Source organism: Halorubrum rubrum, from assembly GCF_024494685.1.
GTDB lineage: Archaea > Halobacteriota > Halobacteria > Halobacteriales > Haloferacaceae > Halorubrum > Halorubrum rubrum.
Map to the genome: position 1 here is coordinate 278773 of NZ_JANHDM010000001.1, position 55089 is coordinate 333861.

Consider the following 55089-nt stretch of genomic DNA (forward strand, 5'->3'; position numbering starts at 1 on the left):
CACGGTGATGCGGCTGCTCACCGAGATCGCGGCCGAGCGCGGGGTCCCCGTGCTGATCAACATCCACGAGGTGGACCTCGCGGTCGAACACGCGGACCGGATCGTGGGGCTCCACGACGGCGAGGTCGTCTTCGACGGGCCCACCGCGGAGCTCGGCGACGACGCGCTCGACCGCGTGTACCGCGGCGGCGACCCGCCCGAGTCGGGCGAGTCGCGCGCGGTGACCGCCGCGGACGACGGCGACGGCTCGGTCGGCGATCGGTTCGCCGGCGACGGGGTCGTGACGACCGACGGTCGGACCCCGGACCGTCCCGCGTCGGGAGGCTCCTGAGATGGCGACGGAACGGCGCACCTGGCGGCGGCCGACGGCCTTCCGACGCCGGGAGTTCAAGTGGGCCGCCTACCTCGGGCTCGTCGCCTTCTTCCTCTGGTCCGCGTGGGGCGTCGGCGCCGACCCCGCCCGGATCCTCCAGGGCTTCGGCAGCGGCCTCTCGCTGCTCGGCGACTTCTTCCCGCCGGAGGCGACGCCGCGGCAGTCCCAGCGGATCGTCGACAAGATGATAGAGAGCGTCGCCATGGCGATGGTGTCGACGGTGACCGGCATCGCCCTCAGCATCCCCGTCGCGTTCATGGCCGCGGAGAACCTGTCGCCGAAGCCGCTGTACTACCTCAACCGCGGGTTCATCTCGCTGTCGCGCGCGCTCAACGTCATCATCGTCGCCATCCTCGTCGTGAAGGCGGTTGGGCTCGGCCCCCTCGCCGGCATCATCACGATCACGTTCAAGACGGTGGGCTTCTTCTCGAAGCTGCTCGCCGAGGACTTGGAGGACATCGACATGCGGAGCGTCGACGCGGTGCGATCGACCGGCGCGTCGCCGGTACAGACGCTGATCTACGGGGTCGTCCCCCAGATCGTTCCGCGGTTCGCGGGGCTCAGCGTCTACCGCTGGGACATCAACATCCGGGCCTCCACCGTCGTCGGGATCGTCGGCGCGGGCGGGATCGGTTCGGTGCTGCTCACCGCGTTCAACCGCTACTCCTACCAGTACGTCACCGCCATCCTCGTCGCGATCATCGCGGTCGTGCTCGTCGCGGAGGGGGTCAGCGCGGTCGTCAGACGGAGGTACCAGTGACGTCCGAGGTCGACGCCGCGCGGACGTGGGAGCGGTTCGACCGGCGACGGCGGCTCGGTCGGTTCGTCGGGGTGCTCGTCGCGTTCGTGGTCTTCGCCGGGTCGTGGGCCTTCCTCGACATGGGGGTCACCAACGTCGAGACCGTCCCTCGCGAGATCAACGACCTGCTCTCGCGGATGTTCCCGCCGGACGTGGCGTACGTCCCGGAGATCGTGGGACCGCTGATCGAGACGGTCCACATCGCCGCGCTCGGCACCGCCGGCGCGCTCGTGATCACGATCCCCGTCGCGCTGCTCGCGGCCGAGAACACCACGCCGAACGCCGCGACCTACTGGCTCGGGAAGCTGATCGTGACGGTGAGCCGGTCGGTGAACACGATCATCTGGGCGCTGGTCTTCGTCGTCGTGTTCGGGAGCGGCCCCCTCGCCGGCGCGGTCGCCATCGCCTTCCGGTCGGTCGGGTTCCTCGGCAAGCTGCTCAGCGAGGAGATAGAGGAGATCGACTTCGGACAGGTCGAGGCCGTCCGCGCCGCGGGCGCCTCCCCTATCCAGGTGCTGACCTACGGAGTCTTACCGCAGGTCAAGCCGGCGCTCGTCGGGCTCAGCGTCTACCGCTGGGACATCAACGTCCGCGACTCGACCATCCTCGGGTTCGTGGGGGCGGGCGGCATCGGCGTCCAACTGTTCCGCGCGGTGAACGCCTTCGCCTGGCAGTCGGTGGCGATGATCCTGATCGTGATCCTCGGGGTCGTCCTCGTGAGCGAGGGGGTCTCGGCGTACACCCGACGGCTCGTCAGATGAGCCCGCCCCGTCCGAACGCGTTCGAGGCGGTGCTTTTCGACATGGACGGCGTGATCCTCGAGGGGTGGGGGACCGACGACGTCGTTCACAGCCGCGCGCTCGACGACGTGCTCGAGGACCGGGACCTGCGAGCGACCGGCGATCTCCGGCGCTCGCTCGAAAGGTACGAGTACGACGACGACTTCCGCGCCGCCTGCGAGGCGCTCGGCGTCGATCCGGCGGCGCTGTTCCGGGCGCGAGAGGAGCGCAGCGCGAAGCGCGCCGTCACGCGGCTCGCGGCCGGCACCAGGCGGCTCTGTTCGGACGTCGACGCGGTCGCCGAGCTCGCCGAACGGGTCCCCGTGGGACTCGTGAGCAACAACTACCACCCGACCGTGGAGTTCGTCGTCGACCACTTCCGGCTGACCGAGTTCGGGTACGTCCGCGGCCGCGACCTCGGACCCGAGGGGTTCCGCCGGCGGAAGCCGGACCCCCACTACCTGAACGAGGCGCTCGGCGCGCTCGACGTCTCCGGCGGGATCTACGTCGGCGACCGCGCGACCGACGTCGTCGCCGCCGAGCGGGCGGGTCTGGAGAGCGTCCTCCTCAGGCGCGAACACAACGCCTCGCTGGATCTCGACGTGGAGCCGACCGCCGAGATCGAAAGCCTCCACGAGCTCGGCGACGTACTCGCTCCCGCCGAGACGCCGGACGACCGTCGAGTTCGAGCGGAGGCCGACCGGGACGGCGACGCGAACTGATACCGCGTCGCCCCCGGCCCTCGACTCGCCGCGATCCGGGGCGCAGCTATATATCGCTATCGAGAGGTCCGATCGAGTATGAGGTCACGGGAGCGCTCGGTCGGGGACCCGAGCGGCACGTACCCCACATAGCAGGGTACATGATCGTCGGTTCGGTACCCCGCAGTATGGTACCCGTACCCGATCGGAGTCGAGGCGAGGACGGACCGACGGACGCAGCGCGGATCGTCTCGAAATGAACGACGGAACGGACCCGTACGAGCGGAAGATCCAGCTCACTGGGGGGACGACGTACACGATCTCGCTCCCGAAGGGCTGGGCGAACGACCGGTCGCTCGACACCGGCGACACCCTCCATCTGTACCCGAGGGGCGGCCGGCTGCTCCTCGCCCCGCCCGAGACGGACGGGGGCGAGCGGACGGTGTCGCTGTCGGCGGCGCGACACGACCCGGCCGGGATCGAGCGGCTGGTCGCCGCCGCGTACGTCGCCGGTGCCGACGCCGTCCGCGTCGACGGCGCTCCGGACCGCGCCGGGCGGGCGGCCGTTCGCGACGCGGTCGCCGGCCTCGTCGGGATCGAGATCGCGGAGGAGACGGAGGAGGCGGTGGTCGCGCGGACGATGCTCGACGTCGCGGACCTCCCGCCGACGCGAACGCTGGAGCGGATGGCGGACCGGACGCTGACGATGCACGCGGAGGCCGTCGCGGCCGCACTCGCGGGTGACGGCGACGCCGGACGCCGGGTTCGCGGCCAGGACGACGACGTCGACCGGCTGTTCGGCCTCCTCTCTCGCGAGTTCCAGCGATCCCTCGTCGAGGTCCCGGCCGACGCCGAGGGCGGGCTCACCCCGTTCGACCACTACGCCGTCGCCAGACAGCTGGAGCGGGTCGCGGACCACGCGGCGAAGATCGCCGAGGCCGCCGCCGCGATCGAGGACCCGCCGTCGGACCCGGTCGCCGAGGACCTCGACCGGCTCGCGACCGACGCGCGGGCGGTCGTCGAGCGGGCGTTCTCGGAGGCGATCGGGGAGTGTGACCCGCGGACGCTCGGGGTGGTGATCACCGACGCCGAGGACCTCCTCGAGGAGACGCGACGGCTCGACCGGGCGCTCTACGAGCGCGGTCTCGCGGACGGATACGTGCTCGCGACGGTGCTCGACAGCATCACGCGCACGGTCGAGTACGGGGTCAACGTCGCCGAGGTCGGGCTCCGCGCGGCCCTCCGGGTCGGTCCGGACGGCCCTACCGCTCGAACGGCGTGACTCGACCGCTCGTCGAACGGGGAACCGGCGCGCGTCGCCGAGCCGGTGTGCGTCGTCGGATGTGTGCCACCTCTTCACACCGTCAGGGTTTTCATCCTGCGACGGGTACTCCGCGGTATGAGTACCGAATCGGTTCAGGGAGGCGGCGACGACGACCCGGCGATCGAGGTGACGCCGGACGCCGCTGCGGAGGCGCTCTCGCTACTGGAGAGCGAAGAGCTCGACACCGACGAGGCGGGGCTCCGGCTGTTCGTCCAGCAGGGCGGCTGTGCGGGGCTCTCCTACGGGATGCGCTTCGACACCGAGCCGGAGCCGGACGACCTCGTCGTCGAGCACCACGGGCTGCGGGTGTTCGTCGACCCCGCCAGCCGGAACTACATCGGCGGGAGCAAACTCGACTACGAGAGCGGCCTCCAGGCCGCCGGCTTCCACGTGGAGAACCCGAACGTCGTCTCCGAGTGCGGCTGCGGAGAGTCGTTCCGGACCTGAGGGGCCCGAGCGGTCCCGAGCCGTGTCTCGCTTCTTAAGTCGCTCGACCGAGTACCGTGCGGTATGGAACTCGACGCGTCGACGACCGCGGACGGCGAGCGGGTGTACATCGACCGAGCGCGCGCCGAACGCGGGGCGGAGGGACCCTTCTATCTCGTCTACGCGGACGCGGACGCCGCCGACCGGTGGGGGTTCGCGTGCGGGAACTGCGGCTCGCTCGACACCGCGATGGACACGATGGGACGGATCCAGTGTACCGACTGCGGCAACCTCCGGAAGCCGGACGAGTGGGACGCCGCCCACGAGTGAGTCGCACGGGGCCGGCGCGTTCGGGGTGAACGCGAGGATGTGCGATCCCGAGAACCGTGAGAAAGTTTATCACGGATCCCGACCAACGGTCGGATCGATGGCCACTGCGAGCATCCCACCGACGACGGAGGCCAGAGACGTCTTTCGTGAGCTCGGATACAGCGTCTCCGAGGGCGGACGCGAGTTCGTCGCGGAGCGAAAGTGGCGACGCGTCCTCGTCACGGCGCTGTGTATGGAGGACGACGATCTGGGTCCGTATCTCACGGACGGTGGGGAGACGCCGCGACTCCGTTGTTTCGTCACGTGGCGGAGGAACGCCGACGACCTCCAGGAGCGGCTCACGTCGCTGAAGCCGCCCTACGACTGGGCGGTGATCGGCGTCGACCCCGGCGGCGACGACTTCTCCGTGATGGAGGGCGCGCCGGGGAGCCCCTGAACGGAGCCGGCGGTCGAGCGGTCGACCCGCGATCCGCGGGCGGTTTTATAACGGCGTGCGATCAATCGGTACACATGGTGTTCAAGAAGATCACGCTGATCGGAACGAGCGAGGAGAGCTTCGACGCCGCCGCGGACGAGGCGATCGATCGAGCCGAGGACACCCTCGAGAACGTCTACTGGGCGGAGGTGAAGGAGTTCGGCGTGGAGATCAAGAACGCGCCGGAACGGGAGTACCAGGCCGAAGTCGAGGTCGCGTTCGAGCTGGAGGATTAAGCCGAGAACTCGTAGAGCTCGTCGCCGACGTGGTGGATCGAGGAGACGACCTTCCCGCCGTCGCCGACCATCTCGTCGCCGTCGACGAGCGCGCGGCCGACCGCGAGCACCTTGCCGTGGGTCTCCTCCGCGATCACGACGAGGTCGCCCTCGCGGATCGCCACGTCCGCCTCGACGATCCCCGGCCGCATCACGTCCGCGCCGTCGGAGACGAACGAGATCGCGCCCGCGTCGACGGTGACGACGCCCGTCTCGGGGTCGTAGTCGTTCGCTCCCCGGACGGTGAGGAACGGCTCGTCGTCGTCGACGTAGAAGACCGCCGGGTCGCCGTCGACGAGCACCAACTGGTAGTTCGCGTCGACGAACTCGACGAGTTCGAACGTGTCTCCGTCGACGTCGACGCCGAGGTGGTCGGCGACCGCCTCGCGGATCGCGGTGATCTCGTCGCTCCGGAGGTGGTGTCGGGATTTCACCTGCATGGCCGCCCGATCGGTCGGCGCGCCGATAAAGGGCCCGTTCCGCGGTCACGCGCCGGCGGCGTGGACGTCTCGCGGAAACCGGTTCGTGCGGCGGCACACGACGCCGGTTCGCGGGGTGTCACACGACACCGGTTCGTGTGGTGAATTCCCGGAGCGTTGGCCCGATCAAAACGGTATTAAACCACCTCTCCATAGTCGTCGGTATGCTTGACCCACTGCCGATCGCGCTCGCAGCGATCGCGACGCTGACGGTCGTTCTCGTCAGTACGCTGAAGGGAACGGGGTGGGAGCCCACCGAGGACATCTCCGATGAGATCGTCGAACGGCGCGCCGAGTCCCTCCCGGATCCCGGCTTCCCCGAGCCCGGCAACCGCGCGATCGGCGCGGGCGGCGGTGGCGGCGGCGCGATCCCGGCGGGCGGCGAGGGCGGCGAGGGCGAACTCGAGGAGGGCGGGTCGGCGAGCGCCGGTCCCGGCGACATCCCCGAAGACGAGGTCGAGTACTTCGAGGTCGAGTTCGCGAAGCAGGGCGAGACGGTCGAACTCGCGAACGACGAGCCGATCCTCGACCAGGGCGAAGAGCAGGGGTGGGACCTCCCGTACGCCTGCCGGCAGGGACAGTGCGTCTCGTGTGCCGGTCGGATCACCGACGGTCCCTCCGAGGACTTCGTCGAACACGACAACCAGCAGATGCTGGACGAGAACGAGCTCGGGGACGGCTACACGCTCACCTGCGTCGCGTACCCCCGCGACTCCTTCACCATCGAGACCGGCGAGGCCCCCTGAACGCTCCCGGCGACGGCCCCCGATCGCCTTCGGCGACGATCCGCTCGCGACACCCTTTTTTTCGTCTCCGCCGTACCCGCTCCATGTCACTGGTAGCCGTCGTCGTCGGGATCCTCCTCGCGCTGGCGGCCGCACTCGTCCACCGCGACGCGACGCGGGTCGGCGTCGAGACGGGATCGCCGGCGCTGTGGACCGGTCTCGTTCTGCTCGCCGGCGGCACGGGAGCGGCCACGGCGCTTCTCGTCCCCGACGCCCCGATTCCGGGCGTCCTCGTGGTGGTCGCGTTGGGGCCGCTCTTGTACCTCCTCGAGCGCGACGACTCGCTTCGCGGCGACGACGACCCGGACCCGACGCAGCTCCCGAGCGCGGCGGCGGACGGACCCGCGTCGACGGGCGGAGAGCCGGCGCGGACGGACGCCGGCGAAACCGGCGAAACCGGCGAAATCGGCGAGCGCGCCGACGGGGATCCCGCTCCGTCGACGGGTCGAGACGGGTGACGCCGGACGAGAGCTTCGGGAGTCTTCGGTCATCGACGGTGACGTAGTTGGTTTCGACGATGCGAGCGACTCCCAAACCGCAACCTTCCAAAGGTTCGGGCGCGAAGGAGAGGTAATGAGCGACGAGAGCCTCGCGGAGCGGATCGAGACGTGGATGGTCGGCCAGATGCCAATCATCCAGATGCACGGCGGGACGAGCGTCGTGCGCGAGGCCGACCCGGAGACGGGCGAGGTCGTGGTCGAACTCGGCGGCGGCTGCGCGGGCTGTGGCGTCTCGAACGTCACCGCCGAGAACATCCGCCGTGACCTCATCACCGACTTCGAGGCGGTCACCGACGTCACGGTTCGGGTCCCCTCCTCCGGCGACCAGGGGGCCTCGACCGTCGAGGGCGGCCGCGGCGGGGAGCTCCGCCACGAGACGGACGCCTCGAACCACTTCTGAGCGCGGGCCGAGTCGCGTCGCGGTCGACCGCCGATCCCGGCCGCCACCGCCGTCCGCTACAGCGCGTTCTCCAGCGCCGAGGCCACGCTCCGTGCCTTCTCCGCGAGCGCCTCGGGGACGTGGCCCGCCGCGACCGACGCGTCGAGGACCTCGTCGTCGACGCGCTCGACCGTCCCGTCGGGGTGTTTGATCACGTCGACGTGGAGATCGACGTAGCGGGCGGCGTCCGGAAACGCCTCGACGGGGGTACAGACGTTGACGTAGGTTCCCTTCACCGTCCCCTCGGCGTCGCGGTAGGTGGTGGGGTACCACCACCGACCCTCCTTGAGGCTCGTCACCGCGACGTCGCCCGCCTCCCTGCGCGTGCCGAGCCCGTCGTAGCGCCCGCCGGGCGTCATCTCCCGTTCGACGGTGAGCGATCCGTCGTCGTCGACCGCGGTCACGTCGCCCTCGCCGAGAGTGATCAGTCGGCCGTCGGGCTTGCCGTGCTCGATCCGGAGCCGGTCGCCCGCCGCCGGGCCGAAGGAGTCGCGGACGGCGGCGAAGGGGAAGTCGGCGTCCGGGGCCGGATCACAGAGCGCCTCCGCGAAGTCGACGCCCGCCGACGCCGACGCGGAGCCCGCCTTGATCCGGTGGTGCCCCGGCATCGTCGCGGTCACCTCCCGGCGGACCGAATCGAGCGCGAAGCGCGACTCGCGACCGAACCAGACCCACGCGCCGGCGTTCGGGCGGGCGAGCGGCTCGGTGCGCGCCTCCGAGGGGCTGCCGAGGAGGCCGACGCCGTCGACGTCGAGGTCGTCCGTGCCGTCGACGCCGACCGCCTCCGCGAGCCGCTCGGCCTCGTCGACGGCGCGTTCCAACCCCGCCTCGAGGTCGTCCATCTCCACATCGAGCGCGGCGGGACCCCAGACCGCGCGCCACCCCTCTGGCGGTTCGATCCCGAGGAGATCGATCATCCCCGCGAGCTCGCGAGCCGCCTCGTCGTCGCGAACGTCGACGCGGGTCCCCGAGCCCGGCTCCAGCGTGACGAGGCCGCCTCCGACCCGCAACTCCGCGTCGAGCTCCGGCCGACGCGACGCCCAGGGCGGGGCCGACGCCCGCACCTGGGCTCGGACCCGGTCGCCCGTCTCGACGCGGGCGTCGACGTTCCCGTACGGGAGGTACCCCTCGACGGGGGCGTCCGCGGCGACGCCGTCGTCCGCGGCCGCACCGTCCTCGGAGGAGTCGCCGCCGGGGCCGACGGCCAGATCGAGGACCGCGCCGCCGCCGAGCGTCTCCGCCACCTCGCCGTCGAGGACGGTCCCGACCGGCGTCGGATCGCCGTACGCGAGCGCGTCGATCCCGACGTCGACGAGCAGGTCCCGGAGCGCCGCGACCGCGTCGGGAGCGCCGATGACGCCGACGCCCTGGCGGTCGTCGGTCGTCTCGATCCTGGCGTCCGGCGGGGCGGTGTGGAACGTCGCGTCGAAGCGTCGGCGGATCGGCGACGAGGCGTCGACGACGGCGTGGTCGGCCTCGAGCAGGAGCCGCGTCAGCGCGGTGGCGTAGATCCCGCGGACTCGCGCGTTCACGTCCGCACACCTCGGTCCGATCGCGTCTCGGTCGCGTTCCCGCGTCGTCCATCGGCGTTCATGTCGGAGGGTTTCGGACGCGACCGCTTGAACCTCCGGTGTTCGGCGGGTCGGACGATCACGGCGAGGCGGGTACGGTCGACGACTCGAGCCGGGGTGACGGCGCCTCGAATCGCCGTGACAACACTGACCGCGACGGCGACCGCTTAAGTCCGAACGGACCGAACCCGTTCGCATGGACTCACGGTCGGATCCCGTCGAGCGGGGCGACGACGGCGACCGCGACCTCTACGACGTCGCCACGTGGGAGGAACGCACCTCCCTCGACGGGCTCGCGGTCGCGTTGTACTGGCTTCTCACGCGCTCGGCGAAGGCGCTCCTCGTGCTGCTGGCCGGGGTGATCCTCCTGAGCATCTTCGCCTCGTTCGGCGTGGGACTGATCTTCGATCCGGCCGTCGCCGCGCTGGTCGCGCTGTCCGCGATCCCCGCGTTCGGGCTCGCGGCGTACGTGTACGTCTCCGACGTCACCACCGGCGAGCCGCTCTCGCTTCTGGTCGCGACGTTCCTTCTGTCCGTGTTGACCGCGACGTTCGCGGCGGTGCTCAACGGGTTCGCCCGCCCGCTCTTCGAACCGCTCGGCTTTCTCGGGCTCGTGCTCTTCTTCTTCGTCGTTGTCGGTCCGATAGAGGAGACGGTGAAGCTGCTCGCGGTGCGGCTGTACGCGTACACCGACGAGCGGTTCGACGCCGTGATCGACGGCGCGGTGTACGGCGCGATCGCCGGGCTCGGCTTCGCCGTCATCGAGAACCTGCTGTACATCGCGCGGAGCGTCGACATCGCGGACCTCTCCTTCGGGCTCGCGGCGCTCGGCGCGGGCGACGGGATCGCCGCGCTCCGCGCGCTCGCCGGCCCCGGCCACGTCGTCTACTCGGCCTTTGCGGGATACTACCTCGGCCTCGCGAAGTTCAACCCCGAGAACCGGGGACCGATCGTGATAAAGGGGCTCGTGATCGCGGCGACGATCCACGCGCTGTACAACACCCTCGTGGGGCCGGCCACGGTCGTCCTCTCCTCCGTCTCCGGGCTGCCGCAGGTGCCCGCGCTGTTCGTCTTCGTCGTCGTCTTTCAGGGCTTCTTCGGGTATCTCCTGGTACGGAAGCTCCGGCGCTACCGGGACGCGTACCTCGCGACGCGCGGTGAGCGGACGAGCGGCGCGACGGGCGACGGACGCGGCCCGGAGGCGACTCCCGAACGCGACGAGTTCGAGAAGTGAGCCGGACGGACGACGATCCGGCTACGGCGGCGACTCGACGCGCGATCGATCGCCGGTTCCGCCGGTGAGCGCGCTGGCGAGCGCACCCTTGACGACGACGTCGTCGCCGAGTTCGGTGAGCCGGATCTCCGGGACGTTGATGAACACCATCTCAGCGAGCTTCTCGCGGACCGGGTCGAGGACGCGCTCGGGGTTGTTGAGCGCGACCGCGCCGCCGACGCTGACGACGAGCGGGGCGTACGCGTGGATCACGTTCGCGATCCCCATCGCGTTCCAGTGGGCGAGCTGGTCTATCACGTGGTCGGCGAAGGTGTCCTCGCCGGCGGCCTCGAAGACGTCGATCGCGGAGAAGTCGGGGTCCTCGATCGGGAGGGCGGTCTCGATGGGGTCCTCCTCGTGGAGCTCGCGGGCGTACTTCGGGATGTTGTTGCCCGAGCAGTACCCCTCCCAGTGGCCGTCGAGGCCGCACCCGCAGGTCATGAATCCGTGCGGGTCGACGGTCATGTGGCCGACCTCGCCCGCGTTGCCGTCCCACCCCGAGAGGACGTTGCCGTCGACGGCGACGCCCGCGCCGATCCCCGAGGAGACGGTGAGGTACACCATGTCGTCGGGGTTGCGCTCGGAGTGGAACCGTTCGCCGATCACGCCCGCGTTGGTGTCGTTGTGGAGGTGGACCTCCTCGGTGTCGAGCAGCCGCGAGACCGGGCCGACGAGCGGGATCCGCTCGACGGTGTCCGGGAGGTTCGCCGGGTTCAACACGACCCCGGCCGCGAGGTCGAGCGGGCCGATGGAGCCGATCCCGGCGGCGACGACCGCGTCCGGGTCGACGCCGGCCTCCGCGCACGCGTTCCGGACGACGCTCAACACCGCCTCGGTGACGGCGATGCCGGTCGGGCCACGAGGGGTTCCGCGCACGTCGGAGCCGAGCACGGTCGCCGTCTCGTCGCCGACGACCGCGCGGACGTTCGTCGCGCCGAGGTCGACGCCCACGTAGTAAGCCATCGGCGGAAAGAGGGCCCCGTTACCACTTAATCGGGACGGTTCGGGTGTCGCGGTCGCTCGTGACCGGTCGAACGTGTCGGTGTCGAAGGAGAGCGGTCGAGGCGACTCAGGGCGCGACGCGGCGTTTCGATTCGACCGACTCCTCGCGTACGAACGTCACGGGACACGGCGCGGAGAGGATCACCTCCTGTGCGACGCTGCCGAAGACCGCCTTGCCGGTCGGCGAGCGGTGTCGGCCGCCGACGACGACGCGGTCGGCGTCGGTCTCCTCGGCCAGCGCGACGATCTCGTCGGCGTGATCGCCGACCGCGCCGCGGACCGTGTGGTCCACGCCCGCCTCCGAGAGGGCCTTCGATATCGTGCGGGTGGTCGTGTGGCGCTTCGCCACCGCGTCCGGGGTCGACTCCTCGCTTTCGGCGTCGACGCGGAGATTCGACCGGACCTCGGCGAACTCGTCGTCGTCGAACACGTGCGCGAGGACGACCGTGGCCCCGGTGGGCTTCGCGACGCTCGCCGCCTCCGCGGCGAGCCGCTCGGTTCGCTTCTCGTCTTCGGTTCCGACCGCTAACAGGATCGTTTCGATGCTCATACCTCCCGTTGTCGGCCGTCGTGCTTAAAGCTGCTGATTTTTAACTCGATATCGAATTAATATTCGTGACAGGAGAAACGACGCGCCGATCCGGTCGTGAGAGCGAGGGAACCGGCTCCGCGGTGGAGAACGATCACCCTCCCGCGACCGCCGCACCGCTCGAGGGAGAGAACGGTCGACCGCCGAAAATGGGGGGGAGCGCCCGCCGGGAACCTCAGTAGTCGGGGGCGTCGTCCTCGACCTCGCGTTTCAGCGAGTCGCGCCGGGACTTGGCGTCGCGGCCGGTGGCCTCGAGCAGGAAGGAGTTCTTCGCGTCGACCGCGTCGGCGGCTGCGTCGGCGTTCCCCTCGGCGATGACTTCCTCGGCCGGACGCTCCTCGAAGTGGACCGCGAGCTTGTCCTTCTTGCCGGCGTACTCGGCCGCGCCGGCGACGATCCGCTCGAAGACGGGGTTTTCGGGCTCCTCGACCACGTACAGCTCGTGGCCGTCGTACTCCTCGGTGCCGGTGACCTCGCCGAAGTACTCCTCGATGGAGCCTTTGAGGTCCGGCATGCGCTCGTCGAGATGCTCGCCGCGGCGCATCTTGTACTGCTTCATGCTGCGACCGTTCGACAGGGTCGCGTAAACCAGTTTCGTCACGGCGGATCGGCACCAAACGGTGGATTCAGGGCCCGAACCGGCGACGAAGGGTGACGGCGAAAACGGATCGTGGGCTCGAGGTCGGCTACCGCGACCGCTCCGCGACGTAGCCGCGTTTACACTCGGGACAGATGTCGCCCGCCCGCATCGAACTCCCGGCGGATCGGACGGTCATCCCGCACTCGGGACAGTAGTACTCCGTCGGGACCCCGGTCGAGCCTTCGGTCTCCAACTGGGGATTCTCCTCGCGGGTGATCCCGGAGTCGGGTGCGGATCCCTCCTCGCCGGCCGCGTCGTCGGAGTCGTAACCGCCGACCGCGACCTCCGCGGATCCGAACGCCGACGGCCGGTCCGCCGGCTCGACGTACTCCGCGTCCGCGGACTCCGCGGCCGGCTCGGCCGCCTCGGGCGTGAGACCGCCGAACTCGACGCCGCTGTCGCCGTCCTCGCCGAGTTCGGCGCTGAACCCCTCGTCGTCGCCCCGCTGTTCGGGCCAGGGGGTCGACTCGAACGTCTCGTCGTCGTCGTCGTCCGCGTCGACGTCCGGCCACTCGCCGCGGTCGCGGTCGCCCGCGTCGTCCGCGTCGACCCCGTCGAGGATCACGCCGTCGTCGTCCGCGACGTCGCCGTCGCGATCGAGGTCGGGACCGTCGGAGGCGTCGGAAGCACGATCACGATCGGGGACGGCGGCGTCGGTCGCGCCGGCGGGGTCGGCCGGACCCGACGGCGTCCCGGTGCCGTCGCTTCCCGCAGCGTCGCCCCCCGCGTCGGCCGATCCGCCGTCAGCCGCGTCGCCGTCGGGCCCCGCGTCGATCAGCTCCGCGTCCTCGTCGGCAGCCGCGATCGCGGCGTCCCCGGCGGTGGAGTCGGTCGTCGGGCCGTCGTCGGCCGACTCGTCGACTGCCGTCTCGCCACCGCCGGGGGAATCCTCGAGGATCTCCGCGTCGTCGCCGGCGGGATCCGCCGCGTCGACGCCGGCGTGCGCGCCGCCGTAATCGACGTCGGGGCTGCGGTCCGTCCCGGCGGAGCGTGACGACGGCTCCGTGGACGTCGCGCGGCCGCCGGGCTCGTCCGCCGCTTCGGTCGGCTCGGTCGGCGCTGCCGGCCCGCTCGGCTCGGTCGGCGCCGTCGGCTCGCCCGACTCGGTCGCTTCCGCCGTCGTCGCCTGGTCGGTGAGCTGTTCCATCGTCGTGACCTCGGTGTTCTCGCTCACGACCTGCGTCTCGCCGCAGCGATCGCAGGTCTTCACCTCCCTGACGGTCGTGACGACTTCCTCGCCGTCCTCCTCGCGCTCGCGCTCTATTTCGGGCTCCGAGAAGTCGTGCCCGAGCAGACACCTGATTCCCATTACACCACCCTGCGGTGCCGAGGGTAAAAAACGCCCCGTCGCCGTCCGACGCCCGGCACACGCCGATCTCCGGTTCGAAGTGGTCGGTTGGCGGTCCGTCCGATCGGGAAGTGGTCGGTTGGCGGTCCGTCCGATCGGGGACACACCAGACTCTTTGAGGCCTCGACGCGTACGGCATCACGCACCATGCCGACCGTGTACTACCAGGGCGAGGAGATCGAGTGTGAGGAAGGTGCCGTGTTGCGCGACGTGTTGAAGGAGGCCGGACTGTCGGTACACAACGGGGCCACCCGGACGCTCAACTGTCGCGGGCTGGGCCAGTGCGGCTCCTGTGCGGTCCAAGTCGACGGCGAGGTCAGCGAGCCGGGCCGCAGGGAGAAGGCCCGACTCTGGCTCCCGCCGCACCACCCGAGCCACGACGTTCGGCTGGCGTGTCAAACCCGCGTCGAGGGCGACGTCGAGGTGACGAAGGGTCGCGGACTCTGGGGCCAACACGTCTAATGAGGGTTATCGGCGGCGGGATCGCCCGTCGCCGTCGCTACGCGGTCGATAACAGCCCGCGACGGACGTGAGTCCGCACCGCGGGAAAGAAACTCGTTTTCGCGTGTCGGAGCCGTGTTCGGCGTCAGCCGGACGACCCGCCTCGGTAGCCGGTTTACTGCCGAACGACGTTGGTCGCGCGGGGACCCTTGGGCGAGGACTCGATGTCGAACTCGAGCTCCTGACCCTCCTCGAGGTCCGGACCGCCAACGTCCTCCATGTGGAAGAACACGTCGTCGTCCTCGTCCTCAGTCGAAATGAAACCGTAGCCGCCAGTGTCGTTGAAGAAATCAACCTTTCCTGTCGCCATTGCGTTTGGGTACACGCCGGTCGGGGGAATAAGACTTGCGAGTGTACAGTTAACACGACCGCCATTCGACGATCGTTTCCGATGTTCGAGTACAGCCCGGCGTTCGGTGAACGACCACCCGGTTTCGCCGGATCGAACCGACCGACCCGTCGGTTCCCGTCGCGACTCCGGTCCGGTGCGATCGATCCGCGGGAGCGGTCGGGGTCGAACGGCCGGGTCCGACGCGGACGTTTATGTTCGAGCGCGACCGATCCGCGGGCGTGTTCCGCACCCTCCGGGAGAACGGACCCTCGATTCTGGTGCCGGCCGCGTGGCTCGTGACCGCGAGCGCGGTCCTCGGGATCGTCGGCACGCACGCGCTGTTCGTCGCCCACGTCGTCATGAGCGTCCTCCTCGTCGCGTTCCTCGTCGGCTCGTGGGGCGAGATGGGGTCGGGTGCCCTCCGCGTCTGGAAACTCGTGATCCTCGCGGGCACGCCGGTGACCCTCGCGGGCGTCGCCGGGTTCCTCGCGCTTGGCGGCCGGCTCGCCCTCCCCGCGGAGCCGCTCCTCGCGGTCGCGCTGTACGGGTGGATCCTGCTCCCGGCGGCCGGGCTGGCGGACACGGGCCGGCGGGTCGAGCGGGCCGGCCGCGCCTACGACCTCGGCGCGGCCTGCTGTGTCGTCGGGGCGCTCGGCGTCGCGCTCGCCGGTTCGTCGACCGCGACCGCCGCGGCGCTCGGCGTCGTCGGCGTCGGCCAGACGGTCGGGATCGTCGCCGCGACCGTCGCGGAGTGAGCCGGTGGGGCGAGCCGGCGGGGAGTGCTCAGTCGTCGTTCGCGGTGCCGGCGGCCGGCGGCTCGGCCTCGAAGGTCGGCTCGAAGTCTGGGCGGTCGACGCCGAGCAGTTCGTAGGGGTCGGCGTCCGTCGGCATCGCCGACTCGTACCCGTCCGCGCCGCCGCGCTCCTCGAACTCGGCGACGACCTCGGCGCGGAGCCCCTCGTCGGCGAGCAGCCGGAGGAGCGTCCCGCCGATCGTCTTCGAGGCGTACAGCATTCCCTCCGTTCCGGTCGAGCCGCTGGCGGCCACCGCCTGCCAGGAGTGCGGCGGCGTCCCGACGGGCCACGTCGCCGTCGTCATCCGTCCGAGCGGGACGATCTGGCTCACGTCGCCGGAGTCCGTGGAGTACGACCCGACCTCGCCGACGTCGAGCGCGTCGATCGGCTCGGTGAAGTACGCCGAGTCGCGGGCGCGGTCGCGGTGTTCGGGATCCAGCTCCTCGAGTTGCCCCGACACGTCGCCGAGCGACTCGCGGAGGTCGGCGGCGAGCGGGTCGTCGACCGAGAACGAGCCGAGATCGCCCATCGTCTCGCGGATGGCGTCGCCGAGCGTCTCGTTCGGTCGGACGCCGTAGATCCCGCTGGTCTTGGTGACCTCGACGTCGACGTCGCCCATCAGCGCCGCGCCCTCGGCCGCCCTGCGGAGCCACGCGGAGACCTCCTCGACGAGGTCGCGACTCGGCGCGCGCACGAGGTACTCGCCCGTCGCCTCCGGCGGGACGACGTTGGCGGCGTCGCCGCCCTCGGTGATCACGTAGTGGATCCGAACCGGGTCGGGGACGTGCTCGCGCATGTACTCGACGGCGGTGTTGAGAAGCTGGAGGCCGTCGAGCGCGCTCCGGCCCGCCTCGGGCGAGGCGGCGGCGTGGGAGGACTCGCCGCGGACGGTCACCTCGAAGCCGTCGACCGCCAGACACGACCCCTTCGTGGGCGCGTTGTACCAGCCCGGATGCCAGGAGACCACCGCGTCGATACCGTCGAACGCGCCCGCACGAGCCATGTACACCTTCCCGGCGCCGGCCTCCTCCGCGGGCGTCCCGACGTAGACGACCGACCCCTCGACGCCCGCGTCGATCGCGTCGGCGACCGCGAGCGCGGCCCCGAGCGAGCCGACCCCGAAGAGGTTGTGGCCGCAGCCGTGTCCGTTTCCGCCCGCCTCGATGGGCTCCTTCGTCGCGCTCACGCGCTGTGAGAGGCCGGGGAGCGCGTCGAACTCGCCCATCGTACCGACGACCGGGTCGGCCTCGCCGTAGCGGGCGACGAAACCGGTCTCGAGGTCGCCGACGCCGACCTCGACGTCGAAGCCGCGCTCGGCGAGGACGCCGATCAGCCGGTCGGCCGCGTACGTCTCCTCGAAGGCCGTCTGCGGGTGCTCCCAGATGTCGCGGGCGAGGGCCGTGAGATCCTCGCGCCGGTCCTCGACCGCGTCGGTCACCGTATCGAGTTCCATGCCAACGGATGGCGAAGATTCCTCAAAAAGGGTTCGGACGCGGCGAGGAGGGCGGAACGCGGGGAGAACGACGGCCGACGCGGATACGGTCGGAGTCGCCGTCGGCCCCGAAAACCCGCCGAGGACGGTCCCAACAAATATACATACGGTCTGCGCGACACACTATCCAACCGGCCGGACCCCATCGAGATCGAATGCAGCCACCAGACACCACACCTCCCGGCGATTCCGCCCCGCCGCCGGACGAGTCCACGTCGCCCGACGACTCCACATCCTCCGGCGAGTCCACGTCGCCCGACGACTCCACATCCTCCGGCGAGTCCACGTCGCCCGGCGGTTCCGCGACGCCCGCCGACGACCAGGCGGCGTCGAACCGACCCGCCGACGAGAGCGCTCTCGCGCGGGCGTGGAACCGTCTCTCTCCGGTTCGAGACCGGGTGCGCAGGCGGTTCGAGGTCGACGCCCGGTCGCTCGCGGCCGTCCGGATCGCGCTCGCGCTCGTGATCCTGATCGACCTCCTCCACCGCTCGCGGGACCTCGCGCTGTTTTACACCGACGCGGGCGTGTATCCCGTGGCCGCCTACGAGGCCACCTACGGCCAGTACACCGGCGTGTCGCTCCACGCGCTCTCGGGAGAGCTCTGGTTTCAGCAGTTGCTGTTCGTCGTCGCGGGCGTCTTCGCCGTCGCGTTCCTCCTCGGGTATCGCACGCGACTGGTCGGATTCGTCTCCCTCTTGCTCCTGTTCTCGCTTCAGGCGCGGAATCCCGCCGTCCTCAACGGCGGCGACCGACTGTTCCGAGTCCTGCTTGCCGTCGCGCTCGTGACGCCGCTCGGCGAGCGCTGGTCGATCGACGCGCTCCGGCGCGGGTCGGCCCGGAAGGCCGTCACGAGCTTCGGAACCGCGGCGTTACTCGTCCAGCCGGTCGTGGTGTTCACGGCGAACGCGATCCTGAAACACGCCGGCGAGGAGTGGTACGCCGGGGACGGGCTCATGATCGCCTTACACAACGAGGTGATGACGACCGCGCTCGGGAAGGTCGTCGTGGACTTCCCGGCGCTCCTGACGCTTCTCAACTACGGCTGGGTGGTGCTTCTGTCCGGCTCCGCGCTGTTCCTTTTGGGGACCGTCGGCCGCGTTCGGATGGCGGCCGCGCTCGTGTACACCAGCGCGTTCGTCGGGATGCTGTTGACGATGGCGGTCGGAATGTTCCCGCTGTTGTTGATGACGGCCATGCTCCCGTTCCTCCCCGGCGTCTTCTGGGACGAACTCGCCCGTCGTGTGCCGGCCTCGTGGCGGGAGGGGATCCCGAGCGACGGGGCGGCGCTGGGGCCGCTCGGTCGCCCCCCGATCGAGCGACGGCTCCTCGACCCCGATCGAGGGGACTGGTACGGGGAGGCTTCCGACTACGCGGTCGCGTACGCAAAGTCGCTCATGACGGTGCTGGGCTTCTGTGTCCTGGTGTGGATCCTCGTGTTCAGCGCGAGCAGCGTCAGCGGGCACGACGTGCCGGAGGAGATCGACTACGAACACCTCGACCAGCAGAAGTGGGGACTGTACGCGCCCGATCCCTCGGAGTCGTACAGCTGGTATCCCTCGCGAGCGTATCTGGCGAACGGGTCGACGACGAGCGCGTTCGGCGACGGGGAGTTGACGTTCGATCGGCCGCCGGACCCCGCGGCGGAGTACCCGACCTTCCGCCACCGGAAGTTCATGTCGGCGGTCAACGGCGCCGGACCGGACGGGATCATCGCGGAGAGCTACGCCGACTGGGTGTGCGAGCGGGCCGCCGCGTCCCACGAGGAGCCGGTGGAGCGGGTGGTCGTCTACCGGGTGTACCAGCCGAGCCCGATCGACGGCGAGTACGAGGACACCGGCCGGCAGATCGTGATCGAACGCGACTGTTCGGCCGCCTGAGGGTCGCGCGATCGACCGCGGGATCGAACCCGACGCCACGACCGGTCGAGATGCCGGATCGAGGTCGTGCCGTCTCCACGTGGGTCGACCGGAGCGAAGCGAAGGGCGACCGACGGGGCAAGAGCGAAGCCCTCGCTTGCAACCGGTGCGTAGCGCCGGTGACGAGGCCGGAGAGGCGCGAGGTGCGGTTGCGGTGCGGGGCGTCGGCGGTGGTCACCGCGCCAGCGACGTTCTCGCCTCGGTCGTCCGGATCGCCGGTCGAAACGACCGGTGAACGGGGACGGGCCCGACGAGAGCACGACAGCTTTTAGGACGCGACGGGCCTCCGATCGGCTATGGTCTCGACCGGAGACGACGCGCCGACGTTCACGGAGACGTACAAGGGGTCCGACCACGAGACGTTCGATCTCGAGGAACACCTCGGCGACGGCCCGGTCGTCCTCGCGTTCTTCCCCGGCGCGTTCACGCCCCCGTGTAGCAACGAGATGGTCGCGCTCCAGGAGCGGTACGGCGACTTCGAGGCGGCCGGCGCGACCCTGTTCGGGGTCAGCGCCGACTCGGCGTTCTCGCTGGGTGCCTTCGCCGACGAGTACGACCTCGCGTTCGATCTCGTGAGCGACATGGACGGCGACACGATCGAGGCGTACGGGCTCTCGATGGACATCGCCGACCTCGGGCTCTACGGCGTCGCCAACCGGGCAGTGTACGTCCTCGACGACGAGGGCACCGTGACCTACGAGTGGGTCGCCGACGACCCGACGAACGAACCCGACTACGACGCGCTGCTCGAGGCCGTCGAAGCGGCCTGAGGCGGCCGCCGGCCGATGGTTCGGGGCTCTCGCCGCCGAGACGTCGCCTCGTACCCGACACGCTTTTTTCACCGCGCGGAGAGTCGGAACCCGAATGCGTTCGCGAGCCACACGGACCCCCCGAGATGGGGCGGGCGGCGTTCGGCTCCGCGTGCTCCGTCGGCCGCTCGCCGTCTGGGCGCTCATGGCGGTCCTCGCCGTCCTCAACGGCGGTTTCAGGGAGCTCGTGCTCGTGTCTCGGCTCGGCCATCGCGGCGCACACCGCCTCAGTACGGCCCTCCTCGTCGCCGCGATCCTCCTCGTCGCGTACGGCTTCTTCCGGTCGACGTCGGTCGAGTACCGTCGGAGGGAACTCGCGGCCGTCGGGGTCTGCTGGACCGCCCTGACCGTCGGCTTCGAGTTCCTCGTCGGGTACGTCGAGGGGACGCCCCCCACGGTGACGCTCGGACAGTACGACGTGTTCGCGGGAGAGGTGTGGATCGCCGTCCCGCTGGCCCTGCTCGCCGCGCCGCTGCTGTTCGGTCGCGTCCTGCGGGGGTAGCCACGGCCGGATCGGTCGCGGATCGGCCGATCGCCGGCCGCCAACGTATATACCGCCACACGCTCATGCCCCGACATGGAATCACACACGGTCGTCGGCGGCGGAGGGACGGAGTTACGCGTCGACGCCGCGGGATCGCCGGACGCGCCGACGATCCTGCTCGTTCACGGCTACTCGCAGTCGCGGCTCTGCTGGTACGAGCAGTTCGACGGGGGGTTGACCGAGGAGTTCCGCCTGCTCGCGCCCGACCTCCGCGGTCACGGCGACTCGGGGAAGCCCGCGGGCGACGATCGGTATCGCGACCCGACGCTGTGGGCCGCGGATCTGCGCGCCGTGATCGACGAGCTGGCGACCGACGATCCGGTCCTCGTCGGGTGGTCGTACGGCGGGCTCGTCGTCGCCGACTACCTCGCCGTGGAGGGGACCGGGGACGTGGCCGGGGCCGTCCTCGTCGGGGCGATCACGGAGAAGGGAACCGACGCCGCGAGCGAGGTCGCCGGCGAGGAGTTCGCCGCGATGCTCGACGACCTCGAGACCCGCGACGCCGAGGCGAGCGTGGACGCTCTCGCGGAATTCCTCGACATCTGTACCGCCGAGCCGGTCCCGCCGCGCGAGTATCACCTCATGCTCGGGTACAACGCGCGGTGTCCCCCGCGAGTTCGGGAGGCGCTCCAGGCGCGGACCGGCGCGAACGCCGAGACGCTGCGCGAACTAGACGTCCCTGCACTGTTCGTCCACGGGTCCGCCGACCGGGTCGTCCTCCCGGCGGCCGCCGAACGGCACGCCGACCTCGTGCCCGACGGCGAGGTCTCGATCTACGAGGGCGTCGGCCACTCGCCGTTCCTCGAGGCCCCGGAACGGTTCGACGGGGAGCTTCGCGAGTTCGCGGGACGCGTCACCGGGGAGTGACTCGCGGGGCGAGGGGCGGTCACTCCGAACCGGACCGGCCGCCTCGTCCCAGTTCGACGGTTTCCACGCGGTCGGTCAGCACTCGCTCGCGGATCCGATCGTCCGGGTCATCGAGGAACGAGCGGTCGTCCCGATTCCCGAGGCAGCCCACTCGGCGACGTCTGACGTAGTACCCCTCCTCGAGTCCGAGGGCGTGTCGGAGGGAGGCGTCCGTTCCCTCGGCGAGCGCCGAGCGCTCGTAGCTCTCCAAGTATTCGTTCGAGAGACGGAGGTCGTCGAGGAGCACGCCGCCGACGAACGCGACGAACCCGGTCTCCCGGTCGGTCCCGCTCTCGACGGCGAACGCCGACGGATCGTCGGGACCGACCGGCGCGGAACCGGAGATCCCGGCGATAACGTCGTCGAAGTCGATCCGTTCCGTGATCCGGTCGGCGACAGGACTCACGAGGGTCCCGACCACGGGACGTTCATCCCTCGACATCGCCGTCGTGAGCCGCCGGTCACGGAGCCCGCTGTACGTGGCGTCGCACGCGCGGTCCGCGAGCGCGTCGAGTCGTTCGCGGAGCCGTTCGTCCTCGTCCGTCGCGTCGAACCGCCGGCTCTCCTCGGGGTGCCGTGGCTCCGCGGGGTGGGAAGGAGACCCCGGCCGGATGAGCGTCGCGTACGGGGACGGATCCTCCTTCGGCGGGACGGACTCAGTTTCCTCGGGAACGGCCGGTTCCCTGCCATCTCGGGTCTCCTCGACGGCGTACCGAAGGATCTGCGGAACCCCGACCACGAAGGGGGCGTAACTCGGGGTGTCGGGGAACAGTCCTCGTGACGGGCGGGAACCGGCGTGTTCCGTTCCGGTCCGTCGCCACCGGCTGTAGTACGAAACGAAGAGGTAGGTGAACGCCTCGTCGAGCGCGTCACCGAGGAACCGGTTCTCCGGTCGTTTCGCGTCCCTCACGACGGCGTCGGTGGGGAGAAGGATCCGATCCTCGAAGAGTTGCTTCCGACAGAGGGCGAGATACTCTAGTTCCGAGAGCGCCGCATGTGCGTTGGCCTGCTCCCGACGGGACGACTCCCGATTCGGGAGAACGGCGAACAGCGTTATCGACGCCGTCGGTTCCGACCGCGTTAGCTCGCGTGCGAGATCGAAGAGGATCCCCGAGGTCGCACCACCCAAACCGCAGAGGACTGCGACCTCGGCGTCCGCTGTGGGCGCGATCACGGTCGCGAGGGTATCGTTCTCGTCCTCGGCGGACGCCTTGTAGTAGAGCGCCTTCGCGAGGGAACGTTTGCCGGAGAGTCCATAGTCGACGTCGGGGTTCGGAGAGATCTGATCCGCGTCGATCCACCAGTCGTCGGGGTCCATCCCGTGCTTCGAGGCGATACGCCGTCGGGCTATCGTCCCGGCGATGTCGATGGGGTCCTCGAATCGGGTCATGTCCGTCAGGGTTCGAGACTCGATCCGGATCCCGTCGGGAACACTCCCGTCGTCGGCGATCCGGTCTTCGGTCTCTTCGATCGCGGATCGGATCCGCCGGATCCGTTTCATGTCCTCCTCGCGCTCCGACTCGGCGGTATCGATGATCGTGACGGTCACTCCGGAGGGGTCGGAGGCGGGGTCGAGCATCGACTCCCGAACCCACTCCGTGGCGAGGAGTTCGAAAACGAGTTCCTTTCCGGATCCACCGAGGCCGAAGACGTGGTTCGGCCAGTTCACGCTGTCTTGCTACTGTCGCGCCCGAATATATAACGGTACCGGGGGCGACTGCGCGGATCGGGTTTCTATTACAGACTGACGAGCCGCACGAGCAACTACAAACGCCGCCCCGGTCAAATGAGGACGAAGCGCCAGAATGCGTCGGGGCGCGAGTGGAATCGTGGTCAAACCTAATCGGGAGTTTGGCGGAGAAAATTGCCGTGAGACGGTGCCTGCGTGCGAATGAGAACCGAGTAGAATCGGGATGCCGCCTCCCCGATTTGAACTCGAGACGAGACGTTCCGGGCGTGCGGCTCGCTTCGCTCGCCGTTCCGGGGCTGCGACTCCTCTGCTCAAATCGGCTCGCGGACGCTGATTCCCGGCCGACGGCTCACTCGCTACGCTCGTTCGCGTTGTCGGCCGGAGAAGTATGCCGCCTCCCCGATTTGAACGGGGGACAGCTCGATCTTCAGTCGAGTGCTCTCCCAGTCTGAGCTAAGGCGGCTCGCGTTTCGACCAAGGCCGAATCGAGACAAAAGGATTTCGAAAGACGGCGGACGCCCCGGCGACGCGCTACGGGCCGCGAACGCCGATCCGAGAGGCGGCGACGGCTTCCCGGCGTGGACACTCATCCTGGCAGCACCGGAAAGCAAACCGAAACACCTGGTCGAGCAAAGTCTATGTTCCTCGGTACCGAAACGCTCGGATCGATGGCACCGAACGAGACCGACGACGACTCCGAGGAGGGATCCGGACCGTGGTGGCGGCGGCCGATCGAGGCGGTCGTTGCCGCGGCTCGATGGGTCGCCGACACCTTCCACGGGTACGCGGGGGTCCGCGAACTGAAGCGGAACCGGCGGTAGAGCGGATCGGTCGGATTCCTCCCACGACTTCAGTCGTGGGTTACTGACTCGGCACGCAGCGTCCGTATCTCGTCGAGCAGGTCGTCGGTCTCCGGGCGGTCGGCGGGCGTCGGTCCCTCGTAGGCGCACGCGACGACGGGCTCGCCGGACCGGGTGTCGAGGACCGTCGCGACCGGCATCCGGCCCACCAGGTCGTGGAGCGAACCGAGGACGCCGAACCGCACGGGCTGGTCGACGCCTCGCTCACGTCGGCGTTCGGGTCGGCGAGCAGCGCGAACGGGCGGTCGTACGACTCCTGCCACTCGCTGGCTCGCTCGACGGGTTCCGGGAGGATCGAGACGACGGCGGCGTTCAGCGCCTCGAACTCGTCGTCCCTGTCGCCGATCGCTCGGACCTGCTTCCGGCAGTTCCCGCAGGGGTAGTCCCGCTGGAACGGCAGCACCACGGCGTCGACGTCGGGGTCGGCCGCGGCCGCGGAGAGCGAGAACGGGTCGGGGCCGGCGCCGGCGTACGACAGTTCGAAGTCCGGCACGCCGTCCGCCGTCGAGGACGCGGTCGTGTCGCTCATGTACGCGGTACGCGAAGCCACGGCACGACGCCGGGTTCGGTCTGGCGCGTGCGGTGCCAGACCGCGGCACCTATTCGCACGCGGCGATCGACGTGCGTTCATGACCGCCCCGGAGTCGACGTCCGCACCGGATTCCGACCGGGCGCCACCCGACGAGTCCGACTCTGCGTCCGACGACGGCCGTCTCGAGTCCCCCGACGACCCCGCTCTCGTCGCGGCCTCCCAACGGTTCCTCCGCGCGGTCCGAACTCCAGACGACCGTGGACCGGCACTTGACGCCGCTCGAAAACGGATCGAGGACGCCTCGCCCGACCACCTGGACGCGCTGGGGCCCGACGACCGGCTCGCGTTCTGGCTCAACGTCTACAACGCCGCGACGGGGGCCGCGCTACTCGCGGACCCGGACCGGTTCGCGGCCCGCCGGCGGTTCTTCGGCGAGCCGATCGTCACCGTCGCCGGAACGGACCTGAGTCTCGATCGGATCGAACACGGGATCCTCCGCGGTTCACAGTGGAAGTACGGGCTCGGCTACGTGCCGAACCCCGTCCCCTCGGCGTTCGTCCGGCGGCACCGCGTCGCCGACCCCGACCCGCGCGTTCACTTCGCGCTCAACTGCGGCGCCGCCTCCTGTCCCGCGGTCGCCGCGTACGACGTGACCGACGTGGACGACCAACTCGACCGCGCCGCCGCGTCGTACCTGCGAAGCGAGACGGTCGTGGAGGACGGGATCGCCCGCGTGCCCCGCCTCCTCCTGTGGTATCGCGGCGACTTCGGCGGACGCGCGGGCATCCGCGCGCTCCTCCGCGAGCACGACGTGATCGATCCCGACGCGATCCCGCGGATACGCTACCGCGAGTACGACTGGTCGCTCGCGCTCGACGCGTTCCGGAACGAGGAGGGGACCCGATGAGCGACGACGGCCTGCTGGAGTCGCTGTCGGTCGTCGGACTGTTGAGTCTCTGTTGTCTCGGGTTCGGCGGGATCGCCGGCGGCGCGATCGTCGCCGGCGGTGGCGCATCCGCGACCGTCGTCACCACCGGCGCGTCCAGCGTCCGCGGCGCGCTAATATCCGGGGGCGTCACGTTCGCGACCGTGTTCGTCGCGGCCGTCGCGATCCGGTGGCGGCTGAACCGGTGAGCGTGAGCGCGGCGCTGACGCCGCTCAGACGGCTCCCGCGCCGCCGAGGATCAGCCGGACGCCGATGACCGTCAACAGCCCGAGGACGACCCCGCGCCGGAGGCGTTCGCTCACGCGCTCTCGGAGACGCTTTCCGACCGCGACGCCGGCGACGGCGGGGACCGCCGCGACGACCGACGCGAGGGCGAGCCCGAGATCCGGGTAGAGTCCGAATGCGCCGGCCGCGGCGACGCGCAGGCCGTTGATGCCGACGAACACGAGCGCGACGACGCCGACGAACAGCCCGTGTGAGAGGTCGAAGCTCCGCACGAACGCGACGAGCTGGACCCCGACGTTCGTCGCGCCGAACAGGACGCCGGAGACGGCGCCGACGGCCGCCATGACGAGCGGCGTATCGGCGACCTCCCGGTCGCTCACGACAGGGAGGGGCGGTAACGGGACGGCGCGCTGATTCGTCGCGACGAAGCCGAGCGAGACGAGCCCGAGCAGGATCCGGAGCGGGGCCCCCGGAAGCCGATCGAGGAGCGCCATCCCGAGGATGGTGCCGCCGAAGGCGGCGACGAGCAACGGCGCGAACCGCCTTCCACAGGTGCGGAGCTCCTCGCGGGTCAGGTCGCCGACGAGCGCGAGGTTCACGGCGAACATGGGGAGGATCATGAACGCGACTGCGGTCGCGGGGTCGAGCGTCGCGGCGAGCACCATCGTCCCGACGACGGCGAAGCCGAACCCCGCGACCCCGTTGATCGCACCCGCGACCGCGACGACGAGAACGATCGTCGCCGCCAGCTCGGGCGAGAGCGCGAGGGCCATACGCTCGGGACGCGATCGCGGTTTATAAACGACCGCTGACTGTGCGGCGCCGAGGCACGGGCGCCCGAGACCGGCTTGCTCGGAGAACTCGTCCCTGTCGGGAGTATCGAGGCGTGTGCGATCATACCGCACGATCGGCCGGCGCTCATGTCACTCGGCCGCCATGATTCACCGTGCTTCAGACCGGACAGACGGCGCCGACGTTCGAACTCCCCGGCGCGGGCGACGGCCGGATCGACACGCACGGGTTGTCCGAACACGCCGACAACGGCTGGGCGGTGGTGGTCGTGTGCTACCCGTTCGACGTCCACCCCTCTGTACCACGCAGATGTGTACCACGCAGATGTGTACCTTACGGGACAGCGAGACGCTGTCACTGCCGGAAAACGCGGTCGTTCTCGGCATCTCGACCGACAGCGTCTACAGCCATCGCGCGGTCGCGGAGAAACACCGGATCGACTTCCCGATCCGCTCGGACGGCAACGACCGGGTCGCAGACGCGTACGGGGCGCGCGCCGACGAGATGGACGACCACCGTGGGGTCGCGCGGTCGCCGGCGACCAGTACCGAGGAGTGATCGATGGCGGGCGTGCTCGTCGGCGGGACGGTCGGCGTCCGAGTGTCTTCCGCTCCGATCCGCCGTGGTCGTGTGCGGCTCCCACCACGACGGACGGGACTTGATGACCGTGGGTCCCGTCGACCGATTCATGCAGGAGTTCGACTTCCTCGTTATCGGGTCGGGATCGGGACTGGACGTGGCGAACGCGATGGCCGGCCGGGGGAACTCGGTCGCGGTCGTCGAGGAGGGGCGGCTCGGCGGGACCTGTCTCAACCGCGGCTGTATCCCCTCGAAACGGCTCCTCTATCACGCCGAGGTGTTGGAGACGGTCGAGAGCGCGGGCGCGTTCGAGATCGACGCCGAGGTACGCGACGTCGACTTCGCGGGGATCGTTCGCAACGTGAACGACGACGTCTCCGGGAGTTCCGAGTCGATCCGTCGGGGGCTCTCCTCCTCGAACGGCCACGACCTGTTCGAGGGAACCGGCCGGTTCGTCGACGACCGCACGATCGAGATCGTCGACGGCGACGACGAGGGCGCCACGCTGCGGGCCGACACCGTCCTCGTCGCCACGGGTACCCGCCCCTCGATTCCCCCGATCGACGGGATCGACGAGGTGGAGTACCTCACGAGCACGGAGGCGCTCCGGCTGGAGTCGCCGCCCGACCGCCTCGTGATCGTCGGCGGCGGGTACATCGCGGCCGAGCTCGGCCACTTCTTCGGGACGTTCGGGACCGACGTGACGATCGTCGGCCGGCGCGAGCATCTGCTCCCGGAGGCCGACGCCGAGGTCGGGAAGGCGTTCACCGACCGCTACGCCGACCGATTCGACGTGTACACCGGCTACGAGGCCGTCGCGGCCGACGAGAGGGACGGCGACGTGACGGTCGAAGCCCGGCCGTACCCCGAGGCCGATTCGGTGCGCGCGGGCGGCGAGACGGTCGGCGCGCTCGACGAGGCCGACGCCGTGACCGTCACGGGCGACGCGCTGCTGGTCGCGACCGGCCGCCGCCCGAACACGGACGCGCTGAACCTCGACGCCACGGGTGTGGAGACGGACCAGCGCGGGTTCGTCGAGACCGACGAGTACCTTCGGACCGACGCCGAGGGGGTGTGGGCGCTCGGCGACGTGGTCGGCGAGTACCTGCTCAAACACAGCGCGAACCACGAGGCGAAGGCCGTGGTCCGGAACCTGCTGGGTGACGAGCCGGAACCCGTCGACTACTCGGCGATGCCGTTTGCGGTGTTCGCCTCGCCCGAAGTAGCTGGTGTCGGTGCGCGCGAGCAGGACCTCCGCGAGGCTGATGTCGAGTACGCCACCAACACGTACGCGTACGACGAGACGGCCCGCGGCAGCGCGATGCACGCCGACGGCTTCGTGAAGGTCCTCATTGATTTAGATGGGAAAATTGAGGGGTGTCATATTATCGGGCCTGAGGCGTCGAACCTGATCGAGGAGGTCGTCGTGGCGATGACCGCCGGCTCCGGAACAGTCGCGGACATCCGCGACGCGGTCCACATCCATCCCGCACTCTCCGAGGTCGTCGACCGGGCCTTCTCGGGGCAGTTCTCCCGCGGTGGTGGTCACGACCACGGGCATCATCACCACGGCTAGCCGTCACAGCTACTCCGCGGCCGAACACGGCGACTTCCGGGTCGGCCGAGCGGTTTTGTCGCTTCCCACCGAACTCCTCTTATGAACGACCGCGGTCACCTCTCTCGGCGTCGACTGTTAGCCGATCTCGCGAGCGGCGGCGTGCTGGTAGCGCTGGCCGGCTGCGCCGAGAGCGACACCGGTACCGAAGCCGACACCGACGCCGACGGAACGGAATCGGAACCGCCCGCTGCCGACGACCTCGACCTCCGAGAGACGAACGTCGTCGACGTCGCGTTCGAGGCGACGGACAGCGGCTACGCGTTCGACGTGACGCTCCACCACGACGACGACGGCGAGGAGGGCTACGCGAACTGGTGGCAGGTCGAGCGACTCGACGAGACGCGGCTCGGTCGCCGGGAGCTGCTCCACGCCCACTCCGAGCAGCCGTTCACGCGGTCAGAGACGGTCGCGATTCCCGACGACGTCATCCGCGTCGTCGTCCGCGGTCACGACCAGACGCACGGGTACGGCGGGGTGGCGGCCCTCGTTGCCATCGACGACGGGCCGGTTCGGTTCGTCGATCAGGGATCCGAGCCGCGGTCGTTCGACGCCGAGGACTTCTCGTAACACGCTCCGACGAACCTGACACGCTATCGCGTGCCGAGAAGGTGTTCCGAACACACACCCGCAGACCGGTTTTGTACGTGTGTGTTTTATAAATGAACACGATGGCAAAAGCAGCAATCGTGATTCTCGCCGGCAACGAATCGCACGCCGACTACGGCCGCCTCGCGAACGCGCTGGAGGCCGCGAAGGAATTCGCCGAGAACGACGACGACGAGCTGGAACTGATCTTCGACGGCGCCGGGACCCAGTGGGTCCCGGAGCTGGAAGACGAGGAGAGCGACTACCACGAGCTGTATCAGGCGGTTCGCGACGACGCCGCGGTGTGTGACTTCTGTTCGGGCGCGTTCGGCGTCGACGAGGCGGTCGCCGACTCGGGACTCGTCACGCTCGACGAGTACGACGGCCACCCCAGTATTCGCTCGCTCGTCGACGACGACTACGAGATCATCACGTTCTAAGCGGCGATACCGGGTCTCGTCGCCCTGGGGGCGACTACCGTTTTCAACACCCGATTCGAACCGCCACGCATGGAGGCGTCCGTTTTTGTCGATCCGGCTTGTCACCCTTCCGCGGGCGACACGCGCTCCGACGGCAGAGCACCCCGCCTCTGTACCCGGCTGGCGACCGAGATCCCACGCGTCCGCCGCAGGCAGTTCCTCTCGTTTCCTCCGACCGTCGGCTGGCCCTAGTCGACGTGTTCGACGACGCGGCCGAGCACTCTGGCGACCCCGACGAGACTGCTGAGGACGTACAGTGCCACCCAATCGATAGCCGGATACTGGTCCCACTGGGCATCGAAATAGTTGGGGAAACACAACGGATGAGCGGGAAGCAATCCGATCACGCACGATAACGCCGAACTCTCGAAGCGCTCGGGGTGCCTCCGAGACAGTTGCGTATCTCCGCGGCCGAGGCGAAAATACTTGCGTAACAGCGAGCGAAGCGACGAGCGAGCGGGATGTACGGCTCTCGCTTCGTGGACGTACCCCTGCTTCCATCCCGCCGCAGCGACGCGCCGTCCGAACTCGAGGTCACCGCTCGAAACGAGTCCCTCGTCGAACGGCCCGACGTCGCGAATAACGTCTCTGTCGACGAACAGAGCACACGTCGGAGCGAAATCTAGCTCCGAGATGTACCGCTCGATGGGGAACCCCGTCGCCGCGTTGTACCGCCCGGAGTACGTCGATTTCGAGCACTCGACGTCGACGCGGCACCCCGCGTACGCGATGTCACGATCCACCATCGCCGAGACTGTCGACTCGATCCAGTCGCCGTCCGGGACGACGTCCGCATCGAGGAAACCGACCACCTCGCCCTCGCTCGCCTCGATCCCCGTGTTTCGCGCGGCATAAGAGCTCTGTACGTCCGTCTCTCGCTCGACCCGGAAGAGTTCGGAGTTGGTGGCGGCGGCCGTCCGTGCGACCTCGAGCGTGGCGTCGGTCGAGTCGTTGTCGACGATAACGACCTCGTACTGCGACGACGGGTAGGTCTGGTCGACGAGCGCATCGACCGCTATCCGGACGCCGGCGGGATCGTTGTAGACAGGGATGATGATAGAAACGGACGTCCGAGGGGTGGTTGAGTTCACTTGGGAGAGATGTAGCCGGAGTAACGGGCATTGTAATGGATATATTAATCAGTAGCTCGGAGAAGCGTCGCTACAGTTGTCGCTTGGTCGCTCCGCGCGCCCGCGGTAGGTAGTCTAAAACAATAGGTGTACGTCGTCTCCCACCGAATCGAATGGACGAGACAGACATCTCCCTGCGAGAAAAATTCAACGGGTTGTATCGCGTTGCGGCGTATCGACCCGTCCTCACTGCGTTTATAATCGTGTTCAGTTTCTTCGCGGCGCTCTTGGAGGGTGTCGGCATCAGTTTCATCCTCCCGATCATCGAACTCGCCCAGTCCGGCGGTGCCCCTAGCGAATCGGCCGACGGCTACGCCGGCGTCTTCCTCCAGCTCTACGAGTTTCTCGGCGTTCCGTTCGTCATCGAATGGCTCATCGTCGGCGTCGCGCTCGTCATGGTCGCCCGGTACACGGCGAGCTTCCTCGTCTCGTGGCTGCGCGTGGCGCTGAAGACGTACTACGTTCGACACCTCCAGACCGAGGCCTTCGAAAGCGCGCTCGACGCGCGGGTCGCGTACTTCGACAGCGAGGGGTCCGACGACGTCATGAACGCGATCGTCACCCAGGCGGAGTACGCCGGCAAGGTCATCAAGGACTTCGTGAAATTCTTCGAGCAGCTACTGCTGGCGCTGATGTACCTCGGTATCGCGCTCTACCTCTCGTGGGAGCTGACGCTGTTCGGGGCGGTGGTTCTCGGCGGGCTCACGTATCTGTTCAGAAACGTGCTCGAGCCTGGATATGCCCTCGGTGACCTGGTAGCAGACGCCAACGAGCGGATCCAGGAGACCGTCCAAGCCGGGACACAGGGTATCCGGGACGTGAAGCTGTTCCAGATGGACGACGAGCTGTTCTCGTCGTTCTCGGACCACGTCGACCAGTACACCACGTCGTCGGTCCACCTCGGCCGGAACCAGGCGGCGATCCAGGACTTTTACAATTTGCTCGCGGCCGTGATGGTCTTCGTCATGATTTACGCCGCGATTAATCTCACGTCGATGGATCTCAGCTCGCTGGGCGTGTTCCTCTTCGCGATGTTCCGGCTCGCCCCGCGGGTCAGCTCGTTGAATCGGCGCTTCTACAAGTTCGAGGGTCGGCTCCCGCACCTCGTCCGGACCCAGCTGTTCGTCGAGGAGTTGAAGCGCAACGAGGAGCCGACCGAGAAGGAACAGCCGGTTCCGGACGACCCGTTCCCGATCGCCTTCGAGGACGTTACGTTCTCCTACGAAGACGAGACGGTTCTGCGAGACGTCTCCTTCGACGTCGACAGCCAAGAGTTCGTCGCGTTCGTAGGCCAGTCGGGCGCCGGGAAGTCGACCGTCGCGTCGCTGCTCGCTCGTATGTACGAACCCGATACGGGGGACGTGACCGCCGACGGGGTTCCGATAGACGAGTTCGACATCGACGAGTGGCGCGGGCGCGTCGCCATCGTCCGACAGGACCCGTTCATCTTCAACGAAACCCTCGAGTACAACCTCACTATCGGCAACCGTTCGGCGTCACGGACCGAGATCGAGCGCGTCTGTGAGATCGCTCAGGTGACGGAGTTTCTGGACGACCTTCCTCGGGGCTACGAGACCGAACTGGGCGACAACGGCGTCCGGCTCTCGGGCGGGCAGCGCCAGCGCATCGCGCTCGCCCGTGCGCTCCTGAAAGACGCGGACGTCCTCATCCTCGACGAGGCAACGAGCGACCTCGACACCGGGATCGAGTCGGACGTCCAGCGCGAGATCGAACGCATGAATCGGGAGTACGCCATCGTCGCGATCGCACACCGGCTCTCGACAGTTCGGGGCGCCGACCGCATCTACGCGCTCGAAGACGGGCGGATCACCGAGGAGGGCGAACATCAAGAGCTCGTCGACGACGACGGCCTGTACGCGGATCTGTACGCGACTCAGTGAAATGATGCGAACTGATCCCGTTCGCCTGTGGGAGACGACATCCGTCGGTCGCGAGCCGAGAGCCGTCGGCGAGTCCGCGAAGACCTCGGCGAACGGCGACCGCGGGCCGGCGAGAGACCGATCGGGGGAACGATGAGCGGGCTGGTTCGACTGGCCCGGTCTACCCTCCGTTCGCTACGGCGAAAGGGCCCGATCCCGACGGGGTTCGCCGCCGCCCGGCGGGTCGGCGTGGAACCCCAGGGACGGTACTACTACTATCGGGCACGGCTGCGAGCGGTACGCGGGGAGAGGTGTACCGATCCGTTCGGAACCATCGAGGTCAGCCCCAGGGCGATCGAGTGGCTTCCGACCGCCCGGTTCCACAAGTGGCGGAGCCTCGGCGATGTCCGCGGCGGTCGGTGGGACGACCCACTGATGCGGTTCGAGGCGATGCCGACGTTCCGGACGCTCCGCCAGCGGTTCGAGGCGGGGAGAGAGTGGGAGGAAACCGAACTGTACCGGAGCGCCCTCGCACGGCTCTGGCGCGGCAAGCGGGGCTGGCACGGGAGTTGGACGGAGGATGGACTGAAAGCGCGGTGCGACGCGGTCGACGACCTCTACGACAGGATGTCGTCGGAGGGGTACCGATCACAAGCCGACTTGACCGGCAAGTCGACCGCCGAGCGGCTCCGAAAGGGGGTGTTCAGACGGCACGAGATCGACATCGCGGTCCATATCGGTCGTGACGGCGAGTTTCGCTTCGTCGACGGCCGCCACCGCCTCGCCATCGCGAAGCTGCTCGACCTCGACACCGTCACCGTCCAGCCGGTCGTCCGCCACCGACAGTGGCACGAGACCCGGCGACGCGTGGCCGACCGCGGGATCGAGGCGGTCTCTCCAGAACTTCGGCAACACCCCGATCTCGCCGACGTCCGAGACTAATACGGACGTCTCCCGGCGACGGTATCACTCGTCGGCCGCCGGGACGTCCGGATGGTCCAGTCGCCGCGAGCGTCGAGCCAGCGCCGCACGGCGGTCCATCCACGACTCGTGGCGGACGAGGAAGACGACCGGCACGCGTTCGAGACCGAGGAGCTTCGCGACGGCCAGTCGATGCTTTCCACAGACCACCAGGAGGTCGCCGTCTCGACCGACGTCGACGGTCATCTCGTGACGGAGACAGTGACGGAACCCCACGTTCGGGTCGGTCCCCAGCCGCTGGCGCTGACTCCGGTACCCGTCGCGCTCGATACGCTCGTAGAGGTCGTCGAGATCCGCACAGCGACGGCGCACGTCCGCTTCCGTCCGGCACTCGTGCCAGACGCGTTCCGGACTCGGCTCGGAGACGAGCCGGAGCGCTTCGCCCACCAGTTCCGTTTCCGCCCAGGGGACCCCGTCCTCGAAATGCGCCTCGAACGAGCGGTACAGCACGGAGTCCTCGAACGTCTCGCTCACGAAGAGGGACGCCGGCGGTCCCCCGTAGGTCGGGTCTTCCGGTGGGGCGTTCCGCACGTCCCAGTCGCCCGACTGGACCGCCCCGAAGCGTTTCAGTCGGTCGCGGTACGGCGGGTACTCGCGTCGCGTGTGCCGACGGATCCGGTCCGGCGAGACCCACTCGAGTCGGAACGGGTCGACGGGCGGGTCGTAGTCGGCCACGTCGTTCGCACACCGCCGTCGATAGTAACCGCTCGCGAGCCACCAGTGCAGTCGTGGGTGCAAGCGGGGACGGCTGATCGCGTACTCGAATCCGGTACGAAGCAGTTCTCTCACCCCCTTTTGGCGGTAGACGCTGGTCGCGGTCCGGAGGGCCCCGGACAGTGACCTGGCTTCGGTTGTCATATCAACCGATTCGACGCCATGACGACATTGTTACACAGCATCTACCGAGAGGTTCCGAGAGCGTCTTCGACCCCCGTGCTCGCGCGCACGACCGGAGACGTCCCCGGAGCCGCGGTCGAATCGGACTGTACAGTCACGCTCGCGCTGCCGGAGACCGGCCTCGCGGCGATCGGCGGCGACCTCCGGCTCGTCGACCTCTCGATCCCCTCGACGGTGTACGACCGTCTCGACGTCGAACACGCTCGACCGTTCGGGGGACGAGTTCGCGGTCCCGCTGTCGCAGCAACGCGAACGAGACGGCCGACCTCGCCGACCCGTTCGGGTTACCTCCGGCTCACCGGACCGTTATACCGTCCGATACGGTGTGATCGCACATCGATGACACCAGTGATTGGTGACGTAGACGAACCGACGAGCGGGGGCGAGAGAATGGAGAAAACGGCGAAACGGACGGCCCGATGAGTTCGGTCAACACCCGCGACCCCGAGCGGGTCGCGACGTGGAGCGATCTCGACGATCGAGAGCCCACACACGCCCGAGCGGCCGGCGTCGACCCGCCGGAAGGCTGTCGAGGACGGCACGCCGTACACGCCGGTATTCCGGTGGAGGACGAAAACGCGCCGTGTGTGACGACTTCGACTGAGGTAGATGGGACCACCCGGATTCGAACCGGGGTCACGAGCACCCAAGGCTCGAAGTATACCACTAACCCATGGTCCCGTGCCTCTTCCTACCGGGATGAACCGCTAAAGCGTTTCGTTCGGCGGGGAGGCTTCCGCGGCGATGACCGCGCCTAGACGCCCCAAAAGAACGCGATCCCGAGCGTCGTCACAACGGTCAACAGGAGCTGGAGGGGCGCGCCGAGCCGGAAGTAGTCCGTGAACGCGTAGCCGCCGGGGCCGTACACCATCAGGTTCGTCTGGTAGCCGATCGGCGTGAGCATCGCCGTCGACGCCGCGAACGTCACCGCGAGCACGAACGAGAACGGGTCGGCCCCGATCGCCTCCGCGGTGTCGACCGCGACCGGGACCATCAACACGACGCTCGCGTTGTTGCTGACGACGTTAGTGACGACCGCCGTGAAGAGGTAGAAGAGCCCCAAGACGATCACTGGATCGAGCCCGCCGGAGGAGGCGACGACGACGGCCGCGAGCCACGCGGCCGCGCCCGTCCGCTCCATCGCGACGCCGAGCGGGATGAGCCCCGCGAGGAGGAATATCACGCTCCAGTCCACCGAGGAGTACATCTCGTTCGGCTTCACGCAGCCGGTCGCGACCATCGCGACGATCCCGCCGAGCGCGCTCACGAAGATGGGAACGACCTCCAGCGCGGCGAGCGCGACGACGACGGCGACGATCCCGATCGCGACCGGGATCTTCTCCGTCCGGAAGTCCGGGCGCGTGAGCCGACCGCCGACGACGAAGTTCCGGTCCTTGCCGAGCCGCCGGATCGTCTCCTCCGTCGCCTGGACGAGCAGGGTGTCGCCGGCCCGGAGGCGCCGCTCGTCCATCCGCGCGTGGATGACCCGCCCGCCGCGCCGGATCGCGAGCACGGTCGCGTCGTACCGGTCGCGGAAGTTCAGCGTCTCCAGCGTCTCGCCGACGAGCCGCGCCTCCGGGGAGACGATCACCTCGACGAGACTCTGTTCGGTCTCGAGTTCGGTCGTCTCCGCCTCGGTCGTGAGCTGCGCCTCCGCCACGTCGGCGTCGGGCGCGAGGTCGAGCCCGTCCACGTCGAGCAGCGTCATGAGGCTCTCGCGGTCCGTCCGCAACACCAGCACGTCGCCCTCGCGGAGCTCCTTCGGGCCGAGCGGCCCCGTGAACGTCCGGTCGTCGCGGACGAGCTGGACGATGTCGGCGTCGATATCGAGGGGTTCGAGGCCCTGGTTCACCGTCCGGCCGACGAGCGGCGAGTCGCCGCGGACGACCACCTCGGTCAGGTACTCCGTCATCCCGAACTCGTCCATCAGCTCGTCGTCGGTCCCGATCCGCTCGGGGAGCAGGTACGGTCCGACCGTCACGAGGTAGACGCCGCCGGTGAGCAACACGACGACGCCGAGCTTGGTGAACTCGAACATCGAGAAGGGGTGCCCGAGCAGGCGCGCGGAGACGTCCGAGGCGAGGACGTTCGTCGAGGTCCCGATGAGCGTCAACATCCCGCCGAGCATCGCCATGAACGAGACGGGCATGAGCAGCTTCGAGGGCGACACGCCCGTCTTCTCGGAGATGGCGTTCACCATCGGGATCATGATGGCGACGACCGGCGTGTTGTTGATGAACCCCGCCGTCCCGCCGGCGAGCCCGAGCACCGCGAGCAGCTGTTTGTCGTGGCTGTCGCCGAAGCGGTCGGCGATCCACGCCCCGATCCCGTTGACGAGGCCGGACTGCCGGATCCCCTCGCTGAGGACGAACATCGCGAGGACGGTCACCGTTGCGGAGCTGGAAAACCCGCCGACGCCGGTCGCGGGATCGACCCGCGTCCACGGCTCGAGGGCGACGAGCGCGACCATCACGCCGATCGCGGTGACGTCTATCGGAATCGGGGCCGTAACGAAGAGAAGGAGCGCGACGGCGACGATCGCGAAGACGAGGAGGATCTCGGGGGTCAACGGCGGGAGGCTCGACCCGGCCTGTACTCCCCCGAGCGCGCTCATGGCGGAGTCACGAGACCGACCGGCGAAAAGGTTGAGGTCGGCTCGATCGTCGCGACCAACTCAGTCGTCGCGATCGGTCGGTCGTCGTGCGCGATCCGTTCGTTCCGAACGACTCACTCCTCGTCGTCGTACAGCTCGAGGTCGGCGACGAGGTCGTAGGGGTCGGTCCCCTTCCGGACCGCGTCGAGGATCCGGAACGCCTCGTCGGGCGCGAGGAAGTGTCGACAGATCGCCCGCCCCAGCGGCGTCGGCGAGAAGCCGTCGATGAACTTCCACTCCAACAGCTTCCCGACCGCGTGTTTCGTCGGCACGTCGCCGATCATCCGGTCGTTGAGCCGCTTCGCCTTCTTACCCGCGACGACGACGTTCGCGAGCGTCTCCTCGACGGCGGCCGTCTCGTCGTAGTGGGTCGCCACGTCCTCCATCTCGCCTTTGAGCAGGGTGAACGCCACCTCGTCCTCGGTCCGGTCCATCGAGTTGTGATAGACGGCGTCGGGCTCGACGAGGAGGTACACCCGGCCGCGGTCGTGGTAGTCCGGTCGGCCGGCCCGGCCGAGCATCTGGGAGAACTCCTGGACCGAGAGCCACTCGATCCCCATCGCGAGCGTGTCGAAGATCACTTGCGAGGCGGGGAAGTCGACGCCCGCGGCCAGCGCCGCGGTGGTGACGACCGCCGACAGGTCCTGGTTCCCGAACATGCGCTCGACCGTCTTGCGGCGGCCGTAATCGAGCCCGGCGTGGTACGGCGCGGAGTCGTACCGGAGCTTCCGACTGATCTCGTGGCAGCGTCGCCGGGAGTTCGTGAAGATGATCGTCTGCCCGCGGTACCCCTTCGAGGACTTCGTGTCGAACTCGCGTTTCACCAGTTTATCCGCGATCTCGGCCTTCTCTCGACCGTCGGCGAAGGTGACGTGGCGCTCGATCGGGACGGGTCGCTCCTCGAACTCGATGAGGGTGGCCCGCAGCCGCTCGGCGAGCCACTCGGGGTTGCCGACGGTCGCGGAGAGGTAGACGAACTGCGTGCCGTCGTAGCCCTCGTGGCTCTCCTGACGCTGCTCGCTGTAGTGTTTCAGCCGGGAGATGAGCCCGTCGAGCCGGTGGCCGCGCTCGCCCTCCTTCAGGGTGTGGACCTCGTCAATGACGACGGTCCCCACGTCGCCCAGATCCTTGCCCGTCCGGAGCGCGTGGTCGATCCCCTCGTAGGTGCCGACGATCACGTCGGCGTTCGGGTCGAACCGGTTGCCGTCGTCGGCGATCCGCGAGGACCCCACGCGGATGGAGACGTCGAGCAGGTCGCCGTAGCGGTCCTCGAAGTCCTCGTGTTTCTGGTTGGCGAGCGCGACGAGCGGGACCAGAAACAGCAGCTTCCCGTCGCCGTTCAGCGCCCGGTCGATCCCCGCCAGTTCGCCGACGAGCGTCTTGCCCGTCGCCGTCGCGCTCACGACGAGCTGGTCGTCGCCCTCCAACAGCCCGTTCCGAACGGAGAGGCCCTGAACGGGTAACAGCTCCTCGAACCGGCCCCGAACGTGGGTGGCCAAGTCGGGATGGAGGTCGAGCTCGTCGGTCCGCACCGGCGAGACGTCGTCGACGGTGGCCGACACCTCGTCGTACTTCGTGAGGTCGGGATCGAGCCCGCCGGAGAGCAGGTTGACGATCCGATCGAGGTCCTTCGAGTCGTACAGCAGCTCCTCGAGCCGCTCCTCGGCGGCTCCCGTGAACTCGCCCTTGTACGACAGCTCGCGATCGAGCTCGCGGCGGGCGCAGTCCCGACAGACGTGCTCGCCGTTGTGTTCGATGGCGGTGTCCGCCGTGATCGGACCGTAGCGGCCGTCGTTCGCACAGCGCCGACAGGTCCGAACCGTCATCGCCTCCAGCTGGTAGCCGTCGAGCATCTCGCGGAGGCGCTCGCGGCGCTCGGGCGAGGTCTGCTCGGAGATCCGGATCCGTGAGGCCGCGCGGGCGAGATCGACGAACTCGTCGGGCGATCGGGGGTGGTCCTCACCGTCCCTGATGACGCGAAACTTTCCGGGACGGGGGCCCGCCGACGTCTCCTTGAGCTCCAGGCGGCCGCGAAGCACCCGGCTGCCGCCTCTGTTCGCGACCACGGTGTAGTCGCTCCGCGCCTCGTGGAGGAACAGCGTCTCGACCTCGGCCAACTGCTTTGACACTGCCCGGACGTACGCGAGGCGGGTATTTCAGCGGTTCGTCTCGGGAGCCGCCACTCGGGTCGGAGTCGAGGGAGGGAACGCAGGAGGGAGAAACCGAACGGACGCGGGGAAGCGACGTGTCGATATAGCGGCGTCTACGCGACGAGCAGTTCTTCGCCGCGCTCGACCGTGATCCGGCACGGCGGGGAGAGCTTGTTGTACGCGCGGCGGAACGCCTCCTTCACCGTGGGGGCCTGATCGACGTCGCAGTAGGCGGTGAAGACCACGTCGTCCTTGTTCAGTCGCGCGGCGGTCCCGACGGGCTTGCCGAACGCCTGACGCATCCCGTCGGAGACGCGGTCCGCGCCCGCGCCGGTCGCCTGCTTGTTCTCGCGGATGACCTGGTGGGGGAACTTGCGGAGCGTCATCTTGTAGTTGCCCTCGCCGAGCTCCTTGATGAGGTGGCGGTTCGCCGAGAGGCGCGCGCTCTCGAGCGAGCCGTGGCGGATCTGGAGCTCCTCCTCGACGCGGAGGCTGATCTCGACGGGGTAGTCCTCGGGCTCCGAGGAGAGGTCGCCCATGTTGTACTGGGCGATCTTCGAGCCGGGGATGCCCGTGATGTACTCGCGTCGGGTGTAGGACGGTTTGTCTATCGTCCGGTACATAGAGGCGGGTTTGTCGGACATGGTTACTTGTCCGATGTAGCCCCCGCTGCGTCGATAAAGCCTTCGATACCGTGGCGGAGACGGCGAGGACGGCGGGGACGGTCGCCCGCGGGACGAGCGGTCCCGCGCGTGGCGAAAGCTGCCCTCACGGGAACCCTCATTCCTCGGGCGTCGGTTCGAGCGCGACGTGGTCGAACCCGCGGTCCGCGAGCCGGTCCGCGGCGCGGTCGGTGATCGAGGGCGCGACGAGCACGCCGCGGACCTCGACGTCGTCCGCGTCCCCCGTATCCGCGTGGCCCGGATCGATCCCCAACTCCTCGCGGAGCGCCCGTACGTACCGGGCGAGCTGCCCGACCGCGTCGGGGCCGACCCGTCGGCGTTTCAGCTCCACGACGACCGGGTTGCCGTCGGCGTCGACGCCGAACACGTCCATCGGACCGGCGCTGGACGGGCGTTCCGTCTCTCTCGGCTCGAATCCCGGCTCGATCAGGTCGGGCCGCTCGAGGATGCGGGTCCGGAGGTCCTCCTCGCTGCCGTGGAGGTCGAGGTCCCGGCCGCCGGTGACCGGCAGCGCGGAGAGCTGGTGGACGTCGGAGAAGCGGACGGCGAGGGTTTCGGCGGGGCTCGTCCGGGTCGACACCACGCGGAGCCGCCCCTCCCGGACCGCAGCACGGTGTTCGGAGCCCGGCGGCTGCCAGTTGACCGGCTGGCGGCCCTCGTCGGTGTGGACCAGGGCGGCCCCGTCGGGTTTCAAGAGGAGGAGCCGGTCGCCGGCACCGAGGTCGGAGGCGGCCCGGCCCTCGTAGGAGACCGTACAGCGCCCGAACAAGCTTATCAGGTCGCCGCGCTCGAAGGCGTCCTCCAGCTCCCAGAGCGCCTCGCGGTGGCTCGGGTCGTGGAGGCTGGTGACTGTCACTGGCTGGAGTACGCGCGTGACGTTGAAAAAGAGTGCGAGGCGTATCGGGTCGACCGCGCGGTCGGGGGATCCCTCCGGTCGTCACTCGGGCGCAGAGCAGAACCGCCCGTCTGGAGCGCGGTGACTGGAGAAGGCGATGGTCGACGGCCGAAGCGCGACGCGCGCGACCGTACACTCCCCGTGGCCGTGATCTGCCGTGTACGTGAAGGATTCGACCGTTCCCGAGTCGAGCTCCACCGCGACCGTGTACTGCGCGACGCGACCGTTCCACGTCTCGTTCACGGCGGCACCGGAGCCGGAGCGATCGGACGCTTCCAGCGAATACTCGCCGTCGACGACCGTGGCGTCGCCCCGCGTGATCCGAAGCCGAACCCGGACGGGGTCGTCCCGACGGTTGGTCAACACGACACCGCCGAGGCGGAGTCCTCGATCGCGGACGACCTCGAGGCATCCCGCGGTTCCGAAGAGCGCCCCGCTCGAGGCGACACAGAAGGTCCGCCGGTCCATGTCGCGAGGTACCGCGTGGTTGGAGCATAAAGGATGTGAGGCGAAGGCCCGCGGCCCCGACGTGCGAGCGGATCGGCGTGTTCCGGGCACCACCGCCGACCGCCTACGTCCCGTGCTCCCAGCTCCCCATGTACTCACGTTGCGTTTCCGAGAGCGAGTCGTGGTCGACGCCCTCGGCGGCGAGTTTGATCTCGGCGACCTCGCGGTCGAGGTCGTCGGGAACGTCGTGGACGCCGGGCTCGTAGTCGTCGGCGTTGGCGGCGAGTTCGCGGACGACCACGGCTTGAACGCCGAAGCTCTGGTCCATCACCTCGACCGGGTGGCCGAGGGCGATGGGCGCGGCGAGGTTGACGAGCCGCCCCTCCGCGAGCACGTTGAGCACGCGGCCGTCCTCCATCTCGTACCCCTCGACCCCGTCGCGGGCCTCGAAGCGGTCGACCGCGAGGTCGTCGAGCTCCTCGAGGTTGATCTCCACGTCGAAGTGGCCGGCGTTCGCGAGGAGGACGCCGTCGTTCATGACCTCGAAGTGCTCGCGGGTGATCACGTCGCGGTTGCCGGTGGTCGTGACGAACACGTCCCCGTTCTTCGCGGCCTCCGTCATCGGGAGCACCTCGTACCCCTCCATGTGGGCCTCCAGGGCCTTGCGCGGGTCGACCTCGCAGACGATCACGTTGGCGTTCTGGCCGGCCGCCTTCTTCGCGACGCCCTTCCCGCAGTAGCCGAACCCGCCGACGACGACGTCCTTGCCCGCGAACGAGAGGTTCGTCGTCATCGCGATGGTCGCGAGCGAGGACTCGCCGGTGCCGTGGACGTTGTCGAAGAGGCGCTTCATCGGCGTGTCGTTGACGGCGAAGACGGGGTAGTGGAGCTCGCCGTCGTCGTCCATCGCGCGCAGGCGGTGGACGCCGGTCGTGGTCTCCTCCGCGCCGCCGAGGATCGAATCGATGAGGTCGGGGTACTCCTCGTGGACGAGCTTCACCATGTCCATCCCGTCGTCGACGGTGATGGTGGGTTCGTGGGCGAGACAGGCGTGCATCGCGTCGTAGTACCCCTCGTCGTCGACGCCGCGGACCGCGTAGGAGGTGATCGCCTCGTGGTCGTTCAGCGCCGCGGAGACGTCGTCGTGCGTCGAGAGCGGGTTACAGCCGGTGATCGCGACCTCCGCGCCGCCGTCGGCCAGCAGCTCGACGAGGTTCGCGGTCTTCGCCTCGACGTGCATCGCCATCGCGATCGTCTCGCCCTCGAGGGGCCGCTCCGTCTCGAACTCCCCGCGGAGCGCGTTCAGGATCGGCATGTGCTGGAGCGCCCAATCCATCTTGCGACGCCCCTCCTCGCGGGCCGTCTCGGGGTCCGAAAGGTGCTCCGTGACCGGCGGATACGTCTGCTCGCTCATGGGATTCGATTCGCTCACCGCACACTAAACGATGCCGACACCGGGTCGCGATGGAGAGTATAAAAAAGCGCTCCGCGACCGGTCGCCGAACGCTCGACGACCGTCGCGCCCGGCTCCGTCGTCAGCCGCGATCCGGTCGACCGTCAGTCAGGGCTGGTTGCCGTTCCCGTTGCCGGGAGCGTTACCCGGACCGTTTCCGGGGTTCGCGTCCTCGTCGTCTTCGTCGTCATCCTCCTCGGCGTCGTTCTCGTCGTCAACGTCCTCCTCCTCGGCGTCGTCCGCCTCCGATTCGTCATCGTCCGCGTCGTCATCCTCGGCATCTTCCGACTCGTCGTCGTCCGCGTCGTCATCCTCGGCATCTTCCGACTCGTCGCCGGGACCGGCGTGTGCCGGCGGGCCATGCTCGCCATCCTCGCCTCCTCCGGCGTGTGCCGGCGCGTTGCCGGGAGCGTCGCTCTCGTTTCCGTCGTCACCGTCCGCCTCGTCCGGGTCCTCGGGACCGCCCGCGTGGTCGGGCGCGTTGCCGGGGTTGTTCTCCGTCACGAAGTCGGAGACCGCGCCGCCGATGCCGCCGTCACGGTCCTCGAGGTTCGAGACGAACTCGCGGACCAGTTGGCCGAACCGCCGGTCACCCCCCTCCTCGTCGGCGTCGCCGCCGGCGGTCAGATCGGCCGTCGTCGAGGCCGTCTCGTTCTCGAACGTCGCGGTCACCTCGATCGTCACGTTCTCCTCCGCGGCGGGAAGCTCGACCGTCCCGTTCCCGTCGGTCGTGTAGGTCCCCTCGCCGACGTAGGTCGCGTTCTCCGCGTCGGTTCCGTTCTCCGCGTCGGTTCCGTTCGTCGCGTTCCCCGCCGTCACCGTCGTGACGTTCACGGAGGCGTTCTCGACCGCGGTGCCGTTCTCGGTCACCGTCACCAGCGGCTCCGCGTCGGTCTCGTCGACGTCCACCTCGAGCCCGTCGGGCGCGTCGAGGTGGGCGAGCGTCGAACCGGTCGCGTTCCCGTCGGTCGCGGTCACCTCGATCCCCACGTCCTCCTCGGGAGCGGGGAGGTCGACCGTCCCGTTCTCGTCGGTCGCGTACTCCCCCGTCCCCGCGTACGAGGCGTTCTCGTCGTCCGCGACGCTCACGATCACCGTCGCGTTCTCGACGGCAGTGTCGTTCTCGGTCACCGTGACCGTCGGTTCGCCGTCGGCGTCGTCGACCGTCACGCCCAGCGTCTCCTCGGCGGCCGCGACGCCGGTCACCGCGCCGACCGCGACGACCGCGATCAACAGCAGGCCTATGGTGCGTTGGCTCATGTCCACTCGGGTCGTGAGGCCGACTTCCCTTAAGAAGGGAACTCCGTTAAGCCCGATTAACCCGGATTGTATTCGGGTTAACGCGGTTGTACGTGCCGTTCGCGGATCGGGAGCGGATCACGAGCGGATCGCGGACGGCGTGGAAGACTCATCGCGGTGTCGACCCTCGTCGACGGCTCGCCCGCGCTCGCGGGCCGGCGTCTCGGCTCGGTCCCGGACGATTACGCGTCCGCGGCGGTCGCCGGGCGTCGGGACCGTCCCAGCGCCAGCCCCGCGAAGGCGACGACCGCCAGCTTGACGCCGACGCCGACGCTCGACCCGACCGCCAGGAGCGCCGTGATCGCGCCCTGCTGAGGGCCGAGCCAGAGGAGCGTCCCGGCGGTCACGACGAGGTACGCGACCGCGGCGACGAGGCCGGTCGCGAGCGCGACGGTCCCGCCGTCGGGAGAGTCGTCTCCCGTTCGACCGAGCCGGTACGTCACCCCGAGGAGGAGGCCGTAGACGAGCGCGAACGAGACGAACCGGCCGCCGGCGATGTAGACGGAGAGGACCCTCGTGGCCGGGAGGTCGACGGGCGACTCGAGCAGGATCGGGGCGATCCGACGCGTCACGGCGGTCGTGCCCGCGGCGACGGCCGCGACGGCCGCGGGGAGGAGGGCTCGGCTCACGGCCCGATCCCGATCCGACGAACTGTTGAACGTTCCGGTCGACGGGTCGTCGGAACGATACCGTGGCTACCCGTCGGAGTCGAGATCGGGAACGCCCCCGTAGGCGTCGGCGTCGACGCGGTACGCCGGCTCCGCGCCGCGGAGGTACCGCCGGACCTCCTCGGCCGCCTTGCGGCGCACCTCGCGTTTCGACTCCTCGGAGTACCACGCGATGTGGGGGGTGACGACGACGTCGTCGCGGCCGACCAGCCGGTCGTCCGCCGGCGGCTCCGCCGGAAGGACGTCCAGCCCGGCGCTCCGGACCGTCCCGTCCTCTAAGGCGTCGACCAGCGCGTCCGTGTCGACGACCTCGCCCCGCGCCGTGTTCACGAGGATCGTTCCCGACTCGGCTCCGCCGCGCTCGCGCATCGCGTCGAAGGCGTCCCCGTCGAACATCTCCCGCGTCTCCGGCGTCAGCGGGGTGTGGACGGAGATCACGTCGCTCTCGCGGAGGAGGTCCTCGAAGCGCACGGGGTCGGCACCGAGGTCCCGGACCTCCGCGTCGGGCACGTACGGGTCGGCGACGAGGACGCGGCCGAACTGCGGGTGCGCCTTCCGCACGGTCCGGCTCCCGATCCGCCCGCAGCCGACGACGCCGACGGTCAGTTCCGCGGGTCGCGAGAGCGGCGCGCTGACCTGCCAGTCCCAGCCGCCGGCCGCGGTGTCCGCGCTCGCGGTAGGAATGCCGCGGACGAGCGACGCACAGAGTCCGATCGCGTGCGCGGACACCTCGTCGGTCCCGTAGTCCGGGACGTTCGAGACGGCCACGCCGGCGGCGTCCGCCGCCGCGAGGTCGACGTTGTCGACGCCGACCCCGGCGCGGACGACCGCCCGGAGGTTCGAACACCCCTCGAGGGCCTCGGCGGTCACCGGCGTGCCCGCGTCGACGACGATCGCGTCCGGGTCCGCCTCGATCACCGCCGCCGGTGAGCGCAGCGGCTCCTGGGTCAGGACGACCTCGTCGCCGAAGACCTCGCGTTCGGTCTCGAGGCTCGTGAGTTTCGTGTCGCTGATCACGACTCGGGGTCGGTCGCGCTCGTCGTCGCCGTCGGCGTCGCCGGATCCGGTCATCGATCCGGGGTAGCGCCGACGGGACCATAATACCCCGACTCGACGTCGGCGCGGAGATCCGCGTCCGCCGAACGCGTCGGAACGGGAGACTTCGCGGTCGGCGCGCGCCGTGAGCGGCCCGTCGGGCCGCGAACGACCCGCGCGAGGGAGGTCGAGGCGACCCGCCGGCGGTTTCGGCGGGTCGGCGAGACCGAGGCTGGGGAAGCGTGAGGTGCGGGTGCGTTCCCGCGAGCGCAGCGAGCGGGAGCACGGGAGTCGCAGCCCGCGCAGCGAACGAAGTGAGCGCAGGACCGTCTTCCGGTGGTGCTTGGCGGGTGGAACTCGAAGGGGCAGCCGGGAGGCGGGGACTTCGACCGTGTTCACCGCGCCAGCAACGACGTACAGTCGAGCGGCCAGGTCGTCAAATGGCTCGCTTCGGAACCGACGCTCGCGACGCTCGGACCGGATCCTTCCCGATCGATCCCCGCCAACAGCGTTATTCCCGGCGAACGCCTACCGCTTCCACCGACAGTGTCCACCAACCACACCTCCACGTCCGACGCGGAACCGCGCCCGAAGGCGGTGCTGTTCTGCCCCGACTGCGGCCACGAGAGCGGCCTCCCCGGCGACTGGATCGTCGACGAGGGCCCGAACCGGACGACCCACACGTGTCCGGCCTGTGACGCGACGGTCGAGGACCGTCCCCGACCGGCACCGGCACTCGCGCCCTGACCGACCCGCGACGCGACCGGTCCGACCCGCGACGCGACCGGTCCGACCCGCCCGGCCTCCGTTCGCGAATCCGTCGTGCGAACCGTTCCGGTTCGACGAACGATCGCTTCGACCGCGATCGTCACGGACGACCGTGTTCGTTTTGTCCGATTCGGAACCCCTCCGAAACGGTTTTGCCGGCCCCTGACGGACGGTCGATATGCCAACGGATCCTGACACGGGATACGACCCGTCGCTGGGTCGGAAGTTCGTGTTCGTCACGGGCGGGGTCATGTCCGGGCTGGGCAAGGGAATCACCGCCGCCAGCACCGGCCGACTCCTCTCGAACGCGGGCTTCGACGTGACCGCGGTGAAGGTCGACCCCTACCTCAACGTCGACGCCGGGACGATGAACCCGTACGAACACGGCGAGGTGTACGTCCTCAAGGACGGCGGCGAGGTCGACCTCGATTTAGGCAACTACGAGCGCTTCCTCGGCACCGACATGACGTTCGACCACAACGTCACCACGGGGAAGACCTACCAGCACGTCATCGAGCGCGAGCGCGCCGGCGACTACCTCGGCAAGACCGTCCAGATCATCCCGCACGTCACCGACGACATCAAGCGACGCATCCGCGAGGCCGCCGAGGGGTCGGACGTCTGTCTGATCGAGATCGGCGGCACCGTCGGCGACATCGAGTCGATGCCGTTCTTAGAGGCGCTCCGCCAGTTCGCCCACGAGGAGGACGACGAGGACATCCTCTTCACCCACGTCACCTTGGTCCCTTACTCGAAGAACGGCGAGCAGAAGACGAAGCCGACCCAACACTCCGTGAAGGAGCTGCGCTCGATCGGGCTCCAGCCGGACGTGCTCGTCGGGCGCTGTGCGGACCGGCTGGAGCCGGAGACGAAAGAGAAGATCGCCCTGTTCTGTGACGTTCCCACGGACGCGGTCTTCTCGAATCCCGACGTCGAGGACATCTACCACGTCCCGTTGATGGTCGAAGACGAGGGGTTGGACGAGTACGTGATGGAGCGGCTGGGGCTCGCCGAGGAGGCGCTCCCGAAGGCCGAGCGCTCGACGGAGTGGCGCGACCTCGTCACGCGCGAGCGGGAGGACGAGATCGACGTGGCGCTCGTCGGCAAGTACGCGCTGGAGGACGCCTACATGTCGATCCACGAGGCGCTGAAACACGCCGGGATCCAGACGGAGACGGAGGTGAACGTGCTGTGGGTCGACGCCGACGAGACGCGCGAGGAACACGAAGAGCGGCTCGCGACCGCGGACGCGGTCGTCGTCCCCGGCGGGTTCGGCTCCCGCGGGACCGACGGGAAGGTGGAGGCCATTCGGTACGCCCGCGAGAACGACGTCCCCTTCCTCGGGCTCTGTTTAGGCTTCCAGATGGCGGTCGTCGAGCACGCGCGCAACGTCCTGGGGCTGGCGGACGCTCACTCCGCGGAGATCGACCCGGACACCCCCCATCCCGTCATCGACCTGCTCCCCGAGCAGTACGAGACGGAGGACATGGGCGGGACGATGCGGCTGGGCGCACACGAGACCGACATCGAGCCGGACACGCTGGCGGCGCGGGTGTACGGCGCGGATTCCTGTACCGAGCGACACCGCCACCGCTACGAGGTGAACCCCGAGTACATCGACGAGTTGGAGGCCGACGGCCTCGTCTTCTCCGGGCGCGCGGACAACCGGATGGAGATCCTCGAACGCGGGGACCACCCGTTCTTCTTCGGGACGCAGGCGCACCCCGAGTTCCGGTCGCGGCCGGACCGGGCGAGCCCGCCGTTCGTCGCCCTCGTCGAGGCGGCGCTGGGATCGACGGACACAACCGAGCGGAACGCGGACGTGAGGCTATAGATGGTCGAGACGGACGCGTTCATTGACGAGGCGGTCGCGGAGATCCGCGAGGCGATCGGCGACGCGAACGCCGTGATCGCCCTCTCGGGCGGGGTCGACTCCTCGGTGGCGGCGACGCTGGCGTACGAGGCGATAGGCGACCGGCTCACCCCGGTGTACGTCGACACGGGACTGATGCGGAAGGGGGAGACCGACGAGATCCGCGAGACGTTCTCCTTCATGGAGTCGCTCCGGGTGATCGAGGCGCAAGAGCGGTTCTTCGACCGACTGTCGGGCGTCACCGATCCGGAGGAGAAACGCCACGTCATCGGCGAGGGGTTCATCGACGAGTTCGAGGCGGTCGCCCGCGACGTCGACGCCGACTACCTCGTCCAAGGGACGATCTATCCCGACCGCATCGAGTCGGAGGGGAACATCAAGTCGCACCACAACGTTGGCGGGCTCCCCGAGGTCGTCGACTTCGAGGGGATCGTCGAGCCGGTTCGCGACCTCTACAAGGACGAGGTCCGCGAGGTCGCCCGTGCGCTCGACCTCGAGGAGATCATCTCCGAGCGGATGCCGTTTCCCGGCCCCGGACTCGCCGTCCGGGTCGTCGGCGAGGTCACCCCCGAGAAGGCCGACGTCGCCCGCGAGGCGTGCCACGTCGTCGAGGAGGAGCTCGCGGAGTACGACCCCTGGCAGGCGTTCGGGGCCGTGATCGGGAAGGCGACCGGGGTGAAAGGCGACAACCGCGTCCACGGCTGGGTGGTCGCCGTGCGCTCCGTCGAGAGCCGCGACGGGATGACCGCGCGCGCCCAGGAGGTCGACTGGAGCACGCTCCAGCGGATCCAGAGCCGGATCACCGGCGAGAACGACAACGTCGCGCGCGTCGTCTACGACGTGACCCACAAACCGCCCGCGACGATCGAGTACGAGTGATGGCGGGGAACGCGCTGACTGCGATCGTCGCGGGCCCCGACGAACACGGGATCGGCGAGGAGTTGGAGGCGCTCGACGCGACGGTGTCGCGGGTCGAGGGCGTCGTCTCGGCGGACGCGCTGAAAGCAGCGGGGATCACGGAGGCCGACTACCTCGTGTTGACCGACGCCGACGAGGCGACCGGCATCCCGGTCGCGAAGGAGCTGAACCCGTCGGTGACCGTCGTGACGTACGCGGACCGGTCGCTACCGGAGTTCGTCGCCGGCGTCGCCGACCTCGCGGTCGACCCGGCGCTCGTGACTCCGACGCTTCTCGCCGAGGAGCTGGCGGCCGGCGGACCGGCCGCCGGCGGCGACGAGAACACGTCCGACGACGAGACGGCCGACGCCACGGCCGGTGACGGCGACGCCGACGACGGCGACGAGTAGGGATACGTCGAACCCGTTCTCCGCGTCGGCTGCGATACCTGCCACGGTGCCGACCCCTTATGTGCTGGGGCTCGAAGGAGGCGTATGGACGAGCAGTCACGCGCCGACCGGCGGTCCCCGGTCGGCGAGCCCGTCGTTCGCTCTGACCCGGCGGTCACCGGCGAGCGCGCGGCCGAGGCGGTGGGGTTCGACCCCGACGATCCCGAGAGCGTCGCCGAGGCCGCGGAGACGGTCCGTCGCTTCGCGTCGGGCGACGTCGGCGACGACGACCACGTGTTGATGCTGCGCGGAGCCGCCGCCTGTGCGGCGCTGGTTCGCGGCGTCGGCTCCTACAAGGAGGCCGCAGCCCGCGCCGGTGACGGGGTCACCGTCGCGTTCATCCGCAAGTGGGCGCGGGTTCACGACCTGCCCCAAGCCATCCGGCGTCAGGTCGCCCGCGGGTACATCACGCCGAGCGCGGCCAAACACGTCGCGCGGCTCGCGGGGACCGACCGGTACCGCCTCGCGTGGGCCGCCATCGACGGCGACATGACCGTCCGGGAGGTCCGCTCCGTCGCCTCCGCGGTCAACGACGGCGACGACGTGACCGACGCGGCGAGGGAGGTCGGCGTCCATCTCGGTCGGATCGACCTCGATCTCCCGACCGAGACGTACGTCGAGCTCCGGCGGCGGGCCGCGATGCGGAACGTCGATCCGGGCGCGATCGTCGCGGCCGCGCTGGAGGACCACTTCGCGTCGTCGCCGGCGGAGGAGTAGCCGCCGAGTCCTGCCGTTTCTAAACGTTTATCCGTGGTCTGGTCGTACCCGGTGACGCGGGCCGGTAGCTCAGTTAGGGAGAGCGTCCGGCTTTTAACCGGACGGTCGGGGGTTCGAATCCCTCCCGGCCCGTACACTGAACCGCCGAGCGAGAGCGAGGCGGTGAGGGAACCGGCAGGAGGGATTCGAAGAGACCAGTCGCGCGCAGTGAGCGAAGCGAGCACGTCCGGACGTGGTTCGAATCCCTCCCGGCCCGTACACTGAACCGCCGAGCGAGAGCGAGGCGGTGAGGGAACCGGCAGGAGGGATTCGAAGAGACCAGTCGCGCGCAGTGAGCGAAGCGAGCACGTCCGGACGTGGTTCGAATCCCTCCCGGCCCGCTGTTCCGCCGCGAGCAACGTCGCGAGCGGCGGGGTTAGTTGGTCGAAAACACGAAAAGCGGTAGAGTTCGCAGGCGTCGTTCAGTACCCGAGCTGCTCGCGCACGAGCACGATCGTCGTCCGGTCCTCCTCGGTCTCCCGGCGGTAGATCAGCTGTTTGGCGATCGCGGACTCGACGCCGTACGCCTCCTGGGCGCGCTCGTTCTCCAGCGGATACGCGACCGACTCCAGGCGGTCGAGGGCGTCATCGAGCGTCGGGACGACCTTGTTCGTGCCGGAGACGATGATCACGTTGCCGGCGGCGAACGGATACGCGCCGATCCGACTGCCGGAGAGGTCGGCGGCGACGAGTTCGCCGGTCCGGGCGATGGCGTTGATCCCGCCGAGGAAGTAGTCCGCGGTCTGTGCCTCGCGTCGCGCGGCCTGCCGTTCGGCGTCGTCGTCGATGCGCCAGATCTCGTCCGGGAGGCTCTCCCACTCGTGATCATCCCCTCCGAGGAACTCGTCGAAGCCGATCTCCTCGAGCGTCGTCGAGTGGCCGTTCATCACGGAGACGCCCGCGGGGATCCGCTCTGTGACCGCCTCGAGCGCCGCCTCGGCGTCGTCGACGACCACCACGTCGAACCCGCGCTCCTCCAGGTTCGCGACCGTCGCCTCGACGGTCTCCGCGTCCGGGAGGTCGTCCAACTCCGCGTCGATCTCGGCCTCGTCTACGTAGTCCGCCTTCTGTTGTGCCATTGGAACGTGAGAACCTCGTCTGAACGATCGGAGGCGCGGAACGCACTTAATCGCTCGCGGACGCCGCCGTCCGGTGGTTACGTCGGTGTTACTTCGTGCCCGGTGGGACGAATATGATGAACGGTGACGAGGGTCACGGGGAGTCGAGACGGGACGCTTCGCGGTCGCGTCGCTCCGTGACGGTCGGAGTGGCGTCGAAAAAGATCGCTATCGTCGAGGCCCGAACGGGCCGCGCGACGGTCGGCGAAAACGATACCGCGAGTGGTTAGGTCAGGACGCGGTTGGGAGCGTGTGTGTGTTCTCGCCGAACTTCACATCGCGCCGCCCATTCCGCCCATGCCGCCCATTCCGCCGCCCATTCCGCCGGGCGCGCCGCCGGGGCCGCCCTCGTCGCCGTCGTCGTCGCTGCCGCCGCCCTTGAGGTCGCCGGCCGCGATGACGTCGTCGATGCGGAGGATCATGACGGCCGCCTCGGTGGCGGACTCGATGGCCTGGGTCTTGACGCGGAGCGGCTCCACGACGCCCTCGGCCTCCATGTCGATCACGTCGCCCGTGTAGGCGTCGAGACCGGCACCGAACTCGCCGCCGTCGTGCCGGGAGCGGAGGTCGACGAGCGAGTCGATGGGATCGAGCCCCGCGTTCTCGGCGAGGGTGCGCGGGATGACCTCCAGCGCGTCGGCGAACGCCTCGACTGCGAGCTGCTCGCGGCCGCCGACGGAGTCGGCGAAGTCGCGGAGCTGTAAGGCGAGTTCGGCCTCGGGCGCGCCGCCGCCGGGCAGGACCTGCCCGTCGACGAGCGTCGTGCGGACGACGCCGAGCGAGTCCTCGATGGCACGCTCGATCTCGTCGACGACGTGCTCGGTGCCGCCGCGCAGGATGAGCGTGACGGACTTGGCCTCCTCGACGTCCTCGACGAAGATGCGCTCGTCGCCGCCGACGTCCTTCTGGGCGACGGAGCCGGCGAAGCCGAGGTCGTCGCTCTCGATGTCCTCGAGGTTGGAGACGACGCGGCCGCCCGTCGCGCGGGCGAGCCGCTTGAGGTCGTCGGACTTCGCGCGGCGGACCGCGAGGATGCCCTCCTGGGCGAGGTAGTGCTGGGCCATGTCGTCGATGCCGTCGCCGACGAAGACGACGTCGGCGTCGATGTCGACGAGGTGGTCGACCATCTCACGCAGCTGGGCCTCCTCCTGGTCGAGGAACTGCTGGAGCTGGTCGGGGTCGGTGACGTTGACCTCGGCGTCGATCTCCGTCTCCTTCACCTCGATGGCGCCGTCGAACAGCGCGACGTTCGCGTCCTCGACCGCGTAGGGCATGTTCTCGTCGACGCGCTCCTTGTCGACGATGACGCCCTCGACGAGCTCGGACTGGTCGACGGAGCTGCCGACGACCTTCTCGACGGAGACGTTCTCCGTGTCGATGCCGTCCTCGTCTTTGACCGCCAGCACGGCGTCGACGACGAGCTCGGCGAGCAGGTCCTTGGAGTTCTCCGCGCCCTTGCCGGTCATCGCCGTCTGGGCGATCTCGACGAGGGTCTCGCGGTCGTCCTCGGTGACCTCGATGGCCTGCTCTTCGACGATCTCCTTGGCCTTCTCGGCGGCCTGGCGGTACCCCTGCGCGAGCGTGGTCGCGTGGATGTCCTGGTCGAGGAGCTCCTCTGCCTGATCGAGGAGTTCGCCCGCGACGACGACGGCGGACGTGGTTCCGTCACCGACCTCGTCCTCCTGCGTCTCGGACACCTCGACGATCATGTTCGCCGCGGGGTGGTCGATATCCATCTCCTTGAGGATGGTGACGCCGTCGTTCGTGACGACGACGGACCCGCCGGAGTCGACGAGCATCTTGTCCATCCCCTTCGGGCCGAGCGTGGTGCGGACGGACTCCGCGACCGCCTTCCCGGCCGTGATGTTCATGTTCTGGGCGTCCTTTCCGGAGGTGCGCTGCGACTCCTCGGAAAGTACGATCATCGGCTGGTTACCCATCCGCTGTCGCTGGGACATAATCAACCTCCGATTGTTTGTGATTCTATATAAATCCTTCGTTCGGTTCGTGCGGAACCGCAACACGGGGGTGCCGAGAGCGGTCGCATGTGTCTCGTTATCACGGCCCTTTATATAGAACGGCGGATCGAGGAGTTCCGGGAACAGCGACGCGAGATCGGCGGGTGGAGGAGTGACACCGCGCCGGCAACGATGTACGGCCGAGCGACCGAAACTCCCGCGGACCGCGTACCGGCCGCGGACCGCCTACCGCGGTGCGCTGAAGCTCACGTCGTCGTTCAGCTCGTTGGACTTGCGCTCGAGGTAGGAGTACACCGCGCCGTGGGGCGCGCCGTCGAGCAGCATCCCGACCGCTCGCCGGACGACCCGAAGCTCCTCCGGACCGCCGACGGCCCCGACCGTGGTGCCGTAGATCACGACGTTCGCGCCGGTCAGCTCCTCTATCAGCTCGCGGGTCCGGCCGTTCTCGCCGATGATCCGCCCCTTCTTACGCTGGAGGTCGTTGTCGTTTCGGGTGTGTTCGGTCAGGTCGATCAGCTCCAGCGTCCGGAGGTCGTGATCGAGGATCGACAGCGCGGTCTCGGGTTTGAACCCGCGCCCGATCGCCTTGATCACGTCCGGCGCGACCAGCGCGGCGACGGGGTCGCCCGTCTCCTCGATCGCGACGCTGCCGGACTCCGAGTCGACGTCGAGCCTGACGCCCGCTCGCTCTTCGATCTCCCGCATGGTCTCGCCCCCGGAACCGATGACGACGCCGATCCGGTCCTGCGGAACCGTCACGTGTTGCATACCGGGTGATATCCGGCGAAGCCTTTTAAACGTGTTCCGCCGTCCCCGGTGTGTGTCCGAATACCGGGCGCGTGCGGCCGGCTACCGTGGATTCTGCGTCACTCATCACGGATCCGCTCACGTCGACCACGATACCCCCCGTTCGGCCACGCGGTACCCCTGCGCCGCGAGGACCGTCCCGAAGTACCGCTCTGCGACCAGCGCCTGCGGGACCGACCGCAGGTCGAACCGCCGGTCGGTCGTCAACGCGACGTCGACGACCGTCCCCGCGTCGCCCTCGCGCACCGACACGTGGTAGGTTCCCCACGGCCGCCCGCCGGCCGTGGCGCTCACTTCGAGGGTTTCGACCGCGTCGTCGCCGGACGTGACCGCCCTGTCGTCGCCGGACGTGACCACCCCGGTGTCGTCCGTGACCGCCCCGGTGTCGTCCGTGACCGCCCCGTCGTCGACTCCCGGCGACCGCACCTCGACGACCATCGAGATCGACCGCAGTCCGAACAGGTAGGAGAGCTCGTAGGTCGCGCGGGTCGTCGGGCCGCCATCGGCCCCACTCGCGTCGTCCCGACCTCGCCACCCGCGCCGTTCCGATCCCCGCCGCCCGAG

The 55089-nt window shown here is 69.1% G+C and carries 58 protein-coding genes, 3 tRNA genes and 1 pseudogene (1 of these 62 only partly in view); 34 read left to right on the plus strand and 28 right to left on the minus strand.

All coding sequences use genetic code 11. The annotated features are described in order from the left end of the window. The 9 genes from phnC to NO889_RS01455 form a co-directional block, all read left to right on the plus strand. Positions 1-331: the 3' end of a phosphonate ABC transporter ATP-binding protein gene (phnC, locus tag NO889_RS01415; protein WP_256410463.1), read on the plus strand. It extends 548 nt beyond the left edge of the window; the window shows 331 of its 879 coding nt (coding positions 549-879); its start codon lies beyond the left edge, outside the window; the stop codon is at positions 329-331. A 1-nt stretch (position 332) separates the two neighbouring features. Beyond that, positions 333-1133: a phosphonate ABC transporter, permease protein PhnE gene (gene phnE / locus NO889_RS01420; RefSeq protein ID WP_256410464.1), complete on the plus strand. Its 801-nt coding sequence runs from the start codon at positions 333-335 to the stop codon at positions 1131-1133. After that, positions 1130-1933, plus strand: a complete 804-nt coding sequence (gene phnE / locus NO889_RS01425; protein WP_256410465.1) for a phosphonate ABC transporter, permease protein PhnE — start codon at positions 1130-1132, stop codon at positions 1931-1933. The genes phnE (NO889_RS01420) and phnE (NO889_RS01425) overlap by 4 nt, the downstream gene beginning before the upstream one ends. Further along, positions 1930-2673: an HAD family hydrolase gene (locus NO889_RS01430; RefSeq protein ID WP_256410466.1), complete on the plus strand. Its 744-nt coding sequence runs from the start codon at positions 1930-1932 to the stop codon at positions 2671-2673. The genes phnE (NO889_RS01425) and NO889_RS01430 overlap by 4 nt, the downstream gene beginning before the upstream one ends. Positions 2674-2908: 235 nt before the next feature. Further along, positions 2909-3934 carry a PhoU domain-containing protein gene (locus NO889_RS01435; protein WP_256410467.1) on the plus strand — a complete coding sequence of 342 codons (1026 nt, stop codon included), beginning with the start codon at positions 2909-2911 and terminating at the stop codon, positions 3932-3934. A gap of 117 nt (positions 3935-4051) precedes the next feature. Continuing rightward, complete coding sequence (locus tag NO889_RS01440; RefSeq protein WP_256410468.1) at positions 4052-4423, plus strand: HesB/IscA family protein; 372 nt, start codon at positions 4052-4054, stop codon at positions 4421-4423. 63 nt (positions 4424-4486) lie between these two features. Beyond that, a complete protein-coding gene (locus NO889_RS01445) occupies positions 4487-4732 on the plus strand; it encodes a DUF5816 domain-containing protein (RefSeq protein ID WP_256410469.1) in 246 nt (81 codons plus the stop codon). A 97-nt stretch (positions 4733-4829) separates the two neighbouring features. Next, the gene (locus NO889_RS01450; RefSeq protein WP_256410470.1) at positions 4830-5168 is read left to right on the plus strand and encodes a DUF7116 family protein; all 339 of its coding nucleotides are present in this window, start codon (positions 4830-4832) and stop codon (positions 5166-5168) included. Positions 5169-5242: 74 nt separating this feature from the next. Then, positions 5243-5443, plus strand: coding sequence for a dodecin (locus NO889_RS01455; RefSeq protein WP_094534752.1), 201 nt, complete (start codon positions 5243-5245; stop codon positions 5441-5443). On the opposite strand, the gene NO889_RS01460 is transcribed toward NO889_RS01455, so the two are convergent. Beyond that, a complete protein-coding gene (locus NO889_RS01460) occupies positions 5440-5922 on the minus strand; it encodes an RNA-binding protein (protein ID WP_256410471.1) in 483 nt (160 codons plus the stop codon). The two genes, NO889_RS01455 and NO889_RS01460, sit on opposite strands and share 4 nt — an antisense overlap. Before the next feature lie 203 nt (positions 5923-6125). Between NO889_RS01460 and NO889_RS01465 the strand changes: the two genes are divergently transcribed. The 3 genes from NO889_RS01465 to NO889_RS01475 all read left to right on the plus strand — a co-directional run bounded on the left by NO889_RS01465 (position 6126) and on the right by NO889_RS01475 (position 7646). Continuing rightward, a complete protein-coding gene (locus NO889_RS01465) occupies positions 6126-6707 on the plus strand; it encodes a 2Fe-2S iron-sulfur cluster-binding protein (protein WP_256410472.1) in 582 nt (193 codons plus the stop codon). An 83-nt stretch (positions 6708-6790) separates the two neighbouring features. Then, on the plus strand, positions 6791-7204 hold the full coding sequence (locus NO889_RS01470) for a hypothetical protein (RefSeq protein WP_256410473.1): 414 nt from the start codon (positions 6791-6793) through the stop codon (positions 7202-7204). A gap of 115 nt (positions 7205-7319) precedes the next feature. After that, positions 7320-7646 (plus strand): NifU family protein, encoded by a 327-nt coding sequence (locus NO889_RS01475; protein ID WP_094534756.1) that lies wholly within the window; start codon positions 7320-7322, stop codon positions 7644-7646. 56 nt (positions 7647-7702) lie between these two features. Here NO889_RS01475 and NO889_RS01480 read toward each other — a convergent pair whose 3' ends face one another. Beyond that, positions 7703-9217 carry a ribonuclease FAU-1 family protein gene (locus NO889_RS01480; RefSeq protein WP_256410474.1) on the minus strand — a complete coding sequence of 505 codons (1515 nt, stop codon included), beginning with the start codon at positions 9215-9217 and terminating at the stop codon, positions 7703-7705. A 235-nt stretch (positions 9218-9452) separates the two neighbouring features. Between NO889_RS01480 and NO889_RS01485 the strand changes: the two genes are divergently transcribed. After that, positions 9453-10490 carry a PrsW family intramembrane metalloprotease gene (locus tag NO889_RS01485; protein ID WP_256410475.1) on the plus strand — a complete coding sequence of 346 codons (1038 nt, stop codon included), beginning with the start codon at positions 9453-9455 and terminating at the stop codon, positions 10488-10490. A gap of 21 nt (positions 10491-10511) precedes the next feature. On the opposite strand, the gene NO889_RS01490 is transcribed toward NO889_RS01485, so the two are convergent. The 4 genes from NO889_RS01490 to NO889_RS01505 all read right to left on the minus strand — a co-directional run bounded on the left by NO889_RS01490 (position 10512) and on the right by NO889_RS01505 (position 14069). Beyond that, the gene (locus NO889_RS01490) at positions 10512-11492 is read right to left on the minus strand and encodes an ROK family protein (protein ID WP_256410476.1); all 981 of its coding nucleotides are present in this window, start codon (positions 11490-11492) and stop codon (positions 10512-10514) included. Between the two features lie 106 nt (positions 11493-11598). Continuing rightward, complete coding sequence (locus NO889_RS01495) at positions 11599-12081, minus strand: universal stress protein (RefSeq protein ID WP_256410477.1); 483 nt, start codon at positions 12079-12081, stop codon at positions 11599-11601. A gap of 214 nt (positions 12082-12295) precedes the next feature. Beyond that, a complete protein-coding gene (locus NO889_RS01500; RefSeq protein WP_256410478.1) occupies positions 12296-12679 on the minus strand; it encodes a DUF5611 family protein in 384 nt (127 codons plus the stop codon). A gap of 127 nt (positions 12680-12806) precedes the next feature. Next, positions 12807-14069, minus strand: a complete 1263-nt coding sequence (locus tag NO889_RS01505; RefSeq protein WP_256410479.1) for a DUF7093 family protein — start codon at positions 14067-14069, stop codon at positions 12807-12809. A 186-nt stretch (positions 14070-14255) separates the two neighbouring features. Here NO889_RS01505 and NO889_RS01510 point away from each other — a divergent pair, with 186 nt between their 5' ends. Further along, the gene (locus NO889_RS01510; protein ID WP_256410480.1) at positions 14256-14570 is read left to right on the plus strand and encodes a 2Fe-2S iron-sulfur cluster-binding protein; all 315 of its coding nucleotides are present in this window, start codon (positions 14256-14258) and stop codon (positions 14568-14570) included. A gap of 154 nt (positions 14571-14724) precedes the next feature. Here the strand turns inward: NO889_RS01510 and NO889_RS01515 are convergent, their stop codons facing one another. Beyond that, positions 14725-14919 carry a cold-shock protein gene (locus NO889_RS01515; RefSeq protein WP_023499165.1) on the minus strand — a complete coding sequence of 65 codons (195 nt, stop codon included), beginning with the start codon at positions 14917-14919 and terminating at the stop codon, positions 14725-14727. 233 nt (positions 14920-15152) lie between these two features. Between NO889_RS01515 and NO889_RS01520 the strand changes: the two genes are divergently transcribed. After that, positions 15153-15695, plus strand: a complete 543-nt coding sequence (locus NO889_RS01520; RefSeq protein WP_256410481.1) for a hypothetical protein — start codon at positions 15153-15155, stop codon at positions 15693-15695. Between the two features lie 28 nt (positions 15696-15723). On the opposite strand, the gene NO889_RS01525 is transcribed toward NO889_RS01520, so the two are convergent. Beyond that, complete coding sequence (locus NO889_RS01525) at positions 15724-17187, minus strand: amidohydrolase (protein ID WP_256410482.1); 1464 nt, start codon at positions 17185-17187, stop codon at positions 15724-15726. A gap of 194 nt (positions 17188-17381) precedes the next feature. Here NO889_RS01525 and NO889_RS01530 point away from each other — a divergent pair, with 194 nt between their 5' ends. From NO889_RS01530 to NO889_RS01545, 4 genes are all read left to right on the plus strand, one after another. Further along, a complete protein-coding gene (locus NO889_RS01530; RefSeq protein WP_256410483.1) occupies positions 17382-19103 on the plus strand; it encodes an HTTM domain-containing protein in 1722 nt (573 codons plus the stop codon). A 335-nt stretch (positions 19104-19438) separates the two neighbouring features. Next, entirely contained in the window at positions 19439-19912 is a 474-nt protein-coding gene (locus NO889_RS01535) for a redoxin domain-containing protein (RefSeq protein WP_256410484.1), read from the plus strand. Between the two features lie 94 nt (positions 19913-20006). Continuing rightward, positions 20007-20453: a hypothetical protein gene (locus NO889_RS01540; RefSeq protein WP_256410485.1), complete on the plus strand. Its 447-nt coding sequence runs from the start codon at positions 20007-20009 to the stop codon at positions 20451-20453. A 75-nt stretch (positions 20454-20528) separates the two neighbouring features. Then, positions 20529-21362 (plus strand): alpha/beta fold hydrolase, encoded by an 834-nt coding sequence (locus NO889_RS01545; protein ID WP_256410486.1) that lies wholly within the window; start codon positions 20529-20531, stop codon positions 21360-21362. A 19-nt stretch (positions 21363-21381) separates the two neighbouring features. On the opposite strand, the gene NO889_RS01550 is transcribed toward NO889_RS01545, so the two are convergent. Beyond that, positions 21382-23070 carry a tubulin-like doman-containing protein gene (locus NO889_RS01550; protein ID WP_256410487.1) on the minus strand — a complete coding sequence of 563 codons (1689 nt, stop codon included), beginning with the start codon at positions 23068-23070 and terminating at the stop codon, positions 21382-21384. Positions 23071-23480: 410 nt separating this feature from the next. Continuing rightward, positions 23481-23554: transfer RNA gene (locus NO889_RS01555), tRNA-Phe, on the minus strand. 205 nt (positions 23555-23759) lie between these two features. Here NO889_RS01555 and NO889_RS01560 point away from each other — a divergent pair. Continuing rightward, entirely contained in the window at positions 23760-23912 is a 153-nt protein-coding gene (locus NO889_RS01560; protein ID WP_256410488.1) for a hypothetical protein, read from the plus strand. A 29-nt stretch (positions 23913-23941) separates the two neighbouring features. On the opposite strand, the pseudogene NO889_RS01565 reads toward NO889_RS01560, so the two are convergent. Further along, a pseudogene (locus tag NO889_RS01565) lies at positions 23942-24480 on the minus strand (redoxin domain-containing protein). A gap of 100 nt (positions 24481-24580) precedes the next feature. Between NO889_RS01565 and NO889_RS01570 the strand changes: the two are divergent. Together NO889_RS01570 and NO889_RS01575 are read left to right on the plus strand one after the other, a co-directional pair. Beyond that, entirely contained in the window at positions 24581-25390 is an 810-nt protein-coding gene (locus NO889_RS01570) for a DUF547 domain-containing protein (RefSeq protein WP_256410490.1), read from the plus strand. Beyond that, positions 25387-25617: a hypothetical protein gene (locus NO889_RS01575; protein WP_256410491.1), complete on the plus strand. Its 231-nt coding sequence runs from the start codon at positions 25387-25389 to the stop codon at positions 25615-25617. Before NO889_RS01570 ends, NO889_RS01575 begins: the two co-directional genes overlap by 4 nt. 24 nt (positions 25618-25641) lie before the next feature. Here NO889_RS01575 and NO889_RS01580 read toward each other — a convergent pair whose 3' ends face one another. Further along, entirely contained in the window at positions 25642-26427 is a 786-nt protein-coding gene (locus tag NO889_RS01580; RefSeq protein ID WP_256410492.1) for a sulfite exporter TauE/SafE family protein, read from the minus strand. Between the two features lie 328 nt (positions 26428-26755). Here NO889_RS01580 and NO889_RS01585 point away from each other — a divergent pair, with 328 nt between their 5' ends. The 4 genes from NO889_RS01585 to NO889_RS01600 all read left to right on the plus strand — a co-directional run bounded on the left by NO889_RS01585 (position 26756) and on the right by NO889_RS01600 (position 29668). Beyond that, complete coding sequence (locus NO889_RS01585; RefSeq protein ID WP_256410493.1) at positions 26756-27004, plus strand: redoxin domain-containing protein; 249 nt, start codon at positions 26756-26758, stop codon at positions 27002-27004. Between the two features lie 130 nt (positions 27005-27134). Beyond that, positions 27135-28601: a dihydrolipoyl dehydrogenase gene (locus NO889_RS01590; protein WP_256410632.1), complete on the plus strand. Its 1467-nt coding sequence runs from the start codon at positions 27135-27137 to the stop codon at positions 28599-28601. Positions 28602-28682: 81 nt separating this feature from the next. Beyond that, a complete protein-coding gene (locus NO889_RS01595) occupies positions 28683-29210 on the plus strand; it encodes a hypothetical protein (protein ID WP_256410494.1) in 528 nt (175 codons plus the stop codon). A 101-nt stretch (positions 29211-29311) separates the two neighbouring features. After that, positions 29312-29668, plus strand: a complete 357-nt coding sequence (locus tag NO889_RS01600) for a DsrE family protein (RefSeq protein WP_256410495.1) — start codon at positions 29312-29314, stop codon at positions 29666-29668. A 227-nt stretch (positions 29669-29895) separates the two neighbouring features. Here NO889_RS01600 and NO889_RS01605 read toward each other — a convergent pair whose 3' ends face one another. After that, positions 29896-30798 carry a glycosyltransferase family 2 protein gene (locus NO889_RS01605; RefSeq protein ID WP_256410496.1) on the minus strand — a complete coding sequence of 301 codons (903 nt, stop codon included), beginning with the start codon at positions 30796-30798 and terminating at the stop codon, positions 29896-29898. Between the two features lie 152 nt (positions 30799-30950). Between NO889_RS01605 and NO889_RS01610 the strand changes: the two genes are divergently transcribed. Both NO889_RS01610 and NO889_RS01615 read left to right on the plus strand, forming a co-directional pair. Further along, positions 30951-32738, plus strand: a complete 1788-nt coding sequence (locus NO889_RS01610) for an ABC transporter ATP-binding protein (RefSeq protein WP_256410497.1) — start codon at positions 30951-30953, stop codon at positions 32736-32738. A gap of 132 nt (positions 32739-32870) precedes the next feature. Continuing rightward, on the plus strand, positions 32871-33659 hold the full coding sequence (locus NO889_RS01615) for a hypothetical protein (protein WP_256410498.1): 789 nt from the start codon (positions 32871-32873) through the stop codon (positions 33657-33659). A gap of 24 nt (positions 33660-33683) precedes the next feature. Here NO889_RS01615 and NO889_RS01620 read toward each other — a convergent pair whose 3' ends face one another. From NO889_RS01620 to NO889_RS01670, 11 genes are all read right to left on the minus strand, one after another. Further along, positions 33684-34373 (minus strand): ParB N-terminal domain-containing protein, encoded by a 690-nt coding sequence (locus NO889_RS01620; RefSeq protein WP_256410499.1) that lies wholly within the window; start codon positions 34371-34373, stop codon positions 33684-33686. Between the two features lie 832 nt (positions 34374-35205). Next, positions 35206-35276, minus strand: a tRNA-Pro gene (locus tag NO889_RS01625). A gap of 73 nt (positions 35277-35349) precedes the next feature. Continuing rightward, positions 35350-37209 carry an SLC13 family permease gene (locus NO889_RS01630; protein WP_256410500.1) on the minus strand — a complete coding sequence of 620 codons (1860 nt, stop codon included), beginning with the start codon at positions 37207-37209 and terminating at the stop codon, positions 35350-35352. A gap of 113 nt (positions 37210-37322) precedes the next feature. Beyond that, positions 37323-39377 (minus strand): DEAD/DEAH box helicase, encoded by a 2055-nt coding sequence (locus tag NO889_RS01635; protein ID WP_256410501.1) that lies wholly within the window; start codon positions 39375-39377, stop codon positions 37323-37325. A gap of 134 nt (positions 39378-39511) precedes the next feature. Then, positions 39512-40042 (minus strand): 50S ribosomal protein L16, encoded by a 531-nt coding sequence (locus tag NO889_RS01640; protein ID WP_256410502.1) that lies wholly within the window; start codon positions 40040-40042, stop codon positions 39512-39514. 136 nt (positions 40043-40178) lie between these two features. Continuing rightward, positions 40179-40937 (minus strand): endonuclease NucS, encoded by a 759-nt coding sequence (gene nucS / locus NO889_RS01645; protein ID WP_256410503.1) that lies wholly within the window; start codon positions 40935-40937, stop codon positions 40179-40181. Between the two features lie 81 nt (positions 40938-41018). Continuing rightward, on the minus strand, positions 41019-41444 hold the full coding sequence (locus tag NO889_RS01650; RefSeq protein ID WP_256410504.1) for an Ig-like domain-containing protein: 426 nt from the start codon (positions 41442-41444) through the stop codon (positions 41019-41021). A 103-nt stretch (positions 41445-41547) separates the two neighbouring features. Next, on the minus strand, positions 41548-42837 hold the full coding sequence (locus tag NO889_RS01655; protein ID WP_256410505.1) for an adenosylhomocysteinase: 1290 nt from the start codon (positions 42835-42837) through the stop codon (positions 41548-41550). A 147-nt stretch (positions 42838-42984) separates the two neighbouring features. Next, a complete protein-coding gene (locus NO889_RS01660) occupies positions 42985-44136 on the minus strand; it encodes a hypothetical protein (protein WP_256410506.1) in 1152 nt (383 codons plus the stop codon). Between the two features lie 221 nt (positions 44137-44357). Beyond that, the gene (locus NO889_RS01665) at positions 44358-44804 is read right to left on the minus strand and encodes a hypothetical protein (protein WP_256410507.1); all 447 of its coding nucleotides are present in this window, start codon (positions 44802-44804) and stop codon (positions 44358-44360) included. A 66-nt stretch (positions 44805-44870) separates the two neighbouring features. Beyond that, a complete protein-coding gene (locus NO889_RS01670) occupies positions 44871-45914 on the minus strand; it encodes a C-terminal binding protein (RefSeq protein WP_256410508.1) in 1044 nt (347 codons plus the stop codon). 510 nt (positions 45915-46424) lie between these two features. Here NO889_RS01670 and NO889_RS01675 point away from each other — a divergent pair. The 6 genes from NO889_RS01675 (at position 46425) to NO889_RS01700 (ending at position 50714) form a co-directional block, all read left to right on the plus strand. After that, positions 46425-46625 carry a phage terminase large subunit family protein gene (locus tag NO889_RS01675; protein ID WP_256410509.1) on the plus strand — a complete coding sequence of 67 codons (201 nt, stop codon included), beginning with the start codon at positions 46425-46427 and terminating at the stop codon, positions 46623-46625. A 199-nt stretch (positions 46626-46824) separates the two neighbouring features. Continuing rightward, complete coding sequence (pyrG, locus tag NO889_RS01680; RefSeq protein WP_256410510.1) at positions 46825-48480, plus strand: CTP synthase; 1656 nt, start codon at positions 46825-46827, stop codon at positions 48478-48480. Next, positions 48481-49398: a glutamine-hydrolyzing GMP synthase gene (gene guaA, locus NO889_RS01685; RefSeq protein ID WP_256410511.1), complete on the plus strand. Its 918-nt coding sequence runs from the start codon at positions 48481-48483 to the stop codon at positions 49396-49398. It begins immediately after the preceding gene. Then, positions 49398-49826 (plus strand): DUF7126 family protein, encoded by a 429-nt coding sequence (locus NO889_RS01690; RefSeq protein ID WP_256410512.1) that lies wholly within the window; start codon positions 49398-49400, stop codon positions 49824-49826. Before guaA ends, NO889_RS01690 begins: the two co-directional genes overlap by 1 nt. 84 nt (positions 49827-49910) lie before the next feature. Further along, complete coding sequence (locus NO889_RS01695; protein WP_256410513.1) at positions 49911-50582, plus strand: DUF7119 family protein; 672 nt, start codon at positions 49911-49913, stop codon at positions 50580-50582. A gap of 58 nt (positions 50583-50640) precedes the next feature. Then, positions 50641-50714, plus strand: a tRNA-Lys gene (locus tag NO889_RS01700). Positions 50715-51043: 329 nt separating this feature from the next. Here NO889_RS01700 and NO889_RS01705 read toward each other — a convergent pair. The 4 genes from NO889_RS01705 to NO889_RS01720 all read right to left on the minus strand — a co-directional run bounded on the left by NO889_RS01705 (position 51044) and on the right by NO889_RS01720 (position 54963). Beyond that, the gene (locus tag NO889_RS01705) at positions 51044-51700 is read right to left on the minus strand and encodes a lactate utilization protein (RefSeq protein WP_256410514.1); all 657 of its coding nucleotides are present in this window, start codon (positions 51698-51700) and stop codon (positions 51044-51046) included. 311 nt (positions 51701-52011) lie between these two features. Next, on the minus strand, positions 52012-53664 hold the full coding sequence (thsA, locus tag NO889_RS01710) for a thermosome subunit alpha (RefSeq protein ID WP_256410633.1): 1653 nt from the start codon (positions 53662-53664) through the stop codon (positions 52012-52014). A 279-nt stretch (positions 53665-53943) separates the two neighbouring features. Next, the gene (locus NO889_RS01715) at positions 53944-54486 is read right to left on the minus strand and encodes a KH domain-containing protein (protein ID WP_256410515.1); all 543 of its coding nucleotides are present in this window, start codon (positions 54484-54486) and stop codon (positions 53944-53946) included. 117 nt (positions 54487-54603) lie between these two features. Continuing rightward, a complete protein-coding gene (locus tag NO889_RS01720) occupies positions 54604-54963 on the minus strand; it encodes a hypothetical protein (protein ID WP_256410516.1) in 360 nt (119 codons plus the stop codon). Positions 54964-55089 lie beyond the last annotated feature (126 nt).

Bases quoted from the DNA above. Each gene is read 5' to 3' on its own strand.
- phnE (WP_256410464.1), top strand. From the start codon at position 333: ATGGCGACGGAACGGCGCACCTGGCGGCGGCCGACGGCCTTCCGACGC.
- NO889_RS01430 (WP_256410466.1), top strand. From the start codon at position 1,930: ATGAGCCCGCCCCGTCCGAACGCGTTCGAGGCGGTGCTTTTCGACATG.
- NO889_RS01435 (WP_256410467.1), top strand. From the start codon at position 2,909: ATGAACGACGGAACGGACCCGTACGAGCGGAAGATCCAGCTCACTGGG.
- NO889_RS01440 (WP_256410468.1), top strand. From the start codon at position 4,052: ATGAGTACCGAATCGGTTCAGGGAGGCGGCGACGACGACCCGGCGATC.
- NO889_RS01445 (WP_256410469.1), top strand. From the start codon at position 4,487: ATGGAACTCGACGCGTCGACGACCGCGGACGGCGAGCGGGTGTACATC.
- NO889_RS01450 (WP_256410470.1), top strand. From the start codon at position 4,830: ATGGCCACTGCGAGCATCCCACCGACGACGGAGGCCAGAGACGTCTTT.
- NO889_RS01455 (WP_094534752.1), top strand. From the start codon at position 5,243: ATGGTGTTCAAGAAGATCACGCTGATCGGAACGAGCGAGGAGAGCTTC.
- NO889_RS01460 (WP_256410471.1), bottom strand. From the start codon at position 5,922: ATGCAGGTGAAATCCCGACACCACCTCCGGAGCGACGAGATCACCGCG.
- NO889_RS01465 (WP_256410472.1), top strand. From the start codon at position 6,126: ATGCTTGACCCACTGCCGATCGCGCTCGCAGCGATCGCGACGCTGACG.
- NO889_RS01470 (WP_256410473.1), top strand. From the start codon at position 6,791: ATGTCACTGGTAGCCGTCGTCGTCGGGATCCTCCTCGCGCTGGCGGCC.
- NO889_RS01475 (WP_094534756.1), top strand. From the start codon at position 7,320: ATGAGCGACGAGAGCCTCGCGGAGCGGATCGAGACGTGGATGGTCGGC.
- NO889_RS01485 (WP_256410475.1), top strand. From the start codon at position 9,453: ATGGACTCACGGTCGGATCCCGTCGAGCGGGGCGACGACGGCGACCGC.
- NO889_RS01490 (WP_256410476.1), bottom strand. From the start codon at position 11,492: ATGGCTTACTACGTGGGCGTCGACCTCGGCGCGACGAACGTCCGCGCG.
- NO889_RS01495 (WP_256410477.1), bottom strand. From the start codon at position 12,081: ATGAGCATCGAAACGATCCTGTTAGCGGTCGGAACCGAAGACGAGAAG.
- NO889_RS01500 (WP_256410478.1), bottom strand. From the start codon at position 12,679: ATGAAGCAGTACAAGATGCGCCGCGGCGAGCATCTCGACGAGCGCATG.
- NO889_RS01505 (WP_256410479.1), bottom strand. From the start codon at position 14,069: ATGGGAATCAGGTGTCTGCTCGGGCACGACTTCTCGGAGCCCGAAATA.
- NO889_RS01510 (WP_256410480.1), top strand. From the start codon at position 14,256: ATGCCGACCGTGTACTACCAGGGCGAGGAGATCGAGTGTGAGGAAGGT.
- NO889_RS01515 (WP_023499165.1), bottom strand. From the start codon at position 14,919: ATGGCGACAGGAAAGGTTGATTTCTTCAACGACACTGGCGGCTACGGT.
- NO889_RS01520 (WP_256410481.1), top strand. From the start codon at position 15,153: ATGTTCGAGCGCGACCGATCCGCGGGCGTGTTCCGCACCCTCCGGGAG.
- NO889_RS01525 (WP_256410482.1), bottom strand. From the start codon at position 17,187: ATGGAACTCGATACGGTGACCGACGCGGTCGAGGACCGGCGCGAGGAT.
- NO889_RS01530 (WP_256410483.1), top strand. From the start codon at position 17,382: ATGCAGCCACCAGACACCACACCTCCCGGCGATTCCGCCCCGCCGCCG.
- NO889_RS01535 (WP_256410484.1), top strand. From the start codon at position 19,439: ATGGTCTCGACCGGAGACGACGCGCCGACGTTCACGGAGACGTACAAG.
- NO889_RS01540 (WP_256410485.1), top strand. From the start codon at position 20,007: ATGCGTTCGCGAGCCACACGGACCCCCCGAGATGGGGCGGGCGGCGTT.
- NO889_RS01545 (WP_256410486.1), top strand. From the start codon at position 20,529: ATGGAATCACACACGGTCGTCGGCGGCGGAGGGACGGAGTTACGCGTC.
- NO889_RS01560 (WP_256410488.1), top strand. From the start codon at position 23,760: ATGGCACCGAACGAGACCGACGACGACTCCGAGGAGGGATCCGGACCG.
- NO889_RS01570 (WP_256410490.1), top strand. From the start codon at position 24,581: ATGACCGCCCCGGAGTCGACGTCCGCACCGGATTCCGACCGGGCGCCA.
- NO889_RS01575 (WP_256410491.1), top strand. From the start codon at position 25,387: ATGAGCGACGACGGCCTGCTGGAGTCGCTGTCGGTCGTCGGACTGTTG.
- NO889_RS01580 (WP_256410492.1), bottom strand. From the start codon at position 26,427: ATGGCCCTCGCGCTCTCGCCCGAGCTGGCGGCGACGATCGTTCTCGTC.
- NO889_RS01585 (WP_256410493.1), top strand. From the start codon at position 26,756: ATGTGTACCACGCAGATGTGTACCTTACGGGACAGCGAGACGCTGTCA.
- NO889_RS01590 (WP_256410632.1), top strand. From the start codon at position 27,135: ATGCAGGAGTTCGACTTCCTCGTTATCGGGTCGGGATCGGGACTGGAC.
- NO889_RS01595 (WP_256410494.1), top strand. From the start codon at position 28,683: ATGAACGACCGCGGTCACCTCTCTCGGCGTCGACTGTTAGCCGATCTC.
- NO889_RS01600 (WP_256410495.1), top strand. From the start codon at position 29,312: ATGGCAAAAGCAGCAATCGTGATTCTCGCCGGCAACGAATCGCACGCC.
- NO889_RS01610 (WP_256410497.1), top strand. From the start codon at position 30,951: ATGGACGAGACAGACATCTCCCTGCGAGAAAAATTCAACGGGTTGTAT.
- NO889_RS01615 (WP_256410498.1), top strand. From the start codon at position 32,871: ATGAGCGGGCTGGTTCGACTGGCCCGGTCTACCCTCCGTTCGCTACGG.
- NO889_RS01630 (WP_256410500.1), bottom strand. From the start codon at position 37,209: ATGAGCGCGCTCGGGGGAGTACAGGCCGGGTCGAGCCTCCCGCCGTTG.
- NO889_RS01640 (WP_256410502.1), bottom strand. From the start codon at position 40,042: ATGTCCGACAAACCCGCCTCTATGTACCGGACGATAGACAAACCGTCC.
- NO889_RS01650 (WP_256410504.1), bottom strand. From the start codon at position 41,444: ATGGACCGGCGGACCTTCTGTGTCGCCTCGAGCGGGGCGCTCTTCGGA.
- NO889_RS01655 (WP_256410505.1), bottom strand. From the start codon at position 42,837: ATGAGCGAGCAGACGTATCCGCCGGTCACGGAGCACCTTTCGGACCCC.
- NO889_RS01660 (WP_256410506.1), bottom strand. From the start codon at position 44,136: ATGAGCCAACGCACCATAGGCCTGCTGTTGATCGCGGTCGTCGCGGTC.
- NO889_RS01670 (WP_256410508.1), bottom strand. From the start codon at position 45,914: ATGACCGGATCCGGCGACGCCGACGGCGACGACGAGCGCGACCGACCC.
- pyrG (WP_256410510.1), top strand. From the start codon at position 46,825: ATGCCAACGGATCCTGACACGGGATACGACCCGTCGCTGGGTCGGAAG.
- guaA (WP_256410511.1), top strand. From the start codon at position 48,481: ATGGTCGAGACGGACGCGTTCATTGACGAGGCGGTCGCGGAGATCCGC.
- NO889_RS01690 (WP_256410512.1), top strand. From the start codon at position 49,398: ATGGCGGGGAACGCGCTGACTGCGATCGTCGCGGGCCCCGACGAACAC.
- NO889_RS01695 (WP_256410513.1), top strand. From the start codon at position 49,911: ATGGACGAGCAGTCACGCGCCGACCGGCGGTCCCCGGTCGGCGAGCCC.
- NO889_RS01705 (WP_256410514.1), bottom strand. From the start codon at position 51,700: ATGGCACAACAGAAGGCGGACTACGTAGACGAGGCCGAGATCGACGCG.
- thsA (WP_256410633.1), bottom strand. From the start codon at position 53,664: ATGATCGTACTTTCCGAGGAGTCGCAGCGCACCTCCGGAAAGGACGCC.
- NO889_RS01715 (WP_256410515.1), bottom strand. From the start codon at position 54,486: ATGCAACACGTGACGGTTCCGCAGGACCGGATCGGCGTCGTCATCGGT.
- NO889_RS01720 (WP_256410516.1), bottom strand. From the start codon at position 54,963: ATGGTCGTCGAGGTGCGGTCGCCGGGAGTCGACGACGGGGCGGTCACG.